Source organism: Rhodococcus sp. P4_B6 (assembly GCF_056402215.1).
Window position 1 is genome coordinate 2,501 of sequence record NZ_JBFUHV010000044.1, and the last position, 55,453, is coordinate 57,953.

Below are 55,453 nucleotides of genomic sequence, written 5' to 3' on the forward strand. Positions count from 1 at the left end.
GCGCGGACACCACGACGACGTCGGACTCGGTCATGAGCCGGAGCAGCGACGTGTTGTCGCCCGCCCATTGGAGGCCTTCCGCGTCGGCGTCGAGATTTCCCCGCCCGGTGATCGCGCAACCCTCTGCACCGAACTTGCGGAGCAGGCTCCACGACCTCCCGCCGATGTGACCGAAGCCGACGAATCCGATCCGCGCACCACGCATGGACCGGGACTGCGCGATCGCGTCGTCGTAGACCGACGTGGCCCACACGTCGCCGCGGAGGGCGCGGTCGTGACCGAGGAAGCCGCGGCGCAGCATCAGCGCCGACGACACGATGTACTCCGCGATCGAGTCCTCGTGGTGGAACGTGTTGGCGACCAGGGTGTCGGGGGGAAGGGCGTCGAAGGCCACGTTGTCGGTGCCCGCGCCGGCGACGTGCAGCAGGCGCAGCTTCGGCGCCGCGGCCGCCATCGCGGCGGTGAACCGGCCGCCCACGTACACGTCGGCGTCGGCGAGGTCGGGGACGATCGCCGACTCGTCGAACTTCCGATGCCACGACACCACGGCGCCGGACGGCAGCCCCGACTCGAACAGTTCGCGATGCGGCAGCAGATTCCGGTCGCCGACGACGATCTTCATCAGGCGCGGACCAGCGCCGGGCGCTTGCTGTCGAACGACCAGCCGGGCACCAGGAACTGCATGCCGACCGAGTCGTCGCGCGCACCGAGCCCCTTCTGGAGGTACAGCTCGTGCGCGGCCTCGACCCGGTCCATGTCGAGCTCCACCCCGAGGCCCGGCGTCGACGGCACGGTCAGGTAACCGCCCTCGATCGCGTACGGGTCCCTGGTGATCCGCTGACCGTCCTGCCAGATCCAGTGGGTGTCGATGGCGGTGATGTCGCCCGGGGCCGCGGCGGCCACGTGGGTGAACATGGCGAGCGACACGTCGAAGTGGTTATTGGAATGCGATCCCCAGGTGAGGCCCCACGCATCGCAGAGCTGGGCGACGCGGACCGATCCGGCCATCGTCCAGAAGTGCGGGTCGGCGAGGGGGATGTCGACGGCGCCGGAGCGAATGGTGTGCCCCATCTCGCGCCAGTCGGTGGCGATCATGTTGGTGGCGGTCGGCAGTCCGGTGGCGCGCTTGAACTCGCTCATCACCTCGCGGCCGGAGAAGCCGCCCTCGGGGCCGACCGGGTCCTCGGCGTACGCGAGCACGTCCTTCAGCCCGCGGCAGGTCTCGATGGCCTCCGACAGCAGCCACCCGCCATTGGGGTCGAGGGTGACCCGGGCGTCGGGGAACCGTTCGGCCAGCGCCGTGACGGCCGCCGCCTCCTCGCGGGGCGCGAGGACGCCACCCTTGAGCTTGAAGTCGGCGAACCCGTACCGCGCCTGCGCTGCCTCGGCGAGTCGCACGACGGCGTCCGGTGTCAGCGCCTCCTCGTGCCGCAGGCGCAGCCAGTCGTCAGACTCGCCCGCACCCGACTGATAGTCCAGGTCGGTTCTGTTGCGGTCACCGACGAAGAAGAGGTAGCCGAGCGCCTGCACCTTCTCGCGCTGCTGACCGTCGCCGAGCAGGGCCGCGACGGGGACACCGAGGTGCTGCCCGAGGACGTCGAGGAGCGCCGATTCGACGGCGGTGACGGCGTGGATCGCGACGCGGAGGTCGAACGTCTGGTTGCCGCGGCCTGCGGAGTCGCGGTCGGCGAACGTGCGCCGCAGGTCGGCGAGCACGCCGTTGTACTCGCCGATGCTGCGCCCGGTCACGATGGCGCGGGCGTCCTCGAGGGTACGCCGGATCGGCTCACCGCCGGGGACCTCGCCGACACCGGTGTTGCCGTCGGAATCGGTGAGGATCACCAGGTTCCGGGTGAAGTACGGGGCATGCGCGCCGGACAGGTTCAGGAGCATGCTGTCGTGTCCCGCGATCGGGACCACTCGCATGTCGGTGACGACCGGGGTGCTCGTTGTACTCATCTTCCGAAACCTTCCTTCACAGCGCAGCGCCGCCCGTGAGGCGCCTCACAACGAAAACTCTAAGTGGCCCGATCGATACATGTCCAAGACTTGTTGAGCATCGAACGATGCAGACACTGCATCAGAGAAGCTGCTGTCCGATCAGCATCAACGCGCCCACACAGGACACCGCGATCGAGGTCCGGCGCAGGCGAGACGCGTCCAGGTGGCGGTTCACGAACCGCGACGCCACGTATCCGAGCACCGTCACCGGGGCGAGCAACGCGAACATCACCGCCGACTCGCGATGCACCGAACCCGTCGCGGCGAGAACCGCGACCGACAGCGTGGAGCCCACCAGGAAGAACGCGCTCATGTTGCCGCGCAGCTGCGCCCCCTTCGACCCCTGCATCACCAGCGCCATCGGCGGTCCGCCGATCGACGTGGCCGTGCCGAGGAGACCCGACGCGGCCCCGGCGACGGCGAGGTTCCGGCGTCGCGGCTGCGGCGCCCAGCCCAGGGTCGCGAAGACGACCCCGGACAGCACCACGCCCGCGAGCAGCAGCGACAACCCCCGTTCCGGCAGCACCACCAGCAGTACCGCGCCCGCGACGGTGCCCGGCACCCGGCCGGCCAGAGCCCACCCCGTGCCGGTCAGGTCCAGGGCCTCCCGTTCCCGCCACACCACCATCACCGTCACGACCGTCACCGTCATGATCAGCGTCGCGGGCAGCAGGCTCGGATCGACGAGCGCCACGACCGGTGCCGCGAGCATGCCCATCCCGAATCCGATCGACGCCTGCATGCACGAGGCGAGGAAGACGGCGAGCGCGATGACCGCGAACTCGGCCCCGCTCACCCGACCGCGACCGGCACGCCGAGCGCGACCGGACGGCGAGGATGGTGGCATTCGGCGACATGGCTGCTTTCGCTCGCATCGACGGCGGCGGGCGGCACCGTGCTCGCGCAGATGTCGGTGGCGTGGGCGCAGCGGGTGCGGAACCGGCAGCCCGACGGCGGGTTCAGCGGCGACGGAACCTCACCCTCGAGGATGATCCGCTTGCCGCGGGATCCGGCGTCCAGCTTCGGTGCCGCCGACATCAGCGCCTCGGTATACGGGTGGGCGGGGCGGTCGAAGACGGCGTCCGTCGCACCCGTCTCCACGATCCGGCCGAGGTACATCACGGCGACGCGGTCGGCGACGTGCCGGACCACGGACAGGTCGTGCGAAATGAACACGTACGAGATGCCGAGCTGTTTCTGCAGGTCGTTCAGCAGATTGAGCACCTGAGCCTGCACCGACAGGTCGAGAGCCGACACGGGTTCGTCGCAGATGACGACGCTCGGGTTCAGCGCCAGGGCCCGGGCGATCCCGAGACGCTGACGCTGACCGCCGGAAAACTCCTGCGGGTAGCGGTGCTCGTCGCTCGGCCGCAGCCCCACGAGGTGCAGCAGTTCGCGCACCCGCGCCGCCCGGTCGCGGCTGGTCTTGTACATCGTCTTGTGGGTGCGCCACGGCTCGGCGATGATGTCCGCCGCCGACATCCGGGAGTTCAGCGACGCATAAGGGTCCTGGAACACCATCTGCACCCGGCGGCGCAGCGCCAGCAGATCCTTGCCCTTGAGCGAGAACGGGTCGACGCCGTCCCACGTCACCGAACCGGAGTCGGGACGCTCGAGCATCATCAGCGTCCGGGCGAGGGTGGACTTGCCACAGCCCGATTCGCCGACGAGCCCGAGCGTTTCGCCGCGGGCGAGGTCGAGGTCGATGCCGTCGAGCGCACGCAACTGGTTCTTGCCCGCCGCGTTGGCAGGCACCTTGAACGTCTTGGTGAGGCCCCGCACCTTCAGAATCGACTCGGACATGTCAGACCTCCTCGGGAAAATGGCACGCCGAGCGGCGGCCAGCCGCGACGCCGGCGAGCGGCGGGCGGGTGGTGCGGCACAGGTCGCGGGCGAGCGGGCAGCGCGCCTGGTAGACGCAGCCGGACGGGATGGAGTGCAGGTCGGGCGGGGTGCCGCCGATCGACTTCAGGTCCTCGCCGCGGACCGCGTGCACGGGGACCGAATCGAGCAGGCCCTTCGTATACGGGTGCTGTGGCGAGGAGAAGACCTCGGCGACCGGTCCGGTCTCGACGACGTTGCCGGCGTACATGATCGCGACGCGGTCGGCCTCCTCCGCCACCAGCGCGAGGTCGTGGGTGATGAGGATGACGGCCATGTCGTGCTCGGTGCGCAGGTCCCGCAGCAGCGACATGATCTGCGCCTGCACGGTGACGTCGAGTGCGGTGGTCGGCTCGTCGGCGAGCAGGACCGTCGGGCTCAGCGCGACGGCCATCGCGATCAGCAGGCGCTGCCGCATGCCGCCGGAGAACTGGTGCGGGTAGGAGTCGATGCGCGATTCCGGCTCGGGAATCCCGACCCTCTGCATCAGCGAGATCGCTTCGCGCCTCGCCTCTTTCGCGGACAGCCCGCGGTGGATCCGGAACGGTTCGGCCAACTGCTTGCCGACGGTGTAGACGGGGTTGAGCGCGGTCAGCGCGTCCTGGAACACGATGGCGAGTTCGGTCGCAGCGAGGGCGCGGCGGGTCTTCGCCTTCGCCGTCACCAGGTCGACGTCGCCGAGGCGGACCGAGCCGTCGGTGACGTCGGCGATCGGCTCGAGCAGGCCGACGAGCGCCTGCGCGGTCATCGACTTGCCGCACCCCGACTCACCGAGCAACGCGAGGGTCTCCCCGCGTCGCGCGGTGAACGACACGTGGTCGACGGCCCGAACCGTGCCCGAGGGGGTGCGCAGGTCGACGGTGAGATCCGCGACCTCGAGTGCGACACGGTCGGTGTCTGCGAAGTCGGGTGATTCGACAGCCGGTGCAGGTGCACTCATGAGACGACCTTTCGGGTGGGGAACAGCCGGGAGCGACGCGACCGCGGGACGGTCAGGCGCCAGCGCTGGGCGGGGTCGGTGGCGATCCGGGCCCACGCGGCGAGCACGGTCGCCGACACGGTGGTGATGACGATGGCGAGTCCGGGGAAGAAGGACAGCCACCACGCCGTCTGCAGGTACGTCCGGCCCTGAGACACCATCAGGCCCCAGCTGATGTCGGGCGGCTGGATGCCGATGCCGAGGAAGCTCAGCGACGACTCGGCGAGCATCACGTAGCAGAAGTCCAGGGTGGCGACGGTGAGCAGAGTCGGCAGCAGGATGGGGAACACGTGCCTGCGGATGACGGCCCCGCTGCGGGCGCCGAACGTCCGTGCGGCGTCCACGAACAACCGGCTCTGCAGTTCCGCCGACTCCGCGCGGGCGGTGCGGAGGTAGATCGGGATGCGGGTGATCGCCAGCACCAGGACGATGTTCGCCGCGCTGGGCGAGAACACGTACAGGACGACGACGGCCATCAGCAGCGACGGGAAGCTCATGATGACGTCGGCGACGCGCATCGCCGTCGTCTCCCGCCAGCCGCGGTGGTAACCGGCCCACATGCCGATGAGCGAACCGACGATGCAGGACAGCGCGACCGCGGGCAGCGCCACCAGGAGGGTGGTGCGGCACGCGACGATCAACCGGGCGAGCATGCTGCGCCCGAGCGGGTCGGTGCCGAGGATGTTCATCCACCCGTTCGCCACGTGGAACGGTGCGAGGTTGGACTGGTCCAGGTTCTGATCGGTTGCGGCGTCGCCGACCAGCCACGGGCCGAAGACGGCGACGAGGAACACGAACACCAGGATCGCCGCCGCGACCGTGGCCACCCGGTCCCGAAGAAGCAGTTTCCACAACGGCGTCTTGTTCCGTGCGGGCTTGGGCGCGGGATCGGCCGGGGCCGGGGGCGTCTCGTCGGGGCCCTGGTGGACGTCGCCGGCTCCGTCGAGGCGGGGAGCGTTGTCTATGGACATGTCGGCGGCCTCCTAGACCTTGGTCTTCTCGCGGACACGCGCGTCGAGAAGTGCGTAGCCCGCGTCGATCAGGATGTTGAGGACGAAGATGCTGACCGCGGTCAGGAGCACCGCCGCCTGCAGGACCGCGAAGTCTCGCTGCAGGATCGCGTCGATCATCAGCTTGCCGATGCCGGGCCACCCGAAGATCGCCTCGACGACGACGGCGCCGTTGACCAGGCCGACGGTGAGGTCGCCGGCCACCGTCAGCGCCGGGGCAGCGGCGTTGCGGAGCGCGTGATGGGTGACGACGCGCAGGTCGCCGGCACCCTTGCTGCGGGCAAGACGTACGTATGGTGCGGACAGCGCCGACACCATCGCGCCGCGCACCACCTGGGTGAGCACGCCCAGCGGGCGGATCAGCAGGGTCGCGATCGGCAGGATCCACGACAGCGCGCTTCCGGTGCCCGACGTGGGCAGCACTCCCAGCACCACCGCGAAGATCCACACGCCGGTGATGGCGAACCAGAAGTCGGGGATGCTGGCCGCGGTCATCGACAGCAGGCTCGAGATCCGGTCGGCCAGCGAGTTCGGCCGGTACGCCGCCCAGCAGCCGATCACGACGGCACCGATGATCGCGAGCAGCATTGTGAAGAACGCCAGCTGCAACGTGGCGGGGAACGCCCGCAGCGCCATGGTCGCGGCGGATTCACCCGTGCGCAGCGACTCTCCGAAGTCGAGGTGGGCGACCCCGGACAGGTAGTCGGCCATCTGGCTCAGCACCGGCTTGTCGAGGCCGTTCTCGGCCGCGAACTCGGCGCGCTGATCGGGGGTCGCGGAGACCGGGAGGTAGAGGTTGGTCGGGTCGCCGGTGAGGCGGGCGAGCAGGAACACACCGAAAAGGACGACGAGGAGAGGTACGAGGCTGGTGTAGACGCGTCGGCGCAGGAAGGCGAACATGACTCACCGCCTTCGGATCGGGTTCGGTTGGGACATCACAGTTCCTCCGGGGGCTGGGAAGAGGGTTTAGCCGTTTGCGGATGTGTCCGCGTGGGTCATCTCGCTCAGGCGCATCTCGTCGCCGGTCGCGGAGTTGGGCGTGTACTGCACGGTCGGGGACTTGGCGAGAACCGCGTTCATGTGGGCGATGTACGCAAACTGCCGGATCTCTTCCGGCTCGTTCGCCAGGACCGACGCGAACGCGTCCTGGCGGGCGTCGCCGACGAGTTGCTCGGCGGCGGCGATCTGCGCGTCGTATCCGGCCGAGCCGAAGTAGCTCTGGTAGCCGTCGCTGCGCATGTACTGGTCGACGGTGAACTGCGCGTCACCCGCCTGGTTACCGTGCTGGATCATCAGCAGAATCGGTCCGGTGCCCTGCGGGAACGGCCGGATCTGGTACTGCATCTGCCCGGCMGTGTCCATCATCTCGATCTTCACGTTCAGGCCGGCCTTGCTCAGCGAGTTCTGGATGACCTCGATGGTCTCGTTGATCTTGGGGAACTGGCCTGTGCGCCCGATCAGCCGGATCTGGTTGTCGACGGGGACGCCGTCGGCCTTGGCCTCCGCCACCAGTTGCGCGGCGCGGTCGGGGTCGTAGGGGGTCGGCTGCAGGTCGGGGTCGAACCCGACGATGCTGCTGCCGACGAGTTGCCCGGCCGGGTCGCCGAGTCCCTGGAACAGCGCCTTGACGATCCCCGCCCGGTTGACGGAGAGGTCGATGGCCTCGCGGACACGGTAGTCGTCGAGCGGCGGTTCGGTGGCCATCATCCGCAGCGCCGTCGTCTCGTTGTTGGGGTAGGCGACGCCGAGGTCGCCGGCGCCGTCCTCCGGACCGAGGTACGTGGCGAGTTCGGCCTCGTCGTTGGCGACCATCGCGGCCCGCACGCTGCCCTCGGTCCGCCACTGGTAGATCGCCCGCGCGTACTCGGGGGCCGTGCCCCAGTACGTGTCGTTGCGGACCAGGGACAGCCGCTGGCCGTGATCCCAGTAGTCGATCTTGTAGGGGCCGGTGCCGATGGGGTCGCGCACCTTGTCCTTGGCGTCGGTGGTGGACGGCACCATCTCCACGAACGAGATCCGCAGCGGCAGGATCGGGTCGGCGGTGGGCGTCTGGACCGTCACGGTCGACGGGTCGATCGCGTTCACCACGAGCGCGTCGTCGCCGAAGACGTACCCGTCGACGTCGCAGCCGATGGTCGAGTTGACGGTGCGGTCGATCGAGAACGCGGCGTCCTCGGCGTCGAACGCGCTGCCGTCGCTGAACGTGACACCGGGACGGATCCGGAACGTCCAGACGGTGTCCGACGTCTGCTCCCACGAGTCGGCGAGCTTCGGCTCCAGGTCGCCGGTGTCGGCGTTGCGTTCCACCAGCGGCTCGGTGATGTTGGAGCGGACGACGACTCCGGTCGAGGTGAGTGACGCGTCGCAGGGCTCGAGCGTGGGCGGCTCCTGCGGGAGCACGATCCGCAACGTGTCGGGGCTGGCGGCGTCGCTGTGGCTCGAATTGGCCACCGAGCAACCTGCGGCCAGAGCCGGCACCGTCAGAGCGGCGGTGGCCACGGCGACGACGCGGTAACGGGTTCCCTGCTGCAGCGAACGTGCAGGGCTCATGGTGTCCTCCGTAGGGATGTGTCGCGTACTCGACGCGAGTGAAGAGGGCCCGCCTGTGACGGTAGCCACAACGCTATGAGCGGCCCCGGGGAGCGTCAACAGGGGGTGACGGCGCAAAACGGCTCGTGAGGGCCGTCACAGACGCGATATCAGGGAGACTGCGATCACCCCGGCGGGCCCCTGACCGGCGCATACCCGAAGTTTTGACATCTGCGCACGTCAGCGCGCCGCCGACCAATGCCGTTTCAGTATCGATCCATGTTATTTACGTGTTGGACAGGTATTCCGAGGGCCGCTTAACTTACGGGTAACCGGCGGCGCGGACAGCCGCGTCGCCACTCGTCAGGAGGCACGATGGTGACCGCAGAGGCGTCCGTGAAAGAAGCTGCCGCACAGACCGTTTCGGGAGGGCGGGTTCTGCAGGTCGGGCCGCTGAAGCCGTCGCTCACCGCAACGCTCTCCGAGAAGTACGACGCCCTCACCCTCCCCCTCGGAGAAGACCGGAGCAGCTTCCTCGCCGAGCACGGCGAAACCGTCACCGCCGTCGTGACGTCCGGACGCACCGGAGTCGACGCCGCCCTGATGACGGAACTGCCGAATCTCGGCGCCATCGTGCACTTCGGAGTCGGTTACGACACAACGGATGTCGAGCGCGCCGAAGAACTCGGAATCGGCGTCAGCAACACCCCCGACGTCCTCACCGACTGCGTCGCCGACACCGCCGTCGGACTGCTGATCGACACGCTCCGCGGATTCTCCGCCTCGGACCGCTTCGTGCGCGCGGGCCGCTGGCCCGCCGAGGGCAACTACCCCCTCACCCGGAAGGTCAGCGGCACCCGGGTCGGCATCGTCGGCCTCGGCCGCATCGGCTCCGCCATCGCCGCCCGCCTCACCGGCTTCGGCTGCACGATCTCGTACCACAATCGGCGGGAGGTCCCCGGTTCGCCGTTCGCGTACGTCGACTCGGCCGCCGCCCTCGCCGCCGGGGTCGACGTGCTGATCGTCGCCGCGGCCGGCGGCAAGGGAACCCAGAAGCTGGTGGACCGAGAGGTTCTCGAAGCACTCGGGCCAGGCGGCTATCTGATCAACGTGGCACGCGGAAGCGTCGTCGACGAGGACGCGCTCGTCGAACTGCTCACCGAACGCAAACTCGCCGGCGCCGGACTGGACGTGTTCACCCGGGAGCCCCACGTTCCCGAGGCGCTCCTCGCGCTCGACACCGTCGTCCTCCTCCCCCACGTCGGGAGCGGAACCACCGAGACCCGCGCCGCGATGGAGGCTCTGACCCTGCAGAACCTCGACGAGTACCTCGCCCAGGGCACCCTGACCACCCCCGTTCTCGATCCGAGGTCACGATGAGCGTCATTCTCAGTTACGTCCCGACCGTCGAAGGTCGTGGCGCCCTGACCTTCGGGTTCATCGAAGCCCGCATGCGCGCAACGGATCTCGTGGTGATCGCCGACGGCGACAGCGCCTCGGCAGCCGGATTCGAGGCCGAACTGCACTCCGCCAGGGAGGAAGCGGACGCGGGCGCCGTCGACTACCGCATCGCACGGAACGAACCCGGCCGCTCCCACGCCGACAACCTCATCGACGCGTCCTACGACTCCGCCGCCGAACTCCTCGTCCTCGGCATGCGCCGCCGCTCCCCGGTCGGCAAACTCCTCATGGGCAGCGTCGCCCAGCGCGTGCTCCTCGAGGCGCAGTGCCCGGTCGTCGGGGTCAAGCCGCCGGTCGCCGCGGAGGTCTGAGCCGCCCCGGCGAAGTGCCCGAATCGCGGCGGATCGTGCTGCGGCGGCGGTATTCTTCCGGGCACGGGCCACGAGAGGACTGCCGATGCGCCGATCACCGTTCACCCGACTCGGCCGTCGGGCGGCCGTCATCACCGGCGCGCTGATCCTCGCCACCGCGGTGGCCGCCGCACCCGCCATTTCGGCGATGCCGGCCGCGAACACGCTCTACGTGACCGAGAACGGCACCGGTTCCGTGCTGTCCCTGCCCGCCACCGGCGGCAACCCGAGCGCCGTGGCCACCGGGATCGCCGGACCGGGCGGGATAGCGGTGTCGGGTGACACGCTGTTCGTCACCGCCGGCGCCTCGGTCGTGTCGGTGCCCGCCGCGGGCGGTAGCCCCACCACCCTCGCCACCGGCCTGGGTAACGCGTTCGACGTGGCGGTGTCCGGCGGGACGCTCTACGTCACCGAGTTCGATTCCGGCAACGTCGTCGCGCTGCCCGCAGGCGGTGGCACCCCCAGCCCGGTCGTCACCGGCCTCCAGCAACCGGTCGGGGTCGCCGTCTCCGGGAGCACCCTCTACGTCACCGTCGCCGGTGCGGGGACGCCCGGCACCGGTTCCGTCATCGCCGTGCCCGTCACCGGCGGCACCCCCACCGTGCTGGCCGCCGGCCTGAATCTCCCGGCGGGAATCGACGTCTCCGGCGGCACCCTCCACGTCGCGGTCGCCGGTGACGGATCCGTAGTTTCCCTGCCGGCCACCGGCGGCACCCCGACCGTCCTGGGAACCGGGCTCGTCCGCCCGTTCGGTCTCACGGTCTCGGCGGGCACGGTGTACGTCGCGGCCGCGGGCGATGCAGGCTCGAGTAACGGCTCCGTGGTCTCCCTGCCCGCCACCGGGGGAACCCCCACCGTTCTGGCCGCCGGACTCGACCAGCCGTTTTCCGTCGCAGCCACCGCAGCGTGCACGGGTTCTCTGTGCATTCCGTTCGGTAGTTAGATCTCGCCGGCCCGACCCCATCCGGGGCCGTGGCGGCGCCGAATACCTGCCGTGGGACAGCCATGATCGACGGGCCCGATCGCGCGGACGGCGCACAACTGGGCGGTCGCCTCCTGACCTTGGTCGGCGACCGCGACTTCCACGCGCTCGCCCGCGAGATCTCGCGGATCACCTGCGGCACCGGGAGCGACGGCGCGGCGTTCACCGCGGTCGTGACGTGGATGGTCGCCACCATCGCCGACCTCGTCGCGGACCCGACCGCCAGTGTCACCGACGCCGTCGACAGCTTCATCAGCGTCGTCCCCGTCGTGCACGACGCACCCGAGCTGGACGACGAGCTGCCCGCGCCCGCCGAATGGCTGTTCAGCGCCGTCGTGAGTCACCTGCAGGGCAGGCACGGGGCGGGATCCGGTTCCCCGCCGCCCGTGCCCGCCGACACCGAACTCGCACGGGTGCAGGCCCTCGTCGAAGCATTGCTGTGGCTCGACGCCCTCCTCGAACGCGACCACAACCTGTAGTGCCGCTCAGGGTTGCACGGGCGGGTTGTAGGTGAGCGTGTTGCCGAGGAACCACAACAGTCCGAGCACGATGGGCAGGTGGAAGACGAGCTGCACCGCGGTGAACCCGACGAGGTGCCGGGCGCGCAGGCCCAGGATGCCGAGGAGCGGCAGCATCCAGAACGGGTTGACGAGATTGGGCAGCGCCTCCGCGGCGTTGTAGATCTGGACCGTCCACCCGAGATGCGCCTGCAGGTCGTTGGACGCCTGCATCACGTACGGGGCCTCGATGATCCATTTGCCGCCGCCCGACGGAATGAACAATCCGAGCACCGCCGAGTAGATACCGATGACCAATCCGAACGTGCCGTGCGACGCGACGCTGACGAAGCCCTCGGAAATGTAGTGCGCCACCGTGTTGCCGTCGGCGTCCTGCGCCCGGGTCATGATGGCCGCGATCCCGGCGTAGAACGGGAACTGCACCAGGATGCTCGCGCACGCGGGCACCGCGTTCTTCACCGCGAGCAGGAAGCGCCGCGGACGCCAGTGCAGCAGCATGCCCAACGTCAGGAACAGCAGGTTGTACGTGCTCAGGTTGGAGATCACGAGAATCGGATCGTTCGACGCGAATTCCCGTAGCAGCCAGCCGAAGACGAGCGCTCCGACGATCAGGGGAAGCACCGGGCTGTACTCGAGCCAGTCGCCGGGACGCTCCCGCTTCGGCAGCGGCGGCGGCACGTCGTGGACGTCCACCCCCAGATCCTCCGCGGTGACCGAGTTCGCCTTGTGCGGCGCGGACAGATACGCGATCACGATGCTGACCACGAAGATCACCGCCGCGAGGAACAGCGACTGCCACAGGAAGATCGTGTCCCGGAACGGGATGACACCCGTGATCGCGAGCAGCTCCGGGGTGAGGCTCTTCGGATTCGCCTGCAGCTGCGCCGCCGAGGAGCTCAGCCCGAGCGCCCAGATTCCGCCGATTCCCAGATAGGCGGCCGCGCCCGCGGCCCGGTAGTCGAGGCCGAGTTCGGTGCGGCGCGCCATCGCCCGCGCCAGTAGACCGGCGAAGACCAGTCCGAAACCCCAGTTCACCATCGACGTCACGAGGCTCACCACCGCGATGAACGTGACGCCGCCGCGGGCAGTGCGCGGTATCGCCGCGAGCCGCGTGATGAGACGTTCGGCAGGTGGCGACGACGCCACGATGTAGCCGGTGACCACGACCATCGCCATCTGCATCGTGAACGGGATCAGATCCCAGAAACCGGTCGAGAAGTTCGTCGCCACCGTCGCCGGCGACGCCCCGATGGCCAGCGCGGCTCCGGCCACCAACGCCACCGCGAGCAGCGCGAAGATGAACGCGTCCGGGAACCACCGCTCGATGACCGCCGCGAACCGCAGCGCGACCCGGGCCAGGAAACCCTCGCGGGCGTCCTGCTGTTCCTCGTCGCGAAGCTCGGATTCGACTGTGCTGCTCATGATGTCGCCACCTTCGGCCGACGTGGCACGATGGGAAGGCTCACCGCGATGCCCACCGAGGACTCGAACATCTGCGCGTGCGCGAGCAGCCGCGCCTCCTGCCCCGGCGCACCGACCAGCTGCAGTCCCACCGGCAGTCCGGCGTCGGAGAATCCGCACGGGAGCGCAACGACCGGGCACCCGGTGAGACTCACACAGAACGTAATCGCGATCCAGTCGATGTACGTCCGCGATTCCACGCCGTCGATGCGTTCGGGATAAGTCCACTCCACAGGGAAGGGATCGAGCGGCGCCGACGGGATCACCAGCAGATCGTGGGTCTCGAAGTAGTCCGCGATCTCGTGGAACAGTTGTCCGCGAACGCGTTCCGCCGACAGCAACGTCTCCGTGGACTGGGTGAGTCCACGCTCGATGTTCCAGACGATGTCGGGCTTGATCGCGCCGCGATGCTCGGCGAGAAGCCCGCCGTGCACGGCCGCCACCAGATGGCTGCGCAGCGCCTGGAAGGCGTCGTAGGCGCCGGTGAAGTCCGGGCAGTCCGTCACGACGTCGGCACCCAGTGCGTCGAAATGTTTCATCGCGTCACCGCAGACGCGGCGCATCGCCGGCTCCACCGGGAGGCACCCGAGGTCCGGGCTGAATCCGACGCGGGCGGGCGGGTCGAAGGTCGTCAGGCGTTCCAGGAACGACCGCGGCTGTTCCGGTTTCGTCAACGGGTCGTGCAGGTCGTGCCCGACCATCGCATCCAGCATGAGGGCGACGTCACCGACATCGCGTGCCATCGGCCCCTCCACCCACAGCGGGTCGAACGGGATGGCGGGCCTGCGGCGCGGGATCCGCCCGGGAGTCGGGCGCAGACCGACGGTCGCGTTGTATCCGGACGGGGTGCGGAGGCTGCCGCCCAGGTCATTGCCGGTCGCCAGCCAGGCGCTGCCGGAGGCGAGCGCGGCCGCCGAACCACCGGAGGAACCGCCCACCGAACGGTCGAGGTTCCACGGGTTACGGCTGGGCCCGAACAGCGTGTTGTACGTGTGACCGCCGGCGAACTCGGGCACGTTGGACTTGGCGTACGGGATGCCGCCGTTGTTCTCGAGGACGCTCACCATCGCGTCGGACCGGGTGGCGACGTGGTCGGCGAACAGGGGCGAGCCGTGCGTCGTGCGCTGCCCCGCCACGTCGTTGTAGTCCTTCACCGCGACCGGTAGTCCGGCCAGCAGGCCGCGCCCGGCCGGATCCGGAACTTCGGCCTCCAACCGCGCCGCGCGTTCGGCGGCGGCATCGAAGAACTGGATCGGGAGGGAGTTGACCTGCCGGTCTGCGTCGGCAACGTGCCTGCGGAGGGCTTCGAGCACGCTCGTCGGCGTCTCGGTCCCTTCGCGCAGCAGCCGGACGACCTCGCGTGCGGGTTTCTGGATCAGATCGGACATTGAGGGCTCCTCATGGGACGAACGTCAGTTTCGGCCCCAAGTGTCACCCTGGAGTCGGATTCAAGCAATGAAAACCAGCAATATGGAGGATTCAGCCGTACGATTGGCCGATCATGCCGGAACACACAGCCGATCCCCTGGACCGCAAGATCATCGCCGCGCTGATCGTCGACGGCCGCGCGACGTGGTCGACGATCGCGGCCGCCCTCGGCGAGGCCGAGCGCACGGTGGCACGCCGGGGTTCGCGGCTGCTGGAGACGGGGATGGTGGAGGTTCGCGGGATGGCGGACCCGCACCGCACCGCCGACTCCGATCCGTTCATCGTCCACGGCCGGTGCCGGCCGGACAGCACGTTGACGGCGGCCGTCGCGCTCGCGCACCGACCGGAGAGCGTGACGGTCTACGTCCTGTCCGGGCCGCAGCACTGCTACGCCGACATCTGGGCTCCGCGCCGCCGGCAGTCCCGCCTGTTCCTGCAGGAAATGGCGGCGCCGTCCGGTTTTCTGCAGATGGACATCTCGCCGGTGCTCGAATACATACGTACGCTTCACGACTGGGAACCGGGAATCCTGACCGAAACACAGACCGCCGAGATCCGCCGGATCCCGAAAACCCGCTGGCCGCAATTCACCGACCCGGTCGTCCTCGACCGGGAGGACAAGGCACTGGTGCGGTTGGTCGTCGAGAACGGCCGGGCGAGTTTCGAGGAATTGTCCCGGCTCGTGGGCATCTCCGAACAGACCGTCAAACGACGCCTCGACAAGATGCGGCAGTCCGGGCTGCTCACGTTCCGCGCGGTGTTCGACCCGGCGCTGATCGGCCTACCCGTCGCCGCGCTGCTGTGGATCCGGGCCCGGCCGTCGCGGGTGTCGGCGGTCGCCGAGGCGCTCGCCGGTCAGCCGTTTCTCCGGTACGCGGCGATCATCATGGGTGACTACCAGATCGTCGCGGACTTCCGGCTGCCGTCGAAGGAAGCCCTGCGCGAGTTGATGCTCGAGGCCGAGTGGCTCGAGCACGTCGACCGGCTGGAAAGCTCGCTGATCCTGGAAACCCTCAAACAGAGCCGCGTCCTCGCGAGCGATCTCGGGTAGAAGACCACCTGCGGACCACCCCGTGTCGCGTATCCGGGTCAGGCCCCGTACGGTTACCCGTAGTTGAGTACACAGCTACCGAGTTCACGGGCGCCCGGCGTGTCCGTGCTCCCATCGGGCGTACCCAACTGTCACGCGGTGCCAGGACGCCCACCTCGAAGGTGGCCGACAGCGACGCTCTCGCAGCCCAAGCTCCCGACGAACAGCTTGACTTCTACCTTCTCGTGATCTGTCGGCGAATTGCATTTTCGGACCAACCTCCGAGCCTGCTGTGCCACGGCGACGGTCACAGAAATTGAAAGGTGATCGTTCATGCCACTCACCGCGGAGCACACCGCTCGTTACTCCGATGCCCTGATGACGCTGGCCCTCGCCGCGCATCGTCCGGCCACCGTCGTCAACACCGGCGCCGGATACGCCGTCCGGGTCGATTTCGAGCGCAGCATCCATTTGCTCGCCACCAACGCGCCGGGGGATCTCAGTTCCGATCCGGACGCGCAGAGCCCCTGGGTCGTGCGGTTCTTTCAGCGGCAACCCGACGCCGAGATCACTCAGCTCGTGGAGGTGACCGGGGAATGGCTCGCCGACGCGTTCGACCAGGCCCTCGCCGTGATGCCGATTGCCGGGGTCGCCGACGACCTCGATGCAGAATCTGGCGAGCACCCCACCGCACCGGGGACGCTCGACCGCGCGCAGTAACCCCGACCGGCGTTCGTCACCGGCCGGCCGCGGACCGTCTCCCGCCCCCGGGCAGGCGGTCCGCGAGCCGTCCCAGCCGCTCGACCGCGGGCAAGGCGTACGCGATCTTCTCCGCGTCACGGGCAATGATCTCGGCGCTCTGATCGATTCCCTTCGCGCTGACGGCGAGCCCTTCCGCGGTCTCCGCGATCTGCTTCGCGGCGTCGAGTAGTTCGGACAGGTCGTCGAGGGCGGGACCCAGGCGGTCGATCAGTACCCCGATCTGGCGTATCCGGAGCACGACCGTCGCGACGGCCTGTTCCCACTCGCGGATCTCGCGCGAGACGTGCTGCAGGATCTTGATCCGTGAGTCTTTCGGCGCAAACCCGGTCCTTCAGGTCCGGGATAGCCGATCTGGTTTGTCGGACCGTGGGGCTAGTGTCTTCGGTCATGGCGGGGAAGGTGGTGAAGCGGGCGTTCAAATACCGTTTCTATCCGACTGCAGTGCAGGCGGAACAGCTCGCTCGGACGTTCGGGTGCACCCGGTATGTCTACAACCGGGCGTTGGCCGAGCGGACGCGGGCCTGGTCGCAGGAGCAGCGGCAGGTGACCTACGCGGACACCTCGACGATGCTCACCGGATGGAAACGCGATGCCGAGACCGAGTGGTTGGCGGAGCCATCGAAGGGGCCGTTGCAGGAATCGCTGCGGCAACTGCAGGGTGCGTTCGAGAAGTTCTGGCGCAAGCAGACCGGCTACCCGCAATTCAAGAAGAAGGGCCAATCGAAGGATTCGGCGACCTACTTCGCGAACTGCTTCACCTACCGCGGCGGGCAGGTCCGGTTGGCCAAGCAGTCCGAACCGTTGGATATTCGGTGGTCGAGGCCGCTCCCGGAGGGGGCCGTGCCGTCGCAGGTGACGGTGTCGCGCAATGCTCGCGGTCAGTACCACATCTCAATTCTCGTCGAGGACACGATCACCGAACTCGAGCCGGCCGATCGGGTGGTCGGGCTCGATGCCGGGATCACGAGCCTGTACACGCTGTCGACGGGGGAGAAGATCACCAATCCGCGCCACGAGCGCGCGGACCGTGCGCGGCTGGCGAAGGCGCAGCGGGCACTCGCCAAGAAACAGAAAGGATCCCGGAACCGGGCCAAGGCCCGACTGAAGGTCGCGAAGATTCATGGCCGGATCGCCGATCGGCGCCGCGATTATCTGCACAAACTGTCCACTCGGCTGGTGCGCGAAAACCAAGTGATCGCCATCGAGGATCTGAGTGTGCGGAACATGATCAAAAATCGGTCGTTGTCTCGGGCGATCTCGGATGCGGGTTGGTCCGAGTTCCGGTCGATGCTCGAATACAAGGCCGACTGGTACGGGCGCCGGGTGGTGGTGGTCGACCGGTTTCATCCGTCGTCGAAGACCTGCTCGGTGTGCGGGGAGGTCGCGTCGGCGATGCCGCTGGACGTGCGGGAGTGGACGTGCCGATGCGGCGCCGTCCACGACCGGGATGTGAACGCGGCGAGGAATATTTTGGCCGTCGGACTGACGGTGGCAGCCTGCGGAGATGGTGTGAGACCGCCCCGCACATAACGTGCGGGGAGGCGACTGTCGGTGAAACAGGAACCTCGGGACGTGAGTCCCGGGGAACCTCGGTCGTTCACGGCCGAGAGGAAGTCAAGAGAGACTCCTTGTCGGTACTCGGCGCCGGACGGTGACGGGCGTCCAACCTATCCGTTACTCCGAGTATCCCGTACTCCGCCTAGCCCAGATCGTGGCCCGTCGCCGCGCGCGCGTAGGAGTGAAGGCTGGCGATCACTTCGACGCGGCTGCGCCGCCCGGCCAGCACCTCCATCTGGTAGCCGTCCTCCATCGCGACGAAATTGGCGGCGAGCATGCGCGGCGGGTCGGTGAGCGCGAAGTGTCCCTGCGTCTGCCCGATGACGAGAATGCCGTAGTAGACGGCAATTTGACGCTCGGTCAAGGAACTGTCCAGGGCCGCGGCCTTGGCGTCGCGCAGCGATCGCGGCCAGCACTCGAACAGGAGCCGGACCAGTTCGTCGTCCGGCCCGCTGGCGACGCCGTGGTCGATGCAGGCGCGGAGGCGGTCACGCGCGTCGGGAAACTGTTCGGCGACGCGCTCGCGCTCCTGACTGAAGCGCTCGATGGCCCGCTGGTACGTCTCGTAGATCAGCGCATCGAGGTCGCCGTAGTAGAGCACCGCCGCGGGTGTGACCCCGGCCTGCTCCGCGATGTCGCGCAGACGCACCCCCTCCAGTCCGCGCGCGAGCACCGCCCGCTGGACGGCCTCGCCGAGTTCGGCCCGGCGTGCTCCCTGGTCCTTCTTCCGCGCCACTGCCTTCGCCCCACTCTCGCCAAGTTCTTATACAGAAATTTAGACAATACCTGCCCAGCTGTTGACAGGTAGATCACACTGTTCTTAAATTTCTGTTTAAAGAATCCATCCGAGCTCAGGAGTCACCGTGCCGACCAACCCCACCGACGCCGAGACAAGCCTCGACCCACCGAAGGCACCCACCGGGAAGGGCCTGCAGGGCGGTTCCGTCGGCCTGCTCGCCGCCGTCGCGCTCGGCCTGTCGTCGGTCGCGCCGGCCTACAGCATCGCCGTCACCCTCGGTTTCGTGACGATGGTCGTCGGCAACCTCGCACCCGCCGCCCTGCTTCTCGGATTCGTGCCGATCCTTCTGACCGCGTTCGCTTTTCGCGAGCTGAACCGGGAGATGCCGGACTGCGGCACCACGTTCGTCTGGACCACCCGCGCGTTCGGCCCGCACACGGGATGGCTGTCCGGCGGCTGGGTGGTGCAGATCGCGACCCTCATCGCGATGACGGCACTCGCCCGGGTCGGAGCCGGGTACCTCCTGACGCTGCTCGGCCTGGACTCGTTGGCGACCAACGATGTCGCGGTGATCGTCACGGCCGTCCTGCTCGTCGCCGCGGTCACCACGATCGCCTACCGCGGTCTGCAACTCGCCGCATCCGTGCAATACGTGCTGCTGGGGCTGCAACTGGTCGCCCTGTTCGGCTTCGGAGCGGCCGCGTTCGCCCGCACCGGCGCGTCCGCACCGAGCCTGTCCTGGCTGAACCCGTTCGCGTTCGGCGGCTTCGGCCCCTTCGCCGAGGCGGTACTGCTGTGCCTGTTCATCTACTGGGGGTGGGACGCCCTGATCACCGTCAACGAGGAAACCCGCGACAGCGACCGCATCCCGGGTCAGGCCGCGGTGATCTCCACGCTCGTCCTACTGGGCACGTATCTCTTCACCGGATTCGCCGCGATCAGCTTCGCCGGCATCGGCACCGACGGGCTGGGCCTGGGCAATCCGGACAACGCGGGCGACGTACTCGCCACGCTCGGGCCACCGGTTCTCGGCGCGGGCCTGTCGAAGGTGGTCGAACTCGCCATCTGCGTGTCGGCGATCTCGGCGCTGCTCACCTGTGTCATCGGGAGCTCACGCGCCACCCTTTCCATGGGCGCTCACGGCGCACTGCCCCGCGCCTTCACCCGCATTCACCCCACCTACCGCACCCCCGCGTTCGGCACCGTGTTCTTCGGGGCGACCGCCGCGGTCCTGCTCACCGCCCTCACGCTCGTCTCGGGCAACTTCCTCGGCGACGCCATCCTGTCGATCGGCCTGCTCATCGCGTTCTACTACGGCGTCACCGGCCTCGCCTGCGTCTGGCACTTCCGGCACCGCCTGAACGACTCCCCGCGCGACCTGTTCCTCCGCGGCATCCTGCCCGCACTGGGCGCGGCGATCATGCTCGCCGCCTTCGCGCGCAGCGCCCACGACATGCTCGCCCCCGACTACGGGGCGACCTCGTTCCACGGCATCGGCGGGGTGTTCCTGCTCGGTGTCGGTTCGATCGCCGTCGGCGCCGTCGCGATGGTGCTCGTCCGCACCCGCTTCCGCCGCTTCTTCCGAGACGGCCGCACCGCCGTCACCCGACTGACCGTCACAGAGGACTGAACCATGCGCACACTGACCATCGCCGCCATCCAGACCGCCCCGATCGCGTTCGACGTGGACGCCACCTGGCAGCGGTTCGCCGACCAGATCCGCGCCGTGCGCGACACCTTCCCGCACGTCGAACTCGTCGTGGTCCCCGAACTCCTGCTGGCCGCCGAGGCACCCCTCCTGGAGTCCCGCGCCGACTGGATGGACCGGGTGGCCCTGCCGCTCGACGGCCCCCACCTCGACCGGATCTGCGCGCTCGCCGAGGAGACCGGCCTGTGGCTGGTACCGGGAAGCCTCTACGAGCGCGACGACAACAGGATCTACAACACCGCCGTCGCCGTGTCGCCGCTCGGCGAGGTCGTGGCCCGCTACCGCAAGGTCTTCCCCTGGCAGCCCTACGAGCAGACCGCACCCGGCAGCGAATTCGTCGTCTTCGACATCCCCGGCACCGGCCGGATCGGGCTGGCGATCTGCTACGACGGCTCCTTCCCCGAAACCGCACGCCAACTCGCGTGGCTCGGCGCCGAAGTGATCATCCAACCCACCCTCACCACCACCCGCGACCGCGAGATGGAACTCGTCTGTTCGCGGGCCAACGCCTGGACCAACCAGGTCTACGTCGTCAACGTCAACGGCGCCGACCCGGCCGGCGTCGGTGCGAGCGTGGTGGTCGACCCCGAGGGCATCATCCGCCAGCAGGCAGGCTCGGGCGAGGAGGTCCTCGTCGACACCCTCGACCTCGACGCCGTGACCCGGGTCCGCACCTACGGCACGTTCGGTCTCAACCGCCCCTGGCACCAGATCGCCCGGTACGGCAGCGACATTCGACTCCCGATGTACGAGGGCGCCGGAATCCAGACACCGCCGTGGCACGACGACGCCGTGCCGATCCCGGCGGCCACGACCCGCTGATGAGTTTCCCCGGGAGGGGCGGTGACCAAAGGCCCCGCCTTTCCCGGGACCGGTCCTGGATAATTGCCAGAGTGAGGCCCCTCGCTGCTTCGTCCGTCGACACGGTCCTTCAGGACTATCAGCCGCGCATCCTGCGCCGCTACCTGTGGATCACGACGGCGCTGCACCTGGCCGGGTTCGTCCTGCCTCCGATGGTCGGGTTGCCGATCCGGCCGGAGACCGTCGTCGCGCGCTCGGCCGGCATCCTCCTCGGAGTGATCGCACTCGTGGTGCTGTACCGGGGCGGACGCAGGCCGGGACGGCGGGCCTACCAGGTCAGCACCGCGGCGGCACTGCTCGCCACACCGATCGTGATGTCCGGTCTCATTCTTGCCGCCGCCCAATTGCTCTGCGCAATCGCGGCGACGTTCCTGGCGATGTATTTCGTCGTGTTCTACCCGAAACTGCAGGCGAGGCTCCTCGTCGGTTGCCTCTCCGGATTCATGGCGGTCGGGGTCGTTCTCGCTCCCACCGCCTTCACACTGGTGCCCGTCGACGTCGACACGGCGACCGTGAAGGCTGCCGTTCTCGTCGTGGCGGTCACCTGTGTGATCGGTGCGGCCGAGATGTTCGGATCACTGACCCGGACGCTGATCGAATCGGCCAGCACCGACGCACTGACCGCCCTGCTCAACCGCGCAGGGTTCGAACTCGCGTTCCGGGACGCGCTCGAGAGCGCGGGCACGGAGCAGGCCTCCGTCACGTTGGCGCTCATCGACGTCGACCAATTCAAGTCGACCAACGACCACTACGGCCACGCTGCGGGGGACGCCGTTCTCGTTGATCTGGCGAACTACCTCGCCGCGCACCTGCCCCGCGGCGCCCTGCTCGCCCGGGTCGGTGGCGACGAGTTCGTCAGCTGCATGGTCGGCGAGCACCACGCCGAGCTGCCCGAGGTGATGGTGCGACTCGCGCGGCAGAGCCCCACCTCGTTCAGCTTCGGCGTCGCGTCGTGCACCGGAGAGTCCGACCCGCTCACCGCGCTCTATCGACGGGCCGACCGTGAGCTGTACACCGCGAAGCAGCGACACCACCCGCCCGAGCCGCCGGCCGACGAACCGTCACTGCGGACGGGGTGGAACGCCTGACCACGGGTCGTACCGCGGGTGATTCTGCGATGCGCGCGGTCACCGAACGACGGCCCGCCGGTCGCACCCGGGTGACCATCCACACCGCCGCGACGACCAGTGCGCAGCCGGCGAACTGCCCGATGCTCGGACGCTCGTGCACGATCACGATGGAGAACAGCATCGCCAGGACCGGCTGGAGCAGCAGCAGCGTGGCACCCACCTCGGCGGCGAGCCTCGGCAGCGCGAATCCGATGAGGACCCAGCCGAGCACCTGGCTGCTCAGCGACAGCGCCGCCAACCAACCCAGCGCGGGCCAGCCGGGCGTGAGGTCCACCGTTCCCCAGAGCGATCCCACCGCGGTCCCGACGACGCCCGCGGCGATCGTCGACACGAACACCTGCGACGACGCCCGGTGCGCGGATCCCGCCCGGCCGATGACGAAGATGTAGATCCCGTAGGCCACGCCCGCGGCCAGCGACAGCAGGGTTCCCAGGAACAACTGGTCGCCCTCGCCGCTGCCGCCGAGGATTCCGCCGGCGAGAGCCACTCCGGCGAACAGGAACGGCACCGCCACCACGAACCGGAGCGGCGCCCGCGCACGGAAGACGATCCACGCCAGCAGTGGCACGACGATGACCTGGACGTTGACGACGACCGTCGAGATCCCGGCCCCGATCATCTGGATCGATCGCGCCCACAGTGCGAAGTCGACACCGAGCATCATCCCGCCGAGCACCTGGGCGGCGATCACTCGGAGAGGAATGCCGCCGTGCCGCCGAAACTCCTGCAGGGCGAGGAAACCGAGGATCGGCAACGCCAGCGCACACCGGAAGAACGTCGACGTGGCCGGCTCCACCCCGGACAATTTGATGAGACTGCCGGTCAGCGAAGTTGCCACCGCACCCGCCAGAACGAGCAGTCGCGGATCCACGGACGCGATGCTGAACGAGGGGCTGACGAGGGCACGGGGACGCAAACGGAGGGCAGTAGTCACACAGAGAATTCTCCGAGCCGCCAACCATTACAACAAGTGAATAGTCGTGTCATGAAAGCAGTAGCATTACTACCATGTTGAGTTTGGAGCGCCTCCGCGCGCTGTGCGCCGTCGCCGAACACGGTTCGATCGGTGCCGCAGCGCGTGCCCTGCACGTCACACCGTCCGGGGTGTCGCAGCAACTCGGCAAGTTCGAACGCGAGGTCGGCGTCACACTCCTGGTGCCCGCGGGCCGCGGCGTTCAGCTCACCGACGCCGGCAGGCTCCTGGCCCGCCGGGGGCAGGAAGCGATATCACTGCTGGCGCAGGCCGAATCCGAGGTCGTCTCCCTCGATCGCGACGTGGTGGGCGAACTGCGCATCGGATCGTTCTCCTCCGCAGGCAGGGTCGTCGTGCCGACCGCGGTGGCCACGCTGCGCAGCCGGCACCCGCAACTCACGGTCAGCTTCTCCGCCGGCGAGACCGAGGAACTCATACCGGCGATCGTGCGCCGCGAACTCGACCTCGCCGTCGTCGACAGCTGGGTCACGATGCCCCTGCACCTCCCCGAGGACGCCGTGCACACCCTGGTGCACCGGGACTCGGCCGACGTCGCACTGTCCCGGGACCATCCCCTCGCATCCCGCGACCACGTCGACCTCGACGAGATCGCGGACATGCCGTGGACGACGTGGAAGAAGGGGGCGGTGTTCCACACCTGGCTGGTGCAGACGCTGCGCAACCGCGGCATCGAACCGGACATCCGATACGAAGCACCCGAATTCGCGGCGCAACTCGAATTCGTCGCACACGGACTCGCCGCCGCCCTCGTACCGCGCCTGGCCCGCGTCTGGGTGCCGGACAACGTCGCGATCGTCCCCGTGCGTCCCACACTCGAGCGGGAGATCTACGCACTCCGCCGCGCCGACAACGACCGGCCCACGGTCCGCGCAGGCATCGAGGCGTTGACCGAGGCCTTCGCCGGCGTCGGTGCCTGACTCGCGATCCGGGAATGCCCCGTAGGGGGCGGGCCCGAGTGCCATCATGAGATCGGTCTTCGATCGGACAGCGAGAGGAGTCGCGGTGAAACTTCGGGACGTGGTGAACCAGTCGGAGGCGAACGCCGCCGCGCGGATCTACGGCGAGCCCTACGAGACGACCGACGGAGCCACCATCCTCACCGTGACCAGATATCGCGGCATCCTGGGCCCCGCGCCGGTCGGCGTCTTCGTCGTCCACGGCGGCACCGTGTCGTGGGAGCCCGCCGTCGACGGCAATCGGGTAGCGCTCTTCGGCGAATTCATCGGACTGGCGGCCGCCGTGATCGCCACCCTCGCCATGCTCCGCCGTCCTCCGTGGCCGGACCTCGTGCAAAAGGTCTGACTCGGCGGGCGGGGCGCGAATCGAGGCCAGGCAGGAAGACCTGACAGAAGGCCCTACACGCGCAGGCGTTTCGGTTGCACAATGGTGGTGGGCAACCACCCGGAGGTGCGCGATGAGCGAAACGTGTGCAGCGCCGATACGCCTGTGGCGTCTGGGTCCGTRGAGCCGCAACCCACTCATGCGGGGTTGCGACCGACTGCGATCCGCGCTGGTCCTCGTCGGGGTGGTCTTCGTGCTCCTGATGATTCCACTGGCCGCGGCCGTCGGAACCGAGACGTACTCGCGGCTGGACAATCAGACCCAGGCCGAACTCGCCACCCAGCACTCGACCCCCGCGACGCTCGTGGAGGATTCCCGCAGCGGGAGCGCCGGCGAGGCCCTGTCCGCGGCACCGCAGTACCAAGCCCACGCGCGGGTGCAGTGGTCGGTGAACGGGCAGACGCACACCGCCGACGTTCCCACCGCAGCGGGTGCGAAGGCCGGTCAGACCGTCACCGTCTGGCTCGGCCCGAACGGCGACCTCGTCGCCGCACCGGAGACCGGTTCGCAGAACGCCGCCACGGCGGTGAGCGTCGCGTGCGGGATCTGGGTGGCGTCGACCGGCGGCTACTGCCTCCTGTTCCTGATCGTCCACTGGGTTGCGTCCCGCCGCCAGCAGGCCCGGTTGACCCGCGAATGGAACGAACTCGACAGACCTCCGGGGTGGCACGTCAGCTGACGGGCCGGCACTACCGGCCGGGCGCCCCTGCCGGCGGTTGTCCGCCGCCCCCACCCGGACCGGCCGGCGCGGACTGCGTGTTCGCCGACTTCTCGGCGACGCCGATCGTGATCGAGATGGTCATGCCGGTGGCGGGCTCGCCGGTCACGGTGGCCAGTTCGGCGTCCCAGCCGTCGCCGAACACGTTGTCCGAGTCGAGGGAGACCTTCGACAGGTTGGAGACGCTGTTCGCGTAGCCGGTGTCGTACGCGAAGACCGTGGCGCACGGGTCCTCCGGCACCGCGATCTGCGACGTCAGACGGGCGTCCTCCCCGGCCACCGCCGATTCGAGGGTGTCGAACACCTCGAAGTGGATGTGCGGCCAGCGCCCGGAATAGCAGGCCGGGAAGATCGACGTGAACGACACCTTGCCCGCCGAATCCGCCACCTGGACGCCGCGCAGGTAGTTCTGCTCGGTGATGCCCTTGCCGTAGAGCGAGTACTCGCCGTCCCGGTCGCAGTGCCACAGGTAGACGGCCATTCCGGCGCCCGCCGCACAGTCGTTCGTCAGGTCCTGTAGGTCGAGTTCGATGGTCGTCGCGACGCCCTCCGCCGTCCCGGAGTACGCACCGAAGCTGCTGCGGATGTCCTGGCGCACGATCCCCGACTCGACCAAGACGTTCGGGCCGTTGGACCCGTCACCGGGATACGGTCCGGCCGTTTCCTGCGGCGCCGCCGCCACGCACGTGCCGTCGCTCGCCGTGTCCGCCGTGGTCGCTGCCGCGTCGGTCGTCGAGGACGATCTCGCCGCCTGCTCGCCGCCTGCCGTCGAACAGGCGGCGAGCGCGGTCGCTCCCGTGGCGCCGAACACGAACAGGGCGCGGCGACGCGACAACATCGACTTCAGGTCATGGCTGAGACCGCAATCGTGCTCGTGCACTTCTTCGGCGTGGTGGTGACGCGGGCTGTTGGTCATGGGGACCTCCAAGGGCTGTTTCGGGGTTGGGTCCCATACAAACGGCCCCCGGTGCGGGCACCCTGGAGATTCGCTGCGAAGTCACTGTGAGGAGGTCACCACGAAGTCACTGTGAGCAGTCACAACGACGTCACTGTGAGCAGGTCACAGTGCTTCGGCGCCGGCCGTGCCGGAGAGCGTCTGTTTGTCGGTCTCGCGGACGAGGGGGATGCCGAGCGCAGCGAGCAGCATCCGGCAATCGTCGGCGTCGATCGAGTGGTGGGCAACGGTTCGCTGAGCGTTCCGGACGGAATCCTCGTCGAGCTCCCGCTCGCTCTCGAATATGGAAGCATCCCTGTCGGACATGGCTCCACCTTTCCTCGGCATCACCTGAATAGCCCGGAGCGAGCGCACCGAAACCGTCGTGGGGACGGCGCAATCAGGAGGTGACCGTCGAGGGAAGGATCAGCGACTGTAGGTGGCGAACAGCCTGCGGATGCTCTCGTCCCAGTACTGCTGGCGGCGGCGTTCGACGGCGCGGGCGCACATCGCCCACACCATGCCGAGGAGCAGCGCACTGGCCGCGAGGGTGAGGAGCACGGCCGCGACAGCGCTGCTGACGACGTCGGAGGTGGTGACCCTCGGGCCTGCCCAGTTGCCGTCCGCGTCGACGGCGATGGTCTTCTCGGTGCCCGCAGGCGTCCCCGAGGGGACCTCGATGCTCTGAGTGCGCGACTCGGCGGTCCAGGACCACGTCGCCTCGACCATCGGAGTGGTCCGGACCGAGCCGCGGGGCGACATGGTGATGGGGGCGTCGGTGCTGGTGACGGCCTTGACGAGGGTGGTGGTGGCGCGCTGCTGCGCGGCCCGCGCACTCTCCTGGTTCCATTGCCAGGTGCCCATCACGGCGGCGAGCACGATCGCGATACCGGCGAGTGCAGCGATGACGGATCTCAGGGTGGCCGCGTAGCGATCGACCGGTCGTGCGAACGGGTTGGACGGTCGACCCGACACCGAGTACACCACGGTTGCCTTCGAGCGCCCCAACACGATTCACCTCATTGTTTCGTTCACGTAAATTGCCTGCTTCACCAGTGTCGCCACTGATCAGGCAACAAGGAAACCGAAATGGGCAAACTTGACGAGTCTCACACTCCGAGGTCAGAGGCGTGCAGTCCGGAGTGGGCCCCGCTCAGCGCTGTGCGGGGCCGAGCGGCACTCAGGGTTCGAGGTGCGGATCGGACTGTTCGCTGGAGACCGTCCGGCTGCTCAGGTGCCCGCCGCCCCACTTCGAGTCGGTCCCGGCGTGGAGTGCGAGCAGGTCGTGGCCGAAGTCGTTGTCGAAGTCCCGCAGCACGGTGTGCAGGTGATTTCCACCGCCGACGGCGTTGACCGCTTCGATGAGGTACCGGTCTGTGTGGACGCGGAAGTAGTGCGGTGCGCCGCGCTTCTGCGCACCGGCCCACGCGAAGAACACCCGGTCGATACCCCCATCTCGCAGGGCCTGCCGGTGGCGTTCGCCGGCCTCCTCCGGCAGTCGCTCGAGGTAGCAGTCCACGAGCCCCAGCAGCGCTTGCTGTTGGTCACCGGACAATTTCGCGCCGCTGATGCCCGACGGCCGGTCGCGGACGAACTTCAGGGCGACCCGGTCCGCGTCGGTGATGGTGTAGCCGGGCATGCCGAGGTCGTAATGGTCCGGGTACTCGTAGGCCCCGATCCGCGGCACCTGCCGGGTCACGAAGTCGGCCGGCGCGACGTCATGGATGACGGCGTGGCCGCGCTGCTCGTCGTCCAGCGAAGCCAGCAGGTCGAAGGCCAGGCCCTCGTCGTCGGCCAGCGGTTTCAGCACGCCGTCGTACTCGGTGGGCTGCGCGCCCAGCGCGACCGGGGTGGCGGAGATCCACCGCTCGTCGACGATCGTCAGGTTGAGGCACACGTGGTGACCGAGGAAGCGCATCGTCCAGGTGTCCTCGAAACCCGGCCGGCCGAAGAACGTCAGGAAGTACGAATCCGACGTGCGCCATGTCTGCAGTGCCGGTCCGAGGAAATCCTGCTCGTAGTCCCGGAGCACGTGCTCGAGTTGCGGAATCGACAGCACCTTCGTGAAGGTGCGCAGCGGCACGGCCAACCGGATCAGATCCCACACCAGCACCTTCTGGTGACGGTCCAGCTGGTGGAGCGGGATGCCGGTGCGGTCCGGCTTGGGGATGATGTCCCAGTTCAGCCGTCGCGGGTCGTCGAAGTCGTCGATGATCGCGGTCGCCCGTTGCCGGGGGTCGAACGTATCGATCAAACCCATGGCGGTCACGAGCAGCTTGGTCGCCGTCTGGGGCGCCTCATGGAGAGCAGACACGTGAATCTTCCTTCTCGAGAGTGGAGGTGGAGCAGCGTTCGGCGAGGGGAGGTTTCGTCACCATCCCGCGGCGATGTCGATCGCCTTCTCGGCGTTCGCGAGGTCGCCGCCCCGCCACGCCACGTGCTGGTCGGGTCGGACGAGGACGAAGGGGCCGCCGAGGAGGCTGCCCAGAGTTCCCCCGGTGTCGGACAGCCGTAGCACCGTCAGCAGGACGCCCAGTTCCGCGGCCTTCGCCGTCAGCGCGTCGAGTTCTGCGGTGTGCCGCGAGGATCCCGCGGCATCCAGCACGACGAGGGTGTACTCCGGGCCGAGAACGTCGTAGAGCGAACGACCGTCGCCCAACCACGCGTGCGGCAGTAGCGCTCCGGGGCACGCGGTGGGCACGTACTCCACGGGATCTTCCGCCGGCGGCGTCGACCCGTCGGGAATGATGACGGGTGAGTCGGTGTAGGCGTAGCCGAGAACGAGTCCGAGCGAGTGGAATTCGCTCTTCTTCACGGCCAGCGCCTCTGCGGTGCGACGGCGTGCCTCCTCCGCTACGGGGCCTTCCTGACCGATCTCGACGGTGGAGAAGTGGTGTGCCAGAGCCTTTTCCTGCGCTCCGGCTTCGGCGATGGTGCGGGCGGCGACGGGCCGGCGTTCGGCTTCGTAACTGTCGAGCAGCTGCGGCCCGGCCCAGCCGCGCAGCGTCGCCGCGATCTTCCAGGCGATGTTGACGGCGTCACCGATGCACGTGTTGTACCCGTGCCCGCCCCACGGCGGATTGAGATGCGCGGCGTCGCCGACGAGAAACACCCTGCCCTTGCGGTAACTGTCAGACAGCAACATTCGTGCCACCCACGGGTCGGTGGCGATGATCTCGACCGGGACCGRCTCACCGATCAGGCTGTGCACGAGCGCGGTGGCGTCGACCTCCTCGTCCCGGACGTCGACGCCCTGCACGATCGCCCACCAGGTGTCCGACAGGTCGAGCCGGCCCACGATGCCCGCCGCCCCGGGCGCCATCACCCAGTGATGGACGGCACTGTCGAACGGCACCCGCTCCGCCAGACCCGGCGCACGGAACAGGATGCTGAGATTGGGGCGCTCACCGGACGTGCCCTCGAACCGGGCGCCGATGGACTCGCGCACGACGCTCGCGCCGCCGTCGCACCCGAGGACGTAGTCCGCCACGACCGTTCGGGTCGGTCCCGGCCCTTCGACCGTCGCACGGACGGTGCCGTCGGCAAGTTCCTCGAGCGACGTGACGCGGGCGCCGAGTTGCAGGGTGGCGAGTTCGCTGCGCTGCACCGCTGCCCGCAGCACAGTTTCCACGACGGGTTGCGGTGCCTGCTGGCCGCGCTCGGGCGCCAGCGTCGGAGTGGCAACATCGAGCTGGAAACCGTTCTCGAACCGGGTGATCTCGTGGCCCAGCAGGGTCGAGCAGAACACGATGTCCTGCGCCCACTCGACGGGGAGCGGCGACGCGGCACGCACCTCGTCGGCCAGTCCCCACCGCCGCAGGTGCGTCATGGTGCGAGCGTTGGTGGTCTTGGCGCGCGGGCGTTCGGCGTCGACGTCGACCCTCGGTTCGACGACCAGGCTTGCCACCCCGTGGTGGGCCAGTTCGAGCGCGGCCGCGAGTCCGGACGGTCCGCCGCCGGCGATCAGTACCGGGGTCCGCGCTACCTCGGACGCGTTGTCGGTCATGCGCCCTTCCTTCCGCTGGCATCGACGATCGGGGTCCGCAGGACGCCGATCTTGTCGATCTCCACCTCGACGATATCGCCGGGCCCGAGCAGCCACGGTGGGTTCCGCACGTAACCGACGCCCTCCGGGGTGCCGGTGGCGATGATGTCGCCGGGGTGCAGGGTGAACGTCTCGCTGATGAGGGCGATGATCTCGCCGACCGAAAAGATCAGGTCCCGGGTGTTGCCGTCCTGCACGACTGTTCCGTTGACGCGGGTCTGCACCCGCAGACCGTCGGACAGATCCCCGACCTCACCGACGGGAACCAGCGGGCCCAGGGGGCCGGACCGGTCCCCGTTCTTGCCAAGCGTCCATTGCGCCGTCAGCTTCTGCGCCGTGCGGGCGGTGAGGTCGTTGAAGCAGGCGTAGCCGAGCACCCCGGCCTGGCCGGTGGCCGCGTCGACGCTTTCGAGCCGGGTGCCGATGAACGCGGCCACCTCACCTTCCCAGTCGAGGCCCGCCTCGTTGGCCGGCACCGGCGTCGGGGCGCCATCGACGCTGAGCGACGGGGTCCACCGCCCGAACAGCGTCGGGTGGGTCGGCGGGGTGAAGCCGCCCTCGGCGGCGTGGGCCTTGTAGTTGAGGCCGACGCAGATGACGCGGGCGGAGTCGGGCACCGGCGGCACCACGCTGACGAGCGTGACGTCGATCTCCGGCGCCTCGAGATGCTCCGCCCGTGCCACCCAGCCGGCCGCGTCGCTCCAGAATTCCTCGAGTGCGGCGAGCGGTCGAACGAAGCCGTCCCGGAGAACACCCACGGTTACGGCGTCCTGATCCTTCTTGCGGTAACCGACAATCTTCATCTATTTCATCCTTTTCGTCCGCCACCCTTCGGTGGCGAGTTCTAGCGGGAAATTTCGGTGCTGCGCGGGGTGGCCGCTTCGACGCGGTTGTCCGCATCGGCGGAGGTCGCGCGGGGGCGTCTCGGGAGAGTGGCCATCACAACACCGCCGATCAGCGCGGGCACGGCGAATGCCAGTGAGCTGACGATGACGGCACCGCCACCGGCGACGAAGAACGCGCCGTACGTGGGGCCCGCGATCGCGCCTGCCCGTCCGATTCCGAGCGCCCACCCGAGTCCGGTTGCCCGGAACCGGGCCGGGTAGAACGTCGCGATGTGATCGTTGAGCATGTTCTGGGTGCCGAGGCCGCCGAATCCGGCCAGCGCCACCAGCAGCATCAGGACGGCGGTCGGCGGGTGCGTGCCCAGCAGCGCGAGAGAGACTGCGGCCGTGGAAAACCCGGTCAGGACCAGCGGCTTGGGACCGAACCGTTCGGCCAGCACGGAGGCGAGCAGCGTTCCGACGATGGCGCCGGCGCTGTAGACGAGCAGGAACGTCACCGCCGAACCGATCGGGTAACCGGCATTGCGCATGATCTGCGGCAGCCAGGTGGTCACCCCGAACATGGTGAGCATGCTGCAGATCGCGACGAACCAGATGCCGACCGTGGCCCGCCCCATCCCGTCACCGAACAGCTTGGCGACCGGCGACTTCGACGCCCGGCCCTCGGAGGATCGTTCGACGGCGAACGCCCGCGACTCCGGCAGAAACGCGAACGCCAACGGCAGCAACGTGATCAGCGGAACCGCACCGAATGCGTAGACCGGGCGGAAGCCGAACTCTTCGAGCAGCAGCAGGGACGCGGTCGATGCGAGGACGCCGCCGAATGCCGGCCCGGTGAGCACCATGCCGAGGATCCGGGACCGGTAGGCGGGGGACGCGAACTCCGCCGCCATCGCGATGGCGGTGGGCATCAACCCGCCGATCCCCAGGCCGGCCACCAACCGGGTGGCGGCGAAGATCTCGAAGGTCGGGGCGATCGCGGTGACCAGGGTTGCAGTCGAGAAGAGCGTCAGGCACGCGAGGAACAGGCGGCGACGGCCCAGGATGTCGGTGAGCGTCCCGGCCGTCAGCGAACCGATGAGGACTCCGACCAGGGCGGCGCTGCCCACGGTGCCTGCCGCCCCCGCCGTAATGAACCACGGGGCGTGCGCGATCAGGGCGGGCAGGGTGGCGCCGTAGACGAACAGGTCATATCCGTCGCTGAGGAGGGCAGCCCAGCAGAGGACGGGCACGAGCACTCTGCCGCGGCCGCCGGGCGAGGACGTGGAGAAATTCATGCGGAACACTCCTGGTCAGTGGGGGGAGGATCGACTCCTCCGATAAACGGTTATAACCGTTATGTGTGATGGTAGCCACAGACCACTGCCCCCTGTCAAGCACGGGAATCGAGAAAGACTGCGAAAAGTGATCGCTCAGTGAGCGTGCGCCTGCGCGGCCGCGCGGGCACTCGCCGCGTCGCCGGACTCGATGGCATCGACCAGTGCGCGGTGCACGTCGATCCGTCGCGCGAAGTACTCGCTGTTGGTGGCGCTTCGTTCGCGGCTCGCGCGCGTCGCGTGCTGCTCCACGTAGGTTTCGAGGCTCAGATAGGTTTCGCGCAACACCCGGTTGGGGCCGATCGCCACGATCCGGCGGTGCAGATCCCACACGGTGCGGATGAACGCCTCGGGGTCGCCGGCCGAGTCCTCGAGAACGGTCATCAGTCTCCGCAGGTCGGCGACGTCGGCCGCGGTCCGGTGCCGGGCGGCCAGTTCCGTCACGAGGGGTTCCAACTCTTCTCGGACGGCGATGGCGTCGGCGACTCCCGCCGCGTCGCCCTCGACGGTCAGCAGGGTGCGGCCGAGCCGGACCACCGACGACGGTTCGGCGACGAACAGGCCACCGCCGGGCCCGGGCCGGACGGTGATGACTCCCCGATCCTGCAGGAGCCGGACGGCCTCGATGACCGTTCCGCGGGCCATCCCCGACTCCTCCTGGAGTTCCTTGCGGGTGCCCACCCGATCACCGGGCGCGAGTTCGCCCGCGGCGATCCGATCCTGGATATGGGCGACCAGGGACTCTGCCCGGGTGACGGTGCTCTGGATCGCCATGGCTCGAGTGTAGAGCTCAGCCGCTCCGGCGGCGTGCGCGCCGGGCGGGACTCACCGCCCGGCGCCTCGGGCGGGCGGCGGGCCGACGACCTCGAGGTCCAGCTCCGAACGCGCCCGTGCGAACCCGTCGGCCGGGAACTGCATGTCGCCGCCCTCGGTGTGCACGTGCGCGTCCGTCGGGACGTTCATGTACTCGAAGAACTTCTCGAACACGCCGGTGGTCAGCAGGCCGAGCATCTGCGTGTCGTGGCTGTCGAACGCGAAACTGTGGATCGTTCCGGCAGGCGCATGGAGGAAGCCGCCCTTGGTCAGCGTGATCTCCCGACCGTTGGCGTGCAGGAGAATTCGACCCTCGATGCAGAAGAAGTTCTCGGTGTGCTCGCGGTGGAAGTGACGGGGAATGTACGCACTCTTGCCGCCCATGGTGTGCATCGCGAAATACGTTCCGCCGGTGTTCCGGGGCCGTGCGAGATACGTGTTCAACTGGTCGAGGCTCGCCCAGCGGTCGCCTTCGCCTGCCTGCAGCACGTAAGGCGACTCCCCTGCCGGGAGCACCGCGCCCGTCACCGCGGGCAGGTCCTTCTTCTCGAGATCGTGGAACCGGATGCCGAACCGATCCGCGAATTCGGATTGCCGCGCGTCCGACATCGGCGCCGCGGCGGAGTCGAAGACGTGCGACTGGGTTGCGTGGCCGGTCGCCTGCGACCACCGGTGCCCGTCGCCGACGGTGAGCCAGCTCAGGAACCGGGTCCGGTGCGCGAGCATGCGGTACGCGTACGGCGTCCCGGCCGGGACGGTGACCGAGTCGCCCGGCACGAGCAGGTGCGATTCGCCCGGCAACCACACCTGCAGCCGTCCGTCGGTGACGTACAGGAAGCGATGCTCGCGGTCGTGGGAGAGGAACGGGGTCTCGGTTCCCTTGCCGCCATACACATATGCGGCGCCGAATCGTCCACCGGTGTCCTCAGGGCGGGCGATGACGGTGATCAGTTGCCCGCCGAGTTCGTGGCGCTCACCTTCACCGGCAGCCATGGCGTAGGGCACGCAGCGGCCGGGAAGGGTGTCGAGTTGCGGGGCGACAGCGTGGACCTCGTCGAGGACGGGAATGTCGAAAGTAGTCATGGTGTGCGTGTTCCTGGTTTCAGTGTGTGCGAGAAGAAGGCTTCGATCGCGGCGAATGAGGCGGAGGAGTACCTCTCGGTCAGTGCGCGACCGAAGTCGCTCACCGCGCGGGTCGAGGCCGGCGCCTGCGGATCTCGTTCGAGACGGCCTTGGTCGAGGGTCTGGTCGGGGCCGAGTTCGAGGACGTGCCCCGGGTTGAAGAACCCATGCCCGAATCCCTCGATCAGGTAGAGAATGGCGTCGTTGCCGTGAGCGACGAGCGCGTCGTACAACGCGACGCTCTGCGTGAACGGCACCAGGTTGTCGGCGACACCGTGCATGACCAGAAACGGCGGCGCTCCGGGCGCCACGTGCAGCGCGGGGCTCGCGGATCGCGCCGCGTCCAGTCGGTCCCGGATCGCGCCACCGAGCAACGACGCCTCCGGGGAATGACCCTCCCCCGGTGTCCGTTCCGCGGAGAGGTCGACGAGGCCGGGCAGGTCGGCGGGCCCGTAACCGTCGACGACGGCCTGCACCGAGCTGTCGACGGTCGTGGGTTCTTCCCCGGGCAATCGTGTTGTGGCCGAGTGCACTCCGGTCAGCGCGGCGAGGTGCCCACCGGCCGACGATCCCCACACACCGATCCGGTCGGGGTCGATGCCGTGGTCCGCGGCGTTGGCGCGCAGCCAGCGCACCGCCCGCCGGACATCGAAGAGCTGGCCGGGGTGGCAGGTCCCGGGCGCGAGGCGGTAGTCGATGCTGACCATGACGTAGCCGTGTCCTGCGAAGTGTTGCACCAGATCTGGGCATGCAGTGCGGTCTTGAAGCCGCCAACCACCTCCGTGCACCCACACGATCGCAGGCAATGGATGCGCTGCCTCGGCGGGGCGTACGAGATCGAGTAGCAGATCGGGGGCGTACTCGACGGTGGATCGGCGGACGACGGTCGAAGCCGTGTCCAAGGGATTGAACTCCTTCGGATGCAGGACCCGGGCCTGGGTCGCCGCTCGCGCGGTTGTAAGGCCCTTCCATAGGTCACTGTCTGTCGGGCACAGTAGCAGCTTCGACAACCTGAACGGAAGACCCGGATTCTTCCTCCGTCGCGCCGGTCAGCGCGGCGGTCAGCCGCGCGGCATGTCCGCGGACACCCTCGACGATGTCGACGACGCCGTCGCTGAGCACCCACTGCAACTGCAGGCCGTCGCTCACCGCAATGCATTCACGCGCGAGCGCCGGGAAGTCCAGCGATGCCGGCAGCCCGTCTCGGTGCACCCCCTGACGCAGGCGCGCCGCGAGGGCATCGACGGCGCCGTCGTAGCGCTGCGCGAGGACGGCGTGGGCGGGACTGCTCGGATCCGCCGCCTCCGCGCTCACCAGCACGAACAGTTCGATGAGACCCGGCTGTCCGACGAGTCGCCGCGCCGCGTCGACCATCGCATCCAGGGTCGCCAGACCCGACACCTCGGCGGGGAGGGTGTCCCACCACTCGGCCGAGGTGTCGAGGCGGTACTGCGCCACGGCCAGAAGGAGGTGCTTCTTCGACGGAAAGTGGTGCAGCAGACCACTGTCGCTGATTCCCGCGTCGGTGGCGATGCTAGCCATGGTGGTCGCGTGGTACCCCTCCGCCGAGAATCGCCCCGCGGCCGCCTCCACGATTCGCGTGCGCCGCTCGATACCCACCGAGTAGCTGCCACGCGCCCGTTTTCCCATGTCGCCACGATACGACAGCACGATTCTCGGATTGAAAACCGGATACACCCGGTTTTCGTGTACGGTGCTGTGCATCACACTGCGACGTCCGCTGCGCCCCACCTCGCCGCGCGGATCTCCACTTCACGGAAGGCGGAACGCCGATGGCTACCGTTCGCTCCACACACCCGTCCCCCGCACAGCTCGGCCACCCCTCCGCGGTCACCGCGCCGCGCCCCCGCTACGTCGTCCCCGCCCTGGTCGTCGGCGCATTCGGGGTGTACTTCGGCAGTCTGACCCCGACCATCATCACGCTGTCGATCCGCATCTTCGGCGTGGACGCCGAAGGCAAGACACTCGGACTGTCGACGGTGGTACTGATCGGCGCCCTCGTCGCGCTTGCCTCGATACCGCTGTTCGGCTCCCTGTCCGATCGCACGACCAGCCGGCTCGGCAGGCGCACCCCGTGGCTGATCGGCGGCGCTCTCGTCGCGTTGGCCGGCCTCACCGTGATCGCGCTGGCGACGAACGTCGCGGCGATCGCCGCGGGCTGGGCACTCGCGCAGCTGGGCTACTCCGCGGCGCTGGCCGGGTTCGTCGCGCTCATTCCCGACTTCGTCCCCGACCATCTGCGCGCCCGGTTGTCGGGGATGATCGGCTTCGTCACGGCGTTCGCCGTTCTCGCAGGCGTCACCCTCGGGAGCCGCCTCGCCGACCACCCGGTGCCGATGATGATCATCCCCGGCATTACCGCCATCGTGTGCCTGACCGTCGTCGCCGTGGTCATCCGAGGCGCCGACTCGGGTGTGGACCCGGCCACGTTGCAGCCCTACAGCTTTCGCGAGTTCGCGGCAAGCTACTGGATCAACCCGATCCGGCACGCGGACTTCGCGCTCAACTGGATCAGCCGGTTTCTGTTCGGGCTCGCGATGGTCGGGCTCACCACCTACGCGACCTACTTCCTGGTCGACGCGGCCGGACTGAGCATCACGGACGCGGCCGCCGAATACGCCCACGCCACCGCCGTCACCACCCCCATCTCGATCGGGTCGTTCCTGCTCGCCGGATTCCTCTCCGACAAACTGGGCCGGCGCAAGGCCTTCGTCGCGGTCGCATCGTTCCTCACCGGCGGCGCGCTGGTGTATCTGGCCGTGAACCCGCACGTCAGCGGGTTCCTGCTGGCGTTCGTCGCCTTCACGATCGGTCAGGCGTGCTACCTCACGGTCGACATCGCGATCGCCGCCGCGGTCATCCCCGACGTCCGGCAGACGGCCAAGGCGATGAGCGTGTACCAGGTGGCGGCCACACTCCCCTATGCCGTCGTCCCGCTCATCGGCGCCGTGCTCCTTCCACTCACCGGCGACAACTATGCGCTTCTGTTCTGCGTCCTGGCGGCCTGCGCCGCCGTCGCCGGCGCAGCCCTTCTGTTCGTGCGGTCGATCCGATGACGACACCGACACACCTGCGCCTCGAACATCTCCGGCCCGGGGAACCCTGCGGCACCACCCACCCGCGACTGTCCTGGTGGCTGCCCACCGGAAGCACCGGTCAGCTGGCGTACCAAATCCGGGTCACTGGCATTTCCGACCGCACGTCGAACACCGTGTTCACCACCGAGATCATCGAGGGACGCGACCACGTCCTCGTACGGCCCTGGACAGCAACACATCCGGTGCCTACCGCAGGCGAGGCACGCACCTGGCAGGTGCGGTGCTGGACGGATCTCGGACCGAGCGATTGGTCCGAGCCCGCTCCGTGGGTCACCGGCCTTCTGCACGGCGGCGACCTCACGGCCGACTGGATCGAACCGTACGAGCCCGACGTTCCGCCGCTCGGTCACCGTCCCGCATACCGGCTGCGCGCCTCCTGGCGACCGCGGGCGGAGATCACACACGCCTCGTTGTTCGCGACCGCTCACGGCACCTACGAGTTCTTCGTCAACGATGTCCGGGTCGGTGATCACGAGCTGACCCCGGGCTTCACCTCCTACCGAGCGCACCTGCAGGTGCAGCATTTCGACGTCACCGACCTGCTGCGCCAAGGACACAACGACCTGGGAATCCTGCTGAGCGACGGGTGGTTCCGTGGCCGGCACGGGTTCGAGCGCCACGGTGACGGTTTCGGGGATCGGCTTGCCGCGCTCGCGGAACTGCACGTCCGTTATGCCGACGGAACGGCGGAACGCTTCGGCACCGGCGACGGCTGGACCAGCGCACCGAGTGAGATCGACGCCGCCGACCTGATGGACGGCCAGCGGGTGGATCTGCGCCGGGTGCCCGCCGACGAGGTACACCACCCGGCGGTGGTCGCTCGCGGTGGACTCTACGACGATCGTGCCCGGTTGACGACCGGCGTGGCACCCCCGGTGCGCCGGATCGAAACACTGGCGGCGGTGGCCGTCACCGAGCCCCGACCCGGAACGTACGTCGTGGATTTCGGGCAGAACATCAACGGATGGGTGGCTGCGGCCGACCTCGGCCCGGCAGGCACGCACGTGACCCTCACCCACGGTGAGTCCCTCGCTGCCGACGGGAGGGTCGACACGGATCACCTGCGCGCTTTCGAGTTCGCGACCGGCAAGAGTTTGCCTGCCGGTCAGGTCGACCACGTCGTGTCATCGGGGCGCCGCGGCGAGGCATTCGAGCCGCGCCACACCACTCACGGGTTCCGGTACGTCCAGATCGTCGGGCCCGAGACGAAACCGGGGCCCGACTCGATCACCGCCGCCGTCGTGCACACCGACCTGGAACAGGTGGGGCGTTTCGGGTGCGACAACGCTCGTCTCGAGAAACTCCACGCCGCCGCGGTGTGGAGTTTCCGCGGCAACGCCTGCGACGTCCCGACCGATTGTCCCCAGCGCGAGCGGTCGGGCTTCACCGGCGACTGGCAGGTCTACGTCGAAACAGCGGCCTTCACACATGATGTCGCGGGATTCAGCGACAAATGGCTGCGTGATCTCGCCGCCGACCAGTGGCCGGACGGCACGGTACCCAACATCGTGCCCAACCCGGCAGGCAACCAGCCGTCGGGTAACCATTTCGCCGACATCGCCAACGGCTCGGCCGGTTGGGGCGACGCCGCCGTCATCGTCCCGTGGCAGCTGTGGCGCCTGTACGGCGACGTCGAAGTCCTGGAACGCCAATACGATTCCATGACGCGGTGGGTCGAGCTGGCCGCCGGCACGGCGCGCGACCGCCGCCATCCCGACCGCGCGCRTGCGCGTCCCACACCGGACGACCACGAAAAATATCTGTGGGACACAGGTTTTCACTGGGGAGAGTGGCTCGAACCTGACGAGATTCCCGCGCCCGATCCCGCTCGCGATCACAGTGTGGTCGCCACCGCGTACCTCGCACGGTCGGCGGGACTGCTCGCGCAGATCGCCGGCGTGCTGGGTCGCAACCGGGACGAGTGCCGCTATGCCGCGATCGCCGCGGGGGCCGTCCACGCCTGGCAGCGCGAATTCATCGCGCCGGACGGCACTCTGACCCACCCGACCCAGGCGAACTATGTCCGCGCCCTGGAGTTCGACCTCGTTCCGGCCGAGGCCCGCCACCGGTTCGCCGACGAACTCGCACAGTTGCTCGCCAACAACGACGATCACCTCGGCACCGGTTTCCTGGCCACCGGGATGTTGCTGCCCGCGCTCGCACGCAACGGGCACCTCGACACCGCCTACCGGGTACTGCTGTCCACCGGCAATCCGTCCTGGATGGAGATGATCGACCGCGGCGCCACCACTATCTGGGAGCGATGGGACGGAGTCGACGAGAACGGCCGCGCCACCGCCTCACTGAATCACTACGCCAAGGGCGCGGTCATCTCGTTTCTCCACCAGTTCGTCGCCGGCCTGCGCCCGGCCGAGACCACCGGCCCCGACACCGTCGGTTATCGCCGATTCGTCGTCGATCCGCGCCCCGGCGGGGACATCAATGCCGCCCACGCCGAGCACTGCAGCCCGTACGGCAACATCGCGGTGCGCTGGACGATCACCGACGACCTGTTCACCGTGAACCTGACCGTGCCGGCAGGCAGCGAATGCGAACTTCGACTAGGAAATACCACGGAACTCCTCCGGTCCGGGACCTACACCCGCACCTGCCCCGCCGCTCGCGTCATCCGGCGATCTTCGCGTGCATTTCCCACACGATGATCTCGGCGCCGGTGTCGGTGGTCATCTGCTGCCCACCGCCACCGCCGATCCGGACGGCGTCGCCCTCGGCGAGGAGGCCGACACCCTCCAACGAGGCTTCGCCGCGCGCGACGAAGACGTGGAGGAACGGGGAGTCGGGCAGGGTGATGGGCGCCTGGCCGGGCTGCAGTCGTGCGACATGCATTGCGGCGTACTTGTTCTTGATGCGGATCGCCGAGTGGTCGGCGTGGCCCGGCATGCCGGACGCGACGGGAACCAGCCCGCCGGCGAGCAACTCGTGGTCGATTTCGAGTTGCTCGTAGCCGGGGGTGATCCCGGCTTCGTCGGGGACGACCCACATCTGGATGAAGTGGACCGGATCGCGGTGCTCGTCGGCGTCTCCCTGCAGTCGCCACGAGTCGTTCTTCTCCGAGTGCAGGATTCCGGTTCCCGCGCTCATGCGCTGGGCGAGTCCGGGGTAGATGACGCCGGAGTGGCCCATCGAATCCTGGTGCACCAGTGAACCCTGGAGAACCCAGGTGACGATCTCCATGTCCTGGTGCGGGTGGGTGTCGAAACCCTGGCCGGGGACGACGATGTCGTCGTTGTTGACCATGAGCACACCGTGGTGGGTGTTGGCCGGGTCGTAGTGGTTGCTGAACGAGAAGGAATGCTTGGAATCGAGCCAGCCCACGTTCGTCTTGAAGCGGTCGTCGGCGCGGCGGACGTCGAGGCGGGGTGAGGTGATGGCGGCAGTCATGAGTGAATCCTTTCCGGCGTTCTCAGAGCAGGGTTTTCACAGAACGTGTGAGCCGTACATTTCGCCGAGCGGATCGGCGATGAGTTCGAGGCGGGCACCGTCGGGATCGCGGAAGTACAGCGACACCTCGCTGTGTTCGACGAGTTCGACGCCGGCGTCGACCAGTTTCGTGCGCAGGTGATTCCAGCGGCCGGGTTCGACGCTGATCGCGATGTGGTGGAGTCCGCCGAGCACTTCCTGATACGGGCCGACCTCGAGGCCCGGGAAGTCGAAGAAGGCGAGCAGGTTGCCGTTGCCGATGTCGAAGAAGAAGTGCGAAGACCCGGGGTAGTCGCGATTCTCGATCAGTTCGGTCAGCGGGAACTCGAGGAGATCCTGATAGAACCGGACGGTGCGCTCGACATCGCTGCTGATCAGCGCGGTGTGGTGGAGTCCGCGGGCCGAGGATGCGGGCCGCGACGAGACGGGCTTCAGATGCTCGGCGCGGATCCTGTCGCGTTGCGCGGCGAACCGCTGGGAGCGCTCCTGCTCGTCTGTGGTGCTCATTGCCCGAACCTCTCTCCGCGAAACGCCGATGATTGCGCTTTCAACTATCACCACCGTACACCAAGTAGTTGCGCTGTCAACTACTTGGGATATGCTGGTCCCGTGGAATCGACCAGATGGCTCAGCGCCGAAGAACAGAACACGTGGCGCGCCTACCTGGACGCCACCCGACTACTCCTGCAGGCGCTCGATCGGCAGCTCACCCGCGACTCCGGAATCTCGTTCACGGACTTCGAACTTCTCGTCGTGCTGTCGGAGGCGCCGCAGCGGCAACTGCGGATGCGGGAACTCGCCGACGCGGTCACCACGACGCGCAGTGGCGTGACCCGGGCGATCAGCCGGCTGGTCGAGGCAGGCTGGGTGCGGCGGCTGGAGTGCAAGGACGACAAGCGGGGAATGCTGGCCGAGCTGACCGACGCCGGCGCCGAGAAGCTCGCCGCCGCCAGCCCCGGACACGTGGCGGAGGTGCGCCGCGACATGTTCGACCTGCTCTGCCCCCGGGACGTCGCCATCCTCGGGCACGACTTCGGCGAAATGCGCGCCCACCTGCAGGAGAACCCCTGAGCCACCCACCGAAAGGCCGGTCATGAGCAGCACGTCAACGGAGAACGACTACGTCCACATCGACAAACGGAGTCCGGCCGTCTATCAGGCGCAGATCGGCGTCGCCAAGGCCATCCGTCACGCGACCACCGAGGCCGGGATGGACCGGCGGTTCGTCGAGTTGATCAACGTCCGCGTCTCCCAGATCAACCGCTGCGCGTACTGCCTGGACGTGCACGTCGCCGCGGCGATCGCGGCGGGCGAATCCCAGCAGCGTCTCGCAGTTCTGCCTGCCTGGCGGGAGACGACACTGTTCTCCGAACGCGAGGTCGCGGCCCTCACCCTGGCCGAGTCGATCACCACGCTCCCGGACGCGCACCGCCAGGACGCCGACTACGCCTTCGCGCGGCGGTTCCTGTCCGAGCAGGAGATCTCCACGGTGAGCTGGATCGCCGTCACGATGAACGCGTTCAACCGGATCTCCATCGTCAGCCGCCATCAGGTCCGGCCGAAGCAGTAACCGCAGCTCACCCACCCTCCGCAGATTTTAGTTGACATCGCAACGACTTCCCCCTACCTTAGTAGTTGCAGATTCAATTACCTCGATTCGAGTGCCGTTCACCGTCAAGGAGTTTTCATGACCACCGCCACCGCCACCCTCCCCAACCTCACCGCCGGAACCTGGACCATCGACACCGTCCACTCCACCGTCGGCTTCTCCGTCCGCCACCTCATGGTCAGCAAGGTCCGCGGCACGTTCAACGACTTCGCAGGCGCGATCACCGTCGCCGAGGACGGCACCACTGCCGTCACCGCCGAAATCCAGGTCGCGTCCATCGACACCAAGAACACCGACCGCGACGCCCACATCAAGTCCGCCGACTTCTTCGACGCCGAGCAGTACCCCACCGCCACCTTCACCTCCACCGCCGTCCGCGCCAAGGGCGACGACTACGTGGTCGAGGGCGACTTCACCCTCCACGGCGTCACCCGGCAGGTCGAGCTCGCCCTCGAGTTCAACGGCGTCAACCCCGGCATGGGCAACGGGCCGGTCGCCGGCTTCGAAGCCACCACCGTCCTCAACCGCAAGGACTTCGGCATCACCATCGACATGCCCCTCGAAGGCGGCGGCGCCGTCGTCGGCGACAAGATCACCATCACCCTCGAGATCGAGGCCGGCCTTCAGGCCTGACCCACCCGCACCACCGGAACCACCCGCGCCCCGTCGTCCACCCGGACGACGGGGCGCGTCGTTGTGAACACGACGCAACACTTTCGATCGACGTGATCCAGGTCATTGTGATCTTGGGCAGGCTCGAGTGACCCTGACCCCTTCGATGTCGGAGCCCGTTCGATGTCGGCGACTGCGAAACGAAGGTGACCACATGGGTAGCGACTCCGAACTCTCGTTCGCTCTCGACCTCACGCTGGACGAAGCGCGTCGGCGCACCGCTGTCCTCGAAGCGATCGGCGAGGACTGGGATCCCGTCGCCGTGCTGGCGGAGGAAGAGCGGGCCTACGACATGCTGTATTCCGGGCTCGACCCCGAGCAGCAGCGCATCTACGACGAACTGGTGCAGGCAGGTGTGCTCCCGGATCGGACGGTGGGCCGTGTTGCCGATTGATCCCACCGCGGACTTCTCCCGTCGTGCCTGGTTGCCCTGCCCGGGCTGCGACCACGGCTCGTCCTGCGGCGACTGCGGGTCCGGCCGCAACTGCCACCGGCACTGGCAGTACCTGCTGAGCAATCAGGGAACCACCGTGCACCTGCAGTGCCCCGACTGCACGCACGTGTGGAGCATCGACACCCGCCACGGGCGGCCGGGGCGTCGCCGGAAGGCCGCGTAGGCGGGGTCCGACCGCTGGTTCAGCCGCGGCTCCGCGGCCGGTCGGCGAGTAGCTGGGTGAGCCGGTGTGCCTCGCGGAGGAGGAATTCTCCCAGTTCGCGACGTCGTTCCTCACGGAACCGGCTCTCCACCCCGGTGATGCTCAGCGCCCAGGCCGGTGATCCCTGGGTGTCGAAGACGGCGGCGCCCATCCCCCAACTGCCCTCGACGAGCAGTCCGGGGTTGACGGTGTAGCCGTTGAGGCGGGTCTCCGCGATGCGCTCGGCGATCTTCTCCCGGCTGTGCTGCGGCCCCCATTCGCCGGTGACGTCCGCGCGCGTCAGGTACTCGTCGATCTCGCGGTCCGGCAGGTGCGACAGGATGACCATCCCCGCCGTCGCCACCCCGAGCGGAAATCGGATTCCGATGTGCAGCACGTGCGAGCGCAGCGGGAAGCTGCCCTCCTCGCTCGCAATGCAGACCGTTTCGTCGCCGCGGCGAGCGGACAGGAACACGCTTTCGCCGGTCTCGCGGGCGAGATCGCGGAGGATGTCGCGGGACCGGTCCGTGATGTCGTACCTGCTGGCGGCGAGCGAGCCGAGCAGGTACAGCTCGGGTCCGAGCGACCATTTGCCCGACTTCAGGTCGCGGTCGACCAGCCCCTCCTCGGCCAGCGAGACGAGGAGGCGATGCACGGTGGGGCGGGCGAGGCCCGTCTCCCGCGCCAGGGCGGACGTCGAGGATCCCGACGATTCGAGCGCCGCGACGGCCCGCAGGATCGATCCCACCCGGTGAATGACCTGTGGTCGCTGCGCCTCGTTCATGACCGGAGTATACGTCCACTCAGTGAACGCTCTTGTTCACGACGTCCAGACCGCGAGCAACATGTCCAATCTCCTTGAAATGCATGAAGCGACCCCTTTTAGTGGAGCAAAGCCCGTCGCAGAGGTCGTCCACTGGATGGACGAAATGTCGCGGGAAGGCGGTATCGCCGGGTTCGGCGGCCAGAAGAAAGGATGCACATGGGATCGAGAGTGTTCGACACCCCGGAAGAAGCTGTCGCGGACGTGTCCGACGGCGCGACGATCGCCGTCGGCGGATTCGGCCTGTGCGGAATCCCCGACTCGCTGATCCGCGCGCTCGCCGAGTCGGGTGTCGGGAACCTCGAGGTCTTCTCCAACAACTGCGGTGTGGACGACCACGGGCTCGGGATCCTGCTGGGCGCCCGCCAGATTCGCCGTGTCACCGCGTCCTACGTCGGCGAGAACAAGGAATTCGCCCGCCAGTACCTCTCCGGCGAGCTCGAGGTGGAACTCACCCCGCAGGGCACGCTGGCCGAACGCCTCCGGGCCGGCGGTGCGGGCATCCCCGCGTTCTTCACCCCCGCCGGTGTCGGCAGCCCGGTCGCCGACGGCGGCCTGCCGTGGCGCTACGCCGCCGACGGTTCCGTCGCGCTCGCGTCGCCCGCCAAGGAAACCCGGCAGTTCGGCGACAAGCGTTACGTCCTCGAACTCGGCATCACCGCCGACTTCGCCCTGGTCCACGCGCTGCGCGGCGACACCGCCGGCAACCTGGTCTTCGACAAGACGGCCCTGAACTTCAACCCCCTCGCGGCCATGGCCGGGAAGGTGACCATCGCGCAGGTCGAGGAACTCGTCCCCGCAGGCACCATCGATCCCGCCCAGGTGCACCTGCCCGGAGTCTTCGTTCAGCGCATCGTCGAGACCGGGCCCCAGAACAAGCGGATCGAGAAGCGGACAGTCAGCAGCACGGAAGGAGCCACTCGATGACCGGCACCAACGGATGGACACGTGACCAGATGGCCGCCCGCGCGGCCGCGGAGATGGTCGACGGCGAATACGTCAACCTCGGCATCGGACTGCCGACGCTCATCCCCGGATACCTCGGCACCGACGTCACCGTCACGTTGCATTCGGAGAACGGGATCCTCGGCACCGGCCCCTACCCCACCGACGAGAACGTCGACCCCGACCTGATCAACGCGGGCAAGGAGACGGTCACCGTCAACGCCGGAGCCGCGTTCTTCGATTCGGCGCTGTCGTTCGGCATGATCCGCGGCGGCCACATCGACACCGCCGTCCTCGGCGGCATGCAGGTTTCCCGCACCGGCGACCTCGCCAACTGGATGGTCCCCGGCAAGATGGTCAAGGGCATGGGCGGCGCGATGGACCTCGTGCACGGGGCGAGCCGCGTCATCGTCCTCATGGAACACACCGATCGGGACGGCAACCCCAAGATCATCGACACCTGCACCCTGCCGCTGACCGGCCAGGGCGTCGTCAACCGCATCATCACCAACCTCGCCGTCATCGACGTGGTCGGCGACGGCACCCTCGCCCTGCGTGAGGTCGCCCCCGGTGTCACCGTCGACGACGTCGTCGCCGCCACCGGAACCCCCCTCGAGATCCGCGAATCCGCGCTCGTCTGACCGACATTCGACACGACACCAAGGACACTCCCATGACTTCACGCACCAGGTCCGTCATCGTCGCCGGGGCCCGGACCCCCGTCGGCCGGCTGACGGGTTCGCTCGCCACCCTCTCCGGATCCGATCTCGGCGGCATCGCCATCAAGGGCGCCCTCGACAAGGCCGGCGTGGCACCGGAACTGGTGGAGTACGTGATCATGGGGCAGGTCCTCACTGCCGGCGCCGGTCAGATCCCGGCCCGGCAGGCCGCGGTCGCCGCGGGCATCCCGATGTCGGTGCCCGCCGTGACCGTCAACAAGGTGTGCCTGTCGGGTCTCGACGCCATCGCGCTCGCCGACCAGCTGATCCGCGCCGGCGAGTTCGACGTCGTCGTCGCCGGTGGGCAGGAGTCGATGTCCCAGGCGCCGCACCTGCTCCCGGGCTCACGGGGCGGGTTCAAGTACGGCGACACCACCCTCGTCGACCACCTCGCCTACGACGGCCTGTACGACATTTTCACCGACCAGGCGATGGGCGCACTCACCGAGACCCGGAACGCGACCACCGACAAGATCGGTCGCGAGGAGCAGGACGCCTTCGCCGCCGCCTCGCATCAGCGTGCCGCGGCCGCGTGGAAGAACGGCCTCTTCGACGACGAGGTCGTTCCCGTCACCATCCCGCAGCGCAGGGGTGAGCCGCTCGTCGTCACCGAGGACGAGGGCATCCGCGCCGACACCACCGCCGAGTCGCTGTCGAAGCTGCGTCCCGCGTTCAGCAAGGACGGCACCGTCACCGCCGGGTCCGCGTCGCAGATCTCCGACGGCGCCGCGGCCGTCGTGGTGATGAGCAAGGCCAAGGCCGAGGAACTGGGACTGGAATGGATCGCCGAGATCGGCGCCCACGGCGTCGTCGCCGGTCCGGATTCGACGCTCCAGCAGCAGCCCGCCAACGCCATCGACAAGGCCTGCGCCCGAGAGGGACTCGACGCGTCCGCCCTCGATCTCGTCGAGATCAACGAGGCGTTCGCCGCCGTCGGCATCGAGTCGACCCGGCAACTCGGAATCGACCCGTCGAAGGTCAATGTCAACGGCGGCGCCATCGCCATCGGGCATCCGCTCGGCATGTCGGGTGCGCGGGTCGTGCTGCACCTCGCGCTCGAACTGAAGCGACGCGGCGGTGGAACCGGCGCTGCCGCGCTGTGCGGCGGCGGCGGACAGGGCGACGCCCTGATCCTCCACGTGCCGGGAGAATGACCCCTACTCTCGCCCAGTAGGTTTCGTATCAGCCGGTTATGACCGGCCCGTGGCGAGCGCGGCGACGGCCGGCGCGAACATGGTCGACTTGATCGCACCGAGCGTGCCGGCGTCCTTCCCCGCGAGCGGGGAGATCAGGTCGACAGCGGCACCCAGGACCGCGCCTTCGGGCGCGGTCCCGTCGACCAGCCCGCTGGTGTGCGCCTCGGTGCCGCCGTACCGGTGGCCGGTGGTCATTGCGGTGATCGCGGTCTGCGGCGTCAGCTTGGCCTGGATCAGCGCCGCCATGCCCGGGGTGAACGGGATGTGGATGTCGACCTCGGGGAAGCAGTAGAACCCGCGGTCCGACCGCATCACCCGGTAGTCGTGGGCGATTCCCAGCATGGCGCCCGCGCCGAACGCGTGCCCGTTGACCGCGGCCACCGTCGGCAGCGGGAGCGTCAGAATGCGGCTGAACAGGGCCTGCACGCGCCCGACGTACCAGTCCGCGCGGTCGCCGTTGGCCAGCAGCCACTCCAGGTCGAGGCCGTTGGAATAGAACTTTCCGGTGGCCGTGGTGACCAGGGCCTGCGCGCCGTGCTCGTGCGCGTCGTCGAGGAGACCGTCGACGGTGTCGAGCCACTCGGGGGAGAAACGGTTCTCGTCGTCGCCGAGGTCGAGGACGGCGATCTTGTCCCGGTAGGTCAGGGTGGCGGTCATCAGGAACCTTTCGTGGTGCTGTCGTGACGTTTCCCCGGGGGCGGGGGGTCGAGGGTGAGGACGGCGCGGACCGCCACCTCCAGGCGCCGGCGCACGGCGTCGTCCGGTTTCCGCCGGGCACGGAGCAGCAGTCCGGTGGGGAGTCCGACGACGCACGCTTCGATCACCTCGACCGCGCGACCGTCCCTGCGCCCCCACAACGCCAGCGCCAACCGAACGAACAGGTCGACGAGGACGGAGTCGAGGCGCGCCAACTCGTCCGCGACGTCCTCGGGGACGTCGGATCCGAGCAGTTCGTCGCGGCGCACGGTGAGCAGGAGCCGCGACGACTGCTGGAACTTCTCGGCGAAGACGGCCGGGGTGTCGGCGGCCGCGACGACGGCGTCCACGGGACCCCGCTCCAGCGCGTGCTCGACCGATTCCTGTTGCAGGTCGAGGAATCGGTGCGCCGCCCGCAGCCATGCGCGTCCGACGAGCCCTCCGCGGGAGCCGAATGCGTGATAGATGGCGCCGTTGGACATCTCCGTGGCGGCGGCGACCGCCCGCAGCGTCACCGCGCTCGGCCCGCCCTCGACGGCCAGCCGTTCGGCGGTGTCGAGCGCGGCGTCGAGGTCGTGGACGCGTGGCCTGGGCATACGGCGAACGATAACAGATCATGCGTTCTATTACCTGTCGGTAGGTACTGGCCTACCGCGCGATGGGAGCCGTTCGATGATCGGCTAGCCGTTGTGCCCCGAGTCACAATGGGTTAGCTTTGTCCGGACATAAACACATTACGTGTTCTGCACATGGAATACGTCGAGGAGATGTTCATGGCCAGCGATCTCACCCGAACTACCGCCCAGCACCTGCCCGCCGACGCGCCTGGACGGCACTCGCACAGGCTCGGCGTCATCGCCGTCGTCGCCACCTTCGGCGGCCTGCTCTTCGGATACGACACCGGAGTCATCAACGGCGCACTCGAACCGCTCAAGGAAGACCTCCAGCTCACCTCGTTCACCGAGGGCCTGGTGGTGAGCATCCTGATCTTCGGCGCCGCGATCGGCGCCCTCATCGGCGGCCGGATGTCCGACCGGTACGGACGCCGGCACAACATCCTGGTACTCGCGATCATCTTCATGATCGGCACGCTCGGCTGCGTGCTGTCCCCCACGTGGGAGATACTCGCACTGTTCCGCTTCATCCTCGGCCTCGCCGTCGGCGGCGCATCCGCGACCGTGCCCGTCTACCTCGCCGAGATCTCCCCCGCCGAACGGCGCGGCAGCGTGGTCTCCCGCAACGAAGTCATGATCGTGTGCGGGCAGTTCGCCGCATTCGTGATCAACGCCGTCATCTTCAACATCTGGGGTGAGCACGAGAGCGTCTGGCGCTTCATGCTCCTGATCGCCGTCGCTCCGGCCATCGTCCTGTTCGCCGGAATGCTGAGGATGCCGGAGAGCCCGCGCTGGCTGATGTCGCAGGATCGGCACGACGAAGCGCTCGCCGTGCTCCTCCAGGTCCGGTCCCCGGAGCGGGCGCGTGCCGAACTGGAGGAGGTCCAGGCGCTCGCGGAGGAAGAGAAGCTCGCGCAGACCGGCGGTCCCGCGGACCTGTCGGTGAAGTGGATCCGCCGCCTCATCTTCATCGGCGTCGGCCTCGGCGTGTTCCAGCAGGCCACCGGCATCAACTCGGTGATGTACTACGGCACCCAGCTGCTCGGCGACGCCGGATTCTCCTCCAACGCAGCCATTGTCGCGAACACCCTCAACGGACTGTTCAGCGTGCTCGGCGTCCTCACCGGCATCGCCCTGATCAACCGGATCGACCGTCGCAAGATGCTCATCGGCGGGTTCGTGCTCACCACCACGTTCCACCTCCTCGTCGGCCTGTCGGCCTTCCTGCTGCCCGACGGCACCGCGAAGGCCTACTTCATCCTCGTGTTCGTGGTTCTGTTCGTCTTCTCGATGCAGGGCACGATCGGTCCCCTGGTGTGGCTGATGTTGTCGGAGATCTTCCCGCTGAAGATCCGCAGCTTCGCCATCGGCATCTGCATCTTCATGCTGTGGATCGCGAACGCGATTGTCGCGCTCGTCTTCCCGCCCCTCGTGGCAGCACTGGGAATCGCGGCCACCTTCTTCATCTTCGCGGGCCTCGGCGTGCTGGCTCTCGTGTTCATCACCACCCAGGTCCCGGAAACCCGCGGCCGCTCCCTCGAGGAACTCGAAGAACAGTTCCGGCGCGAGTATTCGTGACCGTCTCCGCACCGAGTCCCGTGAAAGGTTGACCTCATGACAGTGCTCGTAGCAGTGACCGATACCTCCGAAGGATCGCACGCCCTCCTCGCCGGCAAGAAGGAAGCCGCGATGCTGGACACCGATCTGCTGGTGGTGAACCTCTCCCTCACCGAACCCGAAGAGGTGCACACCCTCGCGGACGGCGGGGTGACCGTCCTCGACCGGATCGGCCGCGGCGACCGCGATCCCGCAACCGCGGTGCTGGATCTGATCGACGACCGGCCCGACATCGAACGCCTCGTGATCGGGGTCAAGCGCCGCAGCGCGGTCGGCAAGGCCCTGCTCGGCAGCGTGAGCCAGCGCCTCATCCTGCAATCACCGATCCCGGTTCTCGCGGTCAAAAGCCCTCAGTAGAAGCTGGTTTCACGTTCCAGCGCGGCGCCCGGCAGCAGGGAGGTCACCCCTTCCCGCCGCCGGGCGCCGCTGTCGAACGGCGAACACTGAGCGTCGGCGTGTGCAGGTGGATGCGCCGCGACTGCGTCGGTCGCTCCAGCCGCTGCAGCAGGAATTTCGCGGCCTGCGCACCGACCGCGAAATTGCCGTTGTTGACCGACGTCAGCGACAGGTGCCGGATCCGTGCGAGATACGTGTCGTCGTACCCGACGAGCGAGAGGTCGTCGGGGACTCTCAGGCCGCGGTCGTCGGCCGCCGACAGCGCCCCGACGCACGTGACGTCGTTGAACGCGAGGATCGCCGTCGGCCGGGGTTCGGCATCGAGTACACGACCGGCCGCGACGTATCCGCTCTCCTCGGTCATGCCCGCGAACTGCACGGACGCGAGGTCGCCGCACCCGGCCTCGGTCATCGCCTCGGTGAATCCGTCGCGGCGCAGAGTGCCCACCACTCCGGGACCCTGCAGGTACGCGATCCGCCGATGGCCGAGGTCCAGTAGATGCCGGGTGGCCAGCCGGGCACCGGCGATGTCGTCGTCCGCCGCGATGTCGACGTTCGGCAGACTCGGTTCGTGGGTTCCGGCGAGGACGACGGGGACGAGGGCCGCGGCCCGTTCGATCGCGGGGCCGGCGTCGGTGGTGCCCACCACCACCAACCCGTCGATCCGCTGCGACAGCAGGGTCTCGACGGTGTCCCGCCCGACGCGCTGATCCAGATGACTGTCGGCCAGCACCGGCGCGACTCCGACGGCGTCGAGTGTCGTCGTCATGCCCTCGAGCAGTTCGACGAACCAGGGGTTGCGCAGGTCGTTCAACATCACCCCGACTGTGCCGCTGCGCGATTCGGACAGTCCGCGGGCGATGGTGTTCGTCCGGTAGTCGAGTTCCTTCATGGCCTGCGTGACCATCTCGCGGCGGGCGGGGCTGACGTTCGCCTCGCCGCGGAGCACCCGGGACACCAGCGATTTCGACACCCCCGCCCGCGCGGCCACGTCGCGGATCGTCGGTGGGCGAAACGACGACGCTCCCGGCGCCACGTCCGCCGCCTCACCCTCGGCCGTGCCGCGATCTGATTCGTTCACGAGGGACAGCATATGGAGCCGGGGCCGTGTTACGCTCATCACAACTGGGACCGGTCCACGTTTGTCCCTTTCCGGAAGGAGCCGAGTTGAGCAAGCACGGAAGTTTGCGACTGTCCGCGGGCATGGTCGGCGGCGGACAGGGCGCCGACATCGGCAAGACCCACCGCTACGCGATGCGCCTGGACGACCGATACGACCTGCAAGCGGGAGTCTTCGGACGAGACAGCGCGTCGTCGGCGCAGATCGCGGAGAGCCTCGGCGTGACGGCCGAGCGCACCTACCGCGACCACCGGGAGATGGCCGAACGGGAATCCACCCGCGAGGACGGCGTCGACGTGGTGGCCGTGACCACCCCGAACGACAGCCACTTCGACATCGCGCGCACATTTCTGGAGGCCGGCATCTCGGTGGTGTGCGAGAAGCCCCTCACCCGCGACTCGGAGTCGGCAGCGGAACTCGTCGCGATTGCCGAGTCGTYCGGCGCCATTCTGGCTGTTCCGCACTGCTATTCGGCCTACGCCATGGTCCGGCACGCGGCCCGGATGGTGCGCGACGGCGACCTCGGACGCATCCGGTTCGTGGCGGTGGAACACGCGTCCGGCTGGGCGGCGGCGGCCCTCGAACTCGGCGAGCACCGGCAGGCGCGGTGGCGTACCGACCCCGACATCGCGGGATTCCCCAGCGTCGTCGGCGATCTCGGTACCCACGCCTTCCAGCTGTTGCGCTTCGTCACCGGTCTCGAGGCGACCCGGGTATCGGCCGAACTGGACACCCTCGTCCCCGGGCGGCGGGTGTTCGACAACGCCACCGTGCGCCTCACCCTCTCCAATGGGGCACCCGCGACGCTCTGGGCGAGCATGGCCGCCACCGGCAACGAGCATGGCCTGCGCATCCGGGTCTTCGGCGACACCGCGAGCATCGAATGGCGGCACGAGGATCCGCACCACCTGACGGTCCGCGACCTCGACGGCGCCACCACGATCCTCGCGCAGGGAATGCGCACGCTGTCCGAGGACGCCGCCCGGCTCACCCGTCCCGGTCTGGGACACCCCGAGGGCTTCCTCGAGGCGTTCGCGAACTTCTACCGCGACCTCGCGGACGAACTCCGCGCCCGCCGCGACGGCGAGCCCACCACCCTCCGCGATCTGTCCTTCCCCACCGGACGCGACGGGCTGATCGGCGTCCAGTTCGTCGAGGCGACGGCCGCCTCCGACGCCGCCGACTCGGCCTGGGTCGTTCCCGCTTTCGCACACGAAAAGGTCGGTATCTGACATGCAGCGTTTCGCCCTCATCGGAGCCGGGTTCATCGGCGGCGTTCACGGCGCCAACCTCGCGGCGCACCCCGACGTCGACCTGGCACTCGTCTTCGACATCGACCTCGCGCGCGCGACGGACCTCGCCAAGCGGCACGGCAGCCGCGCGACCACCGATCTCGCGGAAGTCTTCGATTCCACGGCGATCGACGCCGTCTTCATCGCGTCGTCCACCGACACCCACGCCGAGCATCTCCGCACCGCGGCGACGGCGGGAATCCCGGCCCTGTGCGAGAAGCCCATCGACCTCGACCTCTCGCGCGCCGTCGACGTCGTGCGTTTCGCCGACTCCCGGTCGCTGCGGGCGATGGTCGATTTCAACCGCCGCTTCGATCGCGACTACGCCGAGCTGCAGCGGGTGGTCGCGTCCGGCGAGATCGGCTCGGTCGAGCTGATCCAGATGACCAGCCGTGGCCCGGCGATGCCGCCGCTCGAGTACATCGCCGTCTCGGGCGGGCAGATGCGCGACCAGACCGTCCACTTCTTCGACCTGGCGCGGTGGATATCCGGGCTCGACCCCGAGTCGGTGTTCGCGACCGGTTCCACGCTCGCCGAACCCCGCCTCGCCGAGTACGGCGACGTCGACACGTCGGCAGTCACGCTGCGCCTGCCCGGCGGCGCACTCGTCCAGATCGACTGCACCCGGCGGATCGGCTACGGCTACGACGAACGCATCGAGGTGCTCGGTTCCACGGGCATGGTCGAGGCGCGACGTCAGCGCGCCGGGTCCGTTTCCCGGTACAGCGCGGGCCGCGTGGTCGACGACGGGATGCACACGGGATGGTTCGAGAGGATCCGGGCCAGCTACCGCATCGCACTCGACCACTTCGTCGACGCGCTGGAGAACGGCGCCGCCATCGGACCCACCCTGTCGGAGGCATTGAAGGCGCAGGCGATCGCCGAGGCCGCGACCCGCTCGCTCACCAGCGGTCGCATGGAGCCCATCGAGTACCCGGCCTGAAGGGTCACACCGGGTCGCCGCGGACGACGACGTCGGCCCGGGCGCAGCCGGGTGCGATCAACGCGGCGTTGCGTTCGTCGCTGCGCCGCACCCACTCTCGCGCCTCGTCGGGTGACTTGCCGAACCGGACGTGCCGCTCGACGAGGCGCGCGACGCGCTCGTCCCCGTCCGGGGCGAGGAACCACGCTTCGTCGAGCAGGGCACGCACCGCCGACCACGGTCCCTCGTCGAGGAGGAGGTAGTTGCCCTCGGTGATCACCAGCGGAACGTCCGGCGGGACGGCGATCGACCCGGCGTACGACTCCTCGACCTCGCGGTGGAACTGCGGGGCGTACACCGTCTCGCCGTTCGGTTCCCGGATCCGGTGCAGCAGTGCCACGTACCCGGCGGCGTCGAAGGTGTCCGGTGCGCCCTTGCGTCCGGCCCGGCCGAGGCGGGCCAGTTCCGCACCCGCCAGGTGGAATCCGTCCATCGGCACGACCACCGCGGACGATCCCAGCGCCGTCAGCACCGCCGCGGCCACCGTGCTCTTTCCCGAGCCCGGCGGTCCCGCGATGCCGAGAACGCGGCGCGTGCCCGGTTCGGCCAGCGCCCGGGCACGCGCGACGAGTTCTTCGAGTCGACCGTCGTCCATAGGCAGACCGTAGTCCCCGCTCAGCCCACAACTCGTGGTGCACGTGTGGGTGCGTCCTCCGTCGCGGCGGAACGCCAGGTCGTCCCGAGCACCGCGGTGATCAGCCGGTCCTGGACCGCCACGAGGATCAGCGTCATGAGGCAGCCGTAACCGAAGACGACGAGCAGCCAGAGCAGGTTCAATTCCGGCGCGCCGTCGACGAGCATCGGGGTCACCATCGTCACGAGCAACGACTCGATCAGCCCCAGCAGCACCGCGGGGACGACTCCGAAGGGTGTGCGCCCCAGCAGGATCGGGTGCACCGACAGAATCAGGAAGATGACGAGGGCCACGCCGACCCCCATCATCAGTTCGAACGGCACCCCGGGCAGGGCGTCCTTGACGAGCAGGAACAACCCGGCCCAGCCGACGCCGCACGCGAAACTCAGAAACATCCCCAGCAGGGCCTTCGGCGGCGCCTGGAGCGT

General features: G+C 68.5%; 59 protein-coding genes (1 of these 59 only partly in view). 27 read left to right on the plus strand and 32 right to left on the minus strand.

The annotated features are described in order from the left end of the window. The 8 genes from AC1DWT_RS21460 to AC1DWT_RS21495 form a co-directional block, all read right to left on the minus strand. Positions 1-622, minus strand: the 5' portion of a protein-coding gene (locus AC1DWT_RS21460) for a 2-hydroxyacid dehydrogenase (RefSeq protein WP_477922083.1). The gene continues 353 nt to the left of window position 1, outside the view; the window shows 622 of its 975 coding nt (coding positions 1-622); its start codon is at positions 620-622; the stop codon falls past the left edge of the window. Beyond that, on the minus strand, positions 622-1,959 hold the full coding sequence (gudD, locus tag AC1DWT_RS21465; RefSeq protein WP_206014316.1) for a glucarate dehydratase: 1,338 nt from the start codon (positions 1,957-1,959) through the stop codon (positions 622-624). The genes AC1DWT_RS21460 and gudD overlap by 1 nt, the downstream gene beginning before the upstream one ends. Before the next feature lie 121 nt (positions 1,960-2,080). Continuing rightward, positions 2,081-2,797, minus strand: a complete 717-nt coding sequence (locus AC1DWT_RS21470) for a sulfite exporter TauE/SafE family protein (RefSeq protein ID WP_477922084.1) — start codon at positions 2,795-2,797, stop codon at positions 2,081-2,083. Further along, the gene (locus AC1DWT_RS21475) at positions 2,794-3,804 is read right to left on the minus strand and encodes an ABC transporter ATP-binding protein (RefSeq protein WP_206014315.1); all 1,011 of its coding nucleotides are present in this window, start codon (positions 3,802-3,804) and stop codon (positions 2,794-2,796) included. Before AC1DWT_RS21475 ends, AC1DWT_RS21470 begins: the two co-directional genes overlap by 4 nt. A gap of 1 nt (position 3,805) precedes the next feature. Then, complete coding sequence (locus AC1DWT_RS21480; RefSeq protein ID WP_072949489.1) at positions 3,806-4,822, minus strand: ABC transporter ATP-binding protein; 1,017 nt, start codon at positions 4,820-4,822, stop codon at positions 3,806-3,808. Next, complete coding sequence (locus AC1DWT_RS21485; RefSeq protein WP_095865661.1) at positions 4,819-5,832, minus strand: ABC transporter permease; 1,014 nt, start codon at positions 5,830-5,832, stop codon at positions 4,819-4,821. Before AC1DWT_RS21485 ends, AC1DWT_RS21480 begins: the two co-directional genes overlap by 4 nt. A 12-nt stretch (positions 5,833-5,844) precedes the next feature. Next, positions 5,845-6,771 carry an ABC transporter permease gene (locus AC1DWT_RS21490; protein ID WP_072949493.1) on the minus strand — a complete coding sequence of 309 codons (927 nt, stop codon included), beginning with the start codon at positions 6,769-6,771 and terminating at the stop codon, positions 5,845-5,847. A gap of 66 nt (positions 6,772-6,837) precedes the next feature. After that, entirely contained in the window at positions 6,838-8,421 is a 1,584-nt protein-coding gene (locus AC1DWT_RS21495; protein WP_095865660.1) for an ABC transporter substrate-binding protein, read from the minus strand. Between the two features lie 354 nt (positions 8,422-8,775). Between AC1DWT_RS21495 and AC1DWT_RS21500 the strand changes: the two genes are divergently transcribed. The 4 genes from AC1DWT_RS21500 (at position 8,776) to AC1DWT_RS21515 (ending at position 11,672) form a co-directional block, all read left to right on the plus strand. Further along, positions 8,776-9,780: a 2-hydroxyacid dehydrogenase gene (locus AC1DWT_RS21500; protein ID WP_477922087.1), complete on the plus strand. Its 1,005-nt coding sequence runs from the start codon at positions 8,776-8,778 to the stop codon at positions 9,778-9,780. Continuing rightward, entirely contained in the window at positions 9,777-10,172 is a 396-nt protein-coding gene (locus AC1DWT_RS21505; RefSeq protein WP_072949500.1) for a universal stress protein, read from the plus strand. Before AC1DWT_RS21500 ends, AC1DWT_RS21505 begins: the two co-directional genes overlap by 4 nt. An 85-nt stretch (positions 10,173-10,257) precedes the next feature. Beyond that, positions 10,258-11,154: an NHL repeat-containing protein gene (locus tag AC1DWT_RS21510; RefSeq protein WP_477922090.1), complete on the plus strand. Its 897-nt coding sequence runs from the start codon at positions 10,258-10,260 to the stop codon at positions 11,152-11,154. A 62-nt stretch (positions 11,155-11,216) separates the two neighbouring features. Next, a complete protein-coding gene (locus AC1DWT_RS21515) occupies positions 11,217-11,672 on the plus strand; it encodes a hypothetical protein (protein ID WP_095865657.1) in 456 nt (151 codons plus the stop codon). Positions 11,673-11,678: 6 nt separating this feature from the next. On the opposite strand, the gene AC1DWT_RS21520 is transcribed toward AC1DWT_RS21515, so the two are convergent. Both AC1DWT_RS21520 and AC1DWT_RS21525 read right to left on the minus strand, forming a co-directional pair. Continuing rightward, positions 11,679-13,133: a short-chain fatty acid transporter gene (locus AC1DWT_RS21520; RefSeq protein ID WP_477922092.1), complete on the minus strand. Its 1,455-nt coding sequence runs from the start codon at positions 13,131-13,133 to the stop codon at positions 11,679-11,681. Next, positions 13,130-14,560 (minus strand): amidase, encoded by a 1,431-nt coding sequence (locus AC1DWT_RS21525; protein WP_477922094.1) that lies wholly within the window; start codon positions 14,558-14,560, stop codon positions 13,130-13,132. The genes AC1DWT_RS21520 and AC1DWT_RS21525 overlap by 4 nt, the downstream gene beginning before the upstream one ends. A gap of 113 nt (positions 14,561-14,673) precedes the next feature. On the opposite strand from AC1DWT_RS21525, the gene AC1DWT_RS21530 reads away from it, so the two are divergent. After that, positions 14,674-15,651 carry an Lrp/AsnC family transcriptional regulator gene (locus tag AC1DWT_RS21530; RefSeq protein ID WP_477922096.1) on the plus strand — a complete coding sequence of 326 codons (978 nt, stop codon included), beginning with the start codon at positions 14,674-14,676 and terminating at the stop codon, positions 15,649-15,651. 312 nt (positions 15,652-15,963) lie between these two features. Further along, a complete protein-coding gene (locus tag AC1DWT_RS21535) occupies positions 15,964-16,350 on the plus strand; it encodes a hypothetical protein (protein ID WP_072949510.1) in 387 nt (128 codons plus the stop codon). Between the two features lie 16 nt (positions 16,351-16,366). Here AC1DWT_RS21535 and AC1DWT_RS21540 read toward each other — a convergent pair whose 3' ends face one another. Continuing rightward, on the minus strand, positions 16,367-16,630 hold the full coding sequence (locus AC1DWT_RS21540) for a hypothetical protein (RefSeq protein ID WP_241031430.1): 264 nt from the start codon (positions 16,628-16,630) through the stop codon (positions 16,367-16,369). 149 nt (positions 16,631-16,779) lie between these two features. On the opposite strand from AC1DWT_RS21540, the gene AC1DWT_RS21545 reads away from it, so the two are divergent. Continuing rightward, positions 16,780-17,922, plus strand: a complete 1,143-nt coding sequence (locus tag AC1DWT_RS21545) for an RNA-guided endonuclease InsQ/TnpB family protein (RefSeq protein ID WP_477922100.1) — start codon at positions 16,780-16,782, stop codon at positions 17,920-17,922. Between the two features lie 169 nt (positions 17,923-18,091). Here AC1DWT_RS21545 and AC1DWT_RS21550 read toward each other — a convergent pair whose 3' ends face one another. Continuing rightward, on the minus strand, positions 18,092-18,685 hold the full coding sequence (locus tag AC1DWT_RS21550; RefSeq protein WP_206014309.1) for a TetR/AcrR family transcriptional regulator: 594 nt from the start codon (positions 18,683-18,685) through the stop codon (positions 18,092-18,094). Between the two features lie 127 nt (positions 18,686-18,812). Between AC1DWT_RS21550 and AC1DWT_RS21555 the strand changes: the two genes are divergently transcribed. The 3 genes from AC1DWT_RS21555 to AC1DWT_RS21565 all read left to right on the plus strand — a co-directional run bounded on the left by AC1DWT_RS21555 (position 18,813) and on the right by AC1DWT_RS21565 (position 22,345). Then, complete coding sequence (locus AC1DWT_RS21555; protein WP_477922102.1) at positions 18,813-20,318, plus strand: APC family permease; 1,506 nt, start codon at positions 18,813-18,815, stop codon at positions 20,316-20,318. 3 nt (positions 20,319-20,321) lie between these two features. Then, on the plus strand, positions 20,322-21,218 hold the full coding sequence (locus AC1DWT_RS21560) for a carbon-nitrogen hydrolase family protein (protein WP_477922104.1): 897 nt from the start codon (positions 20,322-20,324) through the stop codon (positions 21,216-21,218). A 71-nt stretch (positions 21,219-21,289) separates the two neighbouring features. Beyond that, positions 21,290-22,345: a GGDEF domain-containing protein gene (locus tag AC1DWT_RS21565; RefSeq protein WP_477922105.1), complete on the plus strand. Its 1,056-nt coding sequence runs from the start codon at positions 21,290-21,292 to the stop codon at positions 22,343-22,345. On the opposite strand, the gene AC1DWT_RS21570 is transcribed toward AC1DWT_RS21565, so the two are convergent. Continuing rightward, a complete protein-coding gene (locus AC1DWT_RS21570; RefSeq protein ID WP_477922107.1) occupies positions 22,233-23,321 on the minus strand; it encodes a DMT family transporter in 1,089 nt (362 codons plus the stop codon). The genes AC1DWT_RS21565 and AC1DWT_RS21570 overlap by 113 nt on opposite strands. Positions 23,322-23,395: 74 nt before the next feature. On the opposite strand from AC1DWT_RS21570, the gene AC1DWT_RS21575 reads away from it, so the two are divergent. From AC1DWT_RS21575 to AC1DWT_RS21585, 3 genes are all read left to right on the plus strand, one after another. Beyond that, complete coding sequence (locus AC1DWT_RS21575) at positions 23,396-24,298, plus strand: LysR family transcriptional regulator (RefSeq protein WP_095865649.1); 903 nt, start codon at positions 23,396-23,398, stop codon at positions 24,296-24,298. Between the two features lie 85 nt (positions 24,299-24,383). Next, entirely contained in the window at positions 24,384-24,683 is a 300-nt protein-coding gene (locus AC1DWT_RS21580; RefSeq protein WP_206014305.1) for a hypothetical protein, read from the plus strand. Between the two features lie 112 nt (positions 24,684-24,795). Next, the gene (locus AC1DWT_RS21585; RefSeq protein ID WP_477922108.1) at positions 24,796-25,401 is read left to right on the plus strand and encodes an Rv1733c family protein; all 606 of its coding nucleotides are present in this window, start codon (positions 24,796-24,798) and stop codon (positions 25,399-25,401) included. A 10-nt stretch (positions 25,402-25,411) separates the two neighbouring features. On the opposite strand, the gene AC1DWT_RS21590 is transcribed toward AC1DWT_RS21585, so the two are convergent. The 11 genes from AC1DWT_RS21590 to AC1DWT_RS21640 all read right to left on the minus strand — a co-directional run bounded on the left by AC1DWT_RS21590 (position 25,412) and on the right by AC1DWT_RS21640 (position 36,165). Next, entirely contained in the window at positions 25,412-26,356 is a 945-nt protein-coding gene (locus tag AC1DWT_RS21590) for a dioxygenase family protein (protein WP_477922109.1), read from the minus strand. A 144-nt stretch (positions 26,357-26,500) separates the two neighbouring features. Then, positions 26,501-26,701: a hypothetical protein gene (locus AC1DWT_RS21595; RefSeq protein ID WP_072949538.1), complete on the minus strand. Its 201-nt coding sequence runs from the start codon at positions 26,699-26,701 to the stop codon at positions 26,501-26,503. 99 nt (positions 26,702-26,800) lie between these two features. Next, positions 26,801-27,385: an Rv1733c family protein gene (locus tag AC1DWT_RS21600; protein WP_072949540.1), complete on the minus strand. Its 585-nt coding sequence runs from the start codon at positions 27,383-27,385 to the stop codon at positions 26,801-26,803. A 169-nt stretch (positions 27,386-27,554) separates the two neighbouring features. Next, the gene (locus AC1DWT_RS21605; protein WP_072949542.1) at positions 27,555-28,688 is read right to left on the minus strand and encodes a DUF3500 domain-containing protein; all 1,134 of its coding nucleotides are present in this window, start codon (positions 28,686-28,688) and stop codon (positions 27,555-27,557) included. Positions 28,689-28,745: 57 nt separating this feature from the next. Beyond that, positions 28,746-30,380: an FAD-dependent oxidoreductase gene (locus AC1DWT_RS21610; protein ID WP_477922112.1), complete on the minus strand. Its 1,635-nt coding sequence runs from the start codon at positions 30,378-30,380 to the stop codon at positions 28,746-28,748. Then, positions 30,377-31,222: a fumarylacetoacetate hydrolase family protein gene (locus tag AC1DWT_RS21615; RefSeq protein WP_477922113.1), complete on the minus strand. Its 846-nt coding sequence runs from the start codon at positions 31,220-31,222 to the stop codon at positions 30,377-30,379. The genes AC1DWT_RS21610 and AC1DWT_RS21615 overlap by 4 nt, the downstream gene beginning before the upstream one ends. 41 nt (positions 31,223-31,263) lie before the next feature. Further along, positions 31,264-32,541 carry an MFS transporter gene (locus AC1DWT_RS21620; protein WP_477922115.1) on the minus strand — a complete coding sequence of 426 codons (1,278 nt, stop codon included), beginning with the start codon at positions 32,539-32,541 and terminating at the stop codon, positions 31,264-31,266. Positions 32,542-32,676: 135 nt separating this feature from the next. After that, positions 32,677-33,354, minus strand: a complete 678-nt coding sequence (locus AC1DWT_RS21625; RefSeq protein WP_072949549.1) for a FadR/GntR family transcriptional regulator — start codon at positions 33,352-33,354, stop codon at positions 32,677-32,679. 51 nt (positions 33,355-33,405) lie between these two features. Beyond that, complete coding sequence (locus AC1DWT_RS21630; RefSeq protein WP_477922117.1) at positions 33,406-34,476, minus strand: quercetin 2,3-dioxygenase; 1,071 nt, start codon at positions 34,474-34,476, stop codon at positions 33,406-33,408. Beyond that, positions 34,473-35,417 (minus strand): alpha/beta hydrolase fold domain-containing protein, encoded by a 945-nt coding sequence (locus AC1DWT_RS21635; protein WP_477922119.1) that lies wholly within the window; start codon positions 35,415-35,417, stop codon positions 34,473-34,475. Before AC1DWT_RS21635 ends, AC1DWT_RS21630 begins: the two co-directional genes overlap by 4 nt. 73 nt (positions 35,418-35,490) lie before the next feature. Continuing rightward, positions 35,491-36,165, minus strand: a complete 675-nt coding sequence (locus AC1DWT_RS21640; RefSeq protein WP_241031429.1) for a TetR/AcrR family transcriptional regulator — start codon at positions 36,163-36,165, stop codon at positions 35,491-35,493. 143 nt (positions 36,166-36,308) lie between these two features. Between AC1DWT_RS21640 and AC1DWT_RS21645 the strand changes: the two genes are divergently transcribed. Then, positions 36,309-37,592 (plus strand): MFS transporter, encoded by a 1,284-nt coding sequence (locus AC1DWT_RS21645; RefSeq protein ID WP_477922121.1) that lies wholly within the window; start codon positions 36,309-36,311, stop codon positions 37,590-37,592. Next, positions 37,589-40,297: a family 78 glycoside hydrolase catalytic domain gene (locus tag AC1DWT_RS21650; protein ID WP_477922123.1), complete on the plus strand. Its 2,709-nt coding sequence runs from the start codon at positions 37,589-37,591 to the stop codon at positions 40,295-40,297. Before AC1DWT_RS21645 ends, AC1DWT_RS21650 begins: the two co-directional genes overlap by 4 nt. Here AC1DWT_RS21650 and AC1DWT_RS21655 read toward each other — a convergent pair. Continuing rightward, positions 40,260-41,036, minus strand: a complete 777-nt coding sequence (locus tag AC1DWT_RS21655; protein WP_206014297.1) for a pirin family protein — start codon at positions 41,034-41,036, stop codon at positions 40,260-40,262. The genes AC1DWT_RS21650 and AC1DWT_RS21655 overlap by 38 nt on opposite strands. A gap of 36 nt (positions 41,037-41,072) precedes the next feature. Beyond that, complete coding sequence (locus AC1DWT_RS21660; RefSeq protein WP_095865638.1) at positions 41,073-41,582, minus strand: VOC family protein; 510 nt, start codon at positions 41,580-41,582, stop codon at positions 41,073-41,075. Between the two features lie 102 nt (positions 41,583-41,684). Between AC1DWT_RS21660 and AC1DWT_RS21665 the strand changes: the two genes are divergently transcribed. From AC1DWT_RS21665 to AC1DWT_RS21685, 5 genes are all read left to right on the plus strand, one after another. Then, positions 41,685-42,146, plus strand: coding sequence for a MarR family winged helix-turn-helix transcriptional regulator (locus tag AC1DWT_RS21665; protein ID WP_072949569.1), 462 nt, complete (start codon positions 41,685-41,687; stop codon positions 42,144-42,146). 22 nt (positions 42,147-42,168) lie between these two features. Beyond that, a complete protein-coding gene (locus AC1DWT_RS21670) occupies positions 42,169-42,645 on the plus strand; it encodes a carboxymuconolactone decarboxylase family protein (RefSeq protein WP_477922125.1) in 477 nt (158 codons plus the stop codon). A gap of 117 nt (positions 42,646-42,762) precedes the next feature. Then, complete coding sequence (locus AC1DWT_RS21675) at positions 42,763-43,317, plus strand: YceI family protein (protein WP_072949574.1); 555 nt, start codon at positions 42,763-42,765, stop codon at positions 43,315-43,317. A 193-nt stretch (positions 43,318-43,510) separates the two neighbouring features. Next, complete coding sequence (locus AC1DWT_RS21680) at positions 43,511-43,750, plus strand: DUF6400 family protein (protein ID WP_072949576.1); 240 nt, start codon at positions 43,511-43,513, stop codon at positions 43,748-43,750. Continuing rightward, positions 43,737-43,973 (plus strand): hypothetical protein, encoded by a 237-nt coding sequence (locus AC1DWT_RS21685; RefSeq protein ID WP_072949578.1) that lies wholly within the window; start codon positions 43,737-43,739, stop codon positions 43,971-43,973. Before AC1DWT_RS21680 ends, AC1DWT_RS21685 begins: the two co-directional genes overlap by 14 nt. Positions 43,974-43,992: 19 nt before the next feature. Here the strand turns inward: AC1DWT_RS21685 and AC1DWT_RS21690 are convergent, their stop codons facing one another. Then, complete coding sequence (locus AC1DWT_RS21690; protein ID WP_206014294.1) at positions 43,993-44,775, minus strand: IclR family transcriptional regulator; 783 nt, start codon at positions 44,773-44,775, stop codon at positions 43,993-43,995. Positions 44,776-44,973: 198 nt separating this feature from the next. Between AC1DWT_RS21690 and AC1DWT_RS21695 the strand changes: the two genes are divergently transcribed. Genes AC1DWT_RS21695 through AC1DWT_RS21705 form a run of 3 tightly spaced genes read left to right on the plus strand, consistent with a single transcriptional unit; the run spans position 44,974 to position 47,632 of the window. Continuing rightward, on the plus strand, positions 44,974-45,741 hold the full coding sequence (locus AC1DWT_RS21695) for a CoA transferase subunit A (RefSeq protein WP_378683835.1): 768 nt from the start codon (positions 44,974-44,976) through the stop codon (positions 45,739-45,741). After that, positions 45,738-46,400, plus strand: a complete 663-nt coding sequence (locus tag AC1DWT_RS21700) for a 3-oxoacid CoA-transferase subunit B (RefSeq protein WP_072949585.1) — start codon at positions 45,738-45,740, stop codon at positions 46,398-46,400. The genes AC1DWT_RS21695 and AC1DWT_RS21700 overlap by 4 nt, the downstream gene beginning before the upstream one ends. A gap of 32 nt (positions 46,401-46,432) precedes the next feature. After that, a complete protein-coding gene (locus AC1DWT_RS21705) occupies positions 46,433-47,632 on the plus strand; it encodes an acetyl-CoA C-acetyltransferase (protein WP_276140464.1) in 1,200 nt (399 codons plus the stop codon). Between the two features lie 36 nt (positions 47,633-47,668). On the opposite strand, the gene AC1DWT_RS21710 is transcribed toward AC1DWT_RS21705, so the two are convergent. Both AC1DWT_RS21710 and AC1DWT_RS21715 read right to left on the minus strand, forming a co-directional pair. Then, positions 47,669-48,331: an enoyl-CoA hydratase-related protein gene (locus AC1DWT_RS21710; protein ID WP_072943521.1), complete on the minus strand. Its 663-nt coding sequence runs from the start codon at positions 48,329-48,331 to the stop codon at positions 47,669-47,671. Continuing rightward, positions 48,331-48,966, minus strand: a complete 636-nt coding sequence (locus AC1DWT_RS21715) for a TetR family transcriptional regulator (RefSeq protein WP_477922129.1) — start codon at positions 48,964-48,966, stop codon at positions 48,331-48,333. Before AC1DWT_RS21715 ends, AC1DWT_RS21710 begins: the two co-directional genes overlap by 1 nt. 153 nt (positions 48,967-49,119) lie before the next feature. Between AC1DWT_RS21715 and AC1DWT_RS21720 the strand changes: the two genes are divergently transcribed. Beyond that, the gene (locus AC1DWT_RS21720) at positions 49,120-50,562 is read left to right on the plus strand and encodes a sugar porter family MFS transporter (protein WP_072943532.1); all 1,443 of its coding nucleotides are present in this window, start codon (positions 49,120-49,122) and stop codon (positions 50,560-50,562) included. 36 nt (positions 50,563-50,598) lie between these two features. Next, on the plus strand, positions 50,599-50,958 hold the full coding sequence (locus AC1DWT_RS21725) for a universal stress protein (protein WP_477922131.1): 360 nt from the start codon (positions 50,599-50,601) through the stop codon (positions 50,956-50,958). 43 nt (positions 50,959-51,001) lie between these two features. On the opposite strand, the gene AC1DWT_RS21730 is transcribed toward AC1DWT_RS21725, so the two are convergent. Beyond that, positions 51,002-52,078 (minus strand): LacI family DNA-binding transcriptional regulator, encoded by a 1,077-nt coding sequence (locus tag AC1DWT_RS21730; RefSeq protein ID WP_477922133.1) that lies wholly within the window; start codon positions 52,076-52,078, stop codon positions 51,002-51,004. Positions 52,079-52,164: 86 nt separating this feature from the next. Here AC1DWT_RS21730 and AC1DWT_RS21735 point away from each other — a divergent pair, with 86 nt between their 5' ends. Next, complete coding sequence (locus AC1DWT_RS21735; RefSeq protein ID WP_477922135.1) at positions 52,165-53,349, plus strand: Gfo/Idh/MocA family protein; 1,185 nt, start codon at positions 52,165-52,167, stop codon at positions 53,347-53,349. Between the two features lies 1 nt (position 53,350). Further along, positions 53,351-54,352, plus strand: coding sequence for a Gfo/Idh/MocA family protein (locus tag AC1DWT_RS21740; RefSeq protein WP_477922137.1), 1,002 nt, complete (start codon positions 53,351-53,353; stop codon positions 54,350-54,352). 4 nt (positions 54,353-54,356) lie between these two features. Here AC1DWT_RS21740 and AC1DWT_RS21745 read toward each other — a convergent pair whose 3' ends face one another. Then, positions 54,357-54,986 carry a nucleoside/nucleotide kinase family protein gene (locus AC1DWT_RS21745; RefSeq protein WP_477922139.1) on the minus strand — a complete coding sequence of 210 codons (630 nt, stop codon included), beginning with the start codon at positions 54,984-54,986 and terminating at the stop codon, positions 54,357-54,359. Between the two features lie 20 nt (positions 54,987-55,006). Continuing rightward, positions 55,007-55,420: a hypothetical protein gene (locus AC1DWT_RS21750; RefSeq protein ID WP_477922141.1), complete on the minus strand. Its 414-nt coding sequence runs from the start codon at positions 55,418-55,420 to the stop codon at positions 55,007-55,009. Between the last annotated feature and the right edge of the window lie 33 nt (positions 55,421-55,453).

Bases quoted from the DNA above. Each gene is read 5' to 3' on its own strand.
- gudD (WP_206014316.1), bottom strand. From the start codon at position 1,959: ATGAGTACAACGAGCACCCCGGTCGTCACCGACATGCGAGTGGTCCCG.
- AC1DWT_RS21475 (WP_206014315.1), bottom strand. From the start codon at position 3,804: ATGTCCGAGTCGATTCTGAAGGTGCGGGGCCTCACCAAGACGTTCAAG.
- AC1DWT_RS21480 (WP_072949489.1), bottom strand. From the start codon at position 4,822: ATGAGTGCACCTGCACCGGCTGTCGAATCACCCGACTTCGCAGACACC.
- AC1DWT_RS21485 (WP_095865661.1), bottom strand. From the start codon at position 5,832: ATGTCCATAGACAACGCTCCCCGCCTCGACGGAGCCGGCGACGTCCAC.
- AC1DWT_RS21490 (WP_072949493.1), bottom strand. From the start codon at position 6,771: ATGTTCGCCTTCCTGCGCCGACGCGTCTACACCAGCCTCGTACCTCTC.
- AC1DWT_RS21500 (WP_477922087.1), top strand. From the start codon at position 8,776: ATGGTGACCGCAGAGGCGTCCGTGAAAGAAGCTGCCGCACAGACCGTT.
- AC1DWT_RS21505 (WP_072949500.1), top strand. From the start codon at position 9,777: ATGAGCGTCATTCTCAGTTACGTCCCGACCGTCGAAGGTCGTGGCGCC.
- AC1DWT_RS21510 (WP_477922090.1), top strand. From the start codon at position 10,258: ATGCGCCGATCACCGTTCACCCGACTCGGCCGTCGGGCGGCCGTCATC.
- AC1DWT_RS21515 (WP_095865657.1), top strand. From the start codon at position 11,217: ATGATCGACGGGCCCGATCGCGCGGACGGCGCACAACTGGGCGGTCGC.
- AC1DWT_RS21520 (WP_477922092.1), bottom strand. From the start codon at position 13,133: ATGAGCAGCACAGTCGAATCCGAGCTTCGCGACGAGGAACAGCAGGAC.
- AC1DWT_RS21525 (WP_477922094.1), bottom strand. From the start codon at position 14,560: ATGTCCGATCTGATCCAGAAACCCGCACGCGAGGTCGTCCGGCTGCTG.
- AC1DWT_RS21530 (WP_477922096.1), top strand. From the start codon at position 14,674: ATGCCGGAACACACAGCCGATCCCCTGGACCGCAAGATCATCGCCGCG.
- AC1DWT_RS21535 (WP_072949510.1), top strand. From the start codon at position 15,964: ATGCCACTCACCGCGGAGCACACCGCTCGTTACTCCGATGCCCTGATG.
- AC1DWT_RS21545 (WP_477922100.1), top strand. From the start codon at position 16,780: ATGGCGGGGAAGGTGGTGAAGCGGGCGTTCAAATACCGTTTCTATCCG.
- AC1DWT_RS21560 (WP_477922104.1), top strand. From the start codon at position 20,322: ATGCGCACACTGACCATCGCCGCCATCCAGACCGCCCCGATCGCGTTC.
- AC1DWT_RS21575 (WP_095865649.1), top strand. From the start codon at position 23,396: ATGTTGAGTTTGGAGCGCCTCCGCGCGCTGTGCGCCGTCGCCGAACAC.
- AC1DWT_RS21590 (WP_477922109.1), bottom strand. From the start codon at position 26,356: ATGACCAACAGCCCGCGTCACCACCACGCCGAAGAAGTGCACGAGCAC.
- AC1DWT_RS21595 (WP_072949538.1), bottom strand. From the start codon at position 26,701: ATGTCCGACAGGGATGCTTCCATATTCGAGAGCGAGCGGGAGCTCGAC.
- AC1DWT_RS21615 (WP_477922113.1), bottom strand. From the start codon at position 31,222: ATGAAGATTGTCGGTTACCGCAAGAAGGATCAGGACGCCGTAACCGTG.
- AC1DWT_RS21620 (WP_477922115.1), bottom strand. From the start codon at position 32,541: ATGAATTTCTCCACGTCCTCGCCCGGCGGCCGCGGCAGAGTGCTCGTG.
- AC1DWT_RS21625 (WP_072949549.1), bottom strand. From the start codon at position 33,354: ATGGCGATCCAGAGCACCGTCACCCGGGCAGAGTCCCTGGTCGCCCAT.
- AC1DWT_RS21630 (WP_477922117.1), bottom strand. From the start codon at position 34,476: ATGACTACTTTCGACATTCCCGTCCTCGACGAGGTCCACGCTGTCGCC.
- AC1DWT_RS21640 (WP_241031429.1), bottom strand. From the start codon at position 36,165: ATGGGAAAACGGGCGCGTGGCAGCTACTCGGTGGGTATCGAGCGGCGC.
- AC1DWT_RS21645 (WP_477922121.1), top strand. From the start codon at position 36,309: ATGGCTACCGTTCGCTCCACACACCCGTCCCCCGCACAGCTCGGCCAC.
- AC1DWT_RS21655 (WP_206014297.1), bottom strand. From the start codon at position 41,036: ATGACTGCCGCCATCACCTCACCCCGCCTCGACGTCCGCCGCGCCGAC.
- AC1DWT_RS21660 (WP_095865638.1), bottom strand. From the start codon at position 41,582: ATGAGCACCACAGACGAGCAGGAGCGCTCCCAGCGGTTCGCCGCGCAA.
- AC1DWT_RS21670 (WP_477922125.1), top strand. From the start codon at position 42,169: ATGAGCAGCACGTCAACGGAGAACGACTACGTCCACATCGACAAACGG.
- AC1DWT_RS21675 (WP_072949574.1), top strand. From the start codon at position 42,763: ATGACCACCGCCACCGCCACCCTCCCCAACCTCACCGCCGGAACCTGG.
- AC1DWT_RS21680 (WP_072949576.1), top strand. From the start codon at position 43,511: ATGGGTAGCGACTCCGAACTCTCGTTCGCTCTCGACCTCACGCTGGAC.
- AC1DWT_RS21690 (WP_206014294.1), bottom strand. From the start codon at position 44,775: ATGAACGAGGCGCAGCGACCACAGGTCATTCACCGGGTGGGATCGATC.
- AC1DWT_RS21695 (WP_378683835.1), top strand. From the start codon at position 44,974: ATGGGATCGAGAGTGTTCGACACCCCGGAAGAAGCTGTCGCGGACGTG.
- AC1DWT_RS21700 (WP_072949585.1), top strand. From the start codon at position 45,738: ATGACCGGCACCAACGGATGGACACGTGACCAGATGGCCGCCCGCGCG.
- AC1DWT_RS21705 (WP_276140464.1), top strand. From the start codon at position 46,433: ATGACTTCACGCACCAGGTCCGTCATCGTCGCCGGGGCCCGGACCCCC.
- AC1DWT_RS21710 (WP_072943521.1), bottom strand. From the start codon at position 48,331: ATGACCGCCACCCTGACCTACCGGGACAAGATCGCCGTCCTCGACCTC.
- AC1DWT_RS21715 (WP_477922129.1), bottom strand. From the start codon at position 48,966: ATGCCCAGGCCACGCGTCCACGACCTCGACGCCGCGCTCGACACCGCC.
- AC1DWT_RS21720 (WP_072943532.1), top strand. From the start codon at position 49,120: ATGGAATACGTCGAGGAGATGTTCATGGCCAGCGATCTCACCCGAACT.
- AC1DWT_RS21725 (WP_477922131.1), top strand. From the start codon at position 50,599: ATGACAGTGCTCGTAGCAGTGACCGATACCTCCGAAGGATCGCACGCC.
- AC1DWT_RS21740 (WP_477922137.1), top strand. From the start codon at position 53,351: ATGCAGCGTTTCGCCCTCATCGGAGCCGGGTTCATCGGCGGCGTTCAC.
- AC1DWT_RS21745 (WP_477922139.1), bottom strand. From the start codon at position 54,986: ATGGACGACGGTCGACTCGAAGAACTCGTCGCGCGTGCCCGGGCGCTG.
- AC1DWT_RS21750 (WP_477922141.1), bottom strand. From the start codon at position 55,420: ATGTTTCTGAGTTTCGCGTGCGGCGTCGGCTGGGCCGGGTTGTTCCTG.